Origin of the sequence: Planococcus antarcticus DSM 14505 (genome assembly GCF_001687565.2) — a bacterium.
In the GTDB taxonomy this organism is placed as follows: domain Bacteria; phylum Bacillota; class Bacilli; order Bacillales_A; family Planococcaceae; genus Planococcus; species Planococcus antarcticus.
In genome coordinates this window covers 1,946,615-2,004,285 of record NZ_CP016534.2, presented here as the reverse complement: position 1 = coordinate 2,004,285, position 57,671 = coordinate 1,946,615, and the positions used below count along the sequence as shown (strand labels likewise).

Below are 57,671 nucleotides of genomic sequence, written 5' to 3'. Positions count from 1 at the left end.
CAGCAGAGCTGCCGATGACAAAGGCGATCTTGGTGACGACATCTGCAGAAAAGCCCGTTTTCAATAGTAAATCAGCCGTTTTATCGAAGGTCGGTTGAACATGTTTTCTGGCGTGTGTATCGAGCATTTCATTCACCTTTTCTATGTATAGTGATTTCAGTATAGTACATGTCTCCGCACCCAATCCATACTCCCGTTCAACTCACGCGATTTAAATGTCTTGAAAAATACCAAAGAGGGCCAAAGGAACCTTTTACATAATTATTTTAATTGTTGATAAGATCATTTAGTTCAGGAAAGGGAATGATAAAGATGGTTAGAGCAGATGAAAGTGAAAAAGTTGAAGCAACCTTGTACGCGAAAAGCGATAGTTTATGAAAAAAACCACGGGTTTTCAAGTAGGGAAATGGCTTCTGATAGTTATGATTGTTGGGTCGGTGATTTGGCTCAGCCGTTCGGTGTTTCAAGTGGATGCAAACAGCATTCGCAACTGGATTTTATCGATCGGATTCTAGGATCCTCTTCTCTACATTGTCCTCTAAACCGTCCGTCCACTGATCTTTTTTCCGGCATCGGTCTTGTCGATCGCCGGCGGCTTGGCGTTTGGTGCTTGGCTGGGGACTCTCTACACCATTATCGGTGCCACGCTCGGGGCACTGCTGTCTTTTTACGTCGCAAAAAACTAGGAAAAAGCCTGGTCAAAAAACAATGGTCCGGAAATGCCGCGAAAATTCAGGGGCAGATGGAGCAAAACGGCTTTTTTTATGTCTTACTGTTTCGCTTGATTCCAGTCATTAACTTTGACTTGATCAGCTATTTGGCAGCTTTTGCAAAGGTACGGTTTTCTTCTTTTGCACTGGCGACATTAATTGGGATTATTCCCGGCACCTTTGCTTATAATTTTCTTGGCAGCAGTTTTGTCAGTGGAAATCCCAAAATCATCAGTATGGCCGTTGTGGTATTTATCGTATTGACTTTCGTCCCGATTCTTGTTCGAAACCGTTGGATGAAGAAACAAAAACTGATCTAATGACAATAGAAATCGTTCAATAGCAGTATTTCCGTTACTTCTATTTCATAAAAGTCTTGTCGGAGTTCCCTCAATGTTTTTCAAAGTCATCATATAACTAGGCCATCTTGCAACAACTAAAACAGAATAGACCAATTGAATTGCACCACCATCGTTTAGCCCGGCTATTGATGGTGGTGCAATTTTTAGACTGTACAGATTAAAGTACCTAACATTTGACCATGTACCATGGTACATGGTTTATACTTTTTTCGAGGTGAAAAAATTGAGCTATCGAATCAGTGAACTGGCTGAACAGTGCGGTGTGAACAAGGAAACAATCCGGTATTATGAACGAAAAGGGCTTTTGAGAGAACCTGCCCGAAACAGTGCGGGTTATCGGATGTATTCAGAAGAAACGATTAAACGCGTTGGATTTATCCGACGTTTGCAGGAACTGGGATTTGCGTTAAGTGAAATTCACAAATTACTCGGTGTCGTGGATCAGGACACTGTGCGCTGTGAAGATATGTTCGGTTTTGTGTCCAGAAAAGAAGTAGAAGTTCAGAAGCAAATTGCGGATTTAAAGCGTGTAGAACAGATGCTGAGTGAGTTGAAAGACCGGTGTCCAGATGAGAAGGATCTGCATGGCTGTCCGATTATTGAGGTTTTGATGGAGGAGGAGCAGACATGAAAAAATACCAGATGGAAATTCAAGGGATGACTTGTTCAGAATGCGAAGAGCATATCGCAAAGGCCTTGAAAGGCATAGGCGCAAAAGAGATCCAAGCCGATTTTCGAAAAGGGAAAGCTGTCTTTGAACTATCGACAAATACAGAAGTTGAAACAGCGAAAAGTGCCATCGCTGAAGCAAAGTACCAGCCCGGTAAAGCTGAAGAAATTCTAGAGCAGAAAACGATGCAACCGGGTAACAAGGACGCATTTGACTATATCATCGTCGGTTCCGGCGGAGCTGCTTTTTCTTCCGCCATCGAAGCTGTGAAACATGGGGCGAAAGTGGCGATGATAGAACGGGGAATAGTCGGTGGCACCTGTGTAAATATTGGCTGCGTCCCATCGAAAACGCTGTTACGTGCCGGAGAAATTAACCACTTGGCAGGCAACAACCTATTTGCCGGACTGCGAACCACATCGAATAAAGTGAATATGGGGCAGCTCATCAATCAGAAAGACGAACTGGTGACGGAACTGCGAAACAAAAAGTATATCGATTTAATTGATGACTATGGCTTCGAATTGATCAAAGGAGAAGCGAAGTTTGTGGATGGGAACACGGTTGAAGTGAATGGAACGAAATTATCGGCCACCCGGTTTCTGATTGCAACTGGGGCTTCTCCAGCTTTGCCGGCTATTCCGGGACTCGAAAAAGTGGATTACTTGACCAGTACGACCTTGCTCGAGCTGAAACAAGTACCGAAACGTCTAACGGTCATCGGTTCGGGTTATATCGGTGTGGAACTGGGCCAGCTCTTCCATCACCTGGGGGCAGAAGTCACGCTGATTCAAAGAAGTTCCCGATTGTTCAAGGAATACGATCCGGAAATATCGGAAGTCCTCACGAAGTCGTTGAACGAACAAGGAATTCACGTGGTTACCGATATTACCTACGACCGGATTGAACAGGATGGCAACTTAAAACAAGTTCATGTCGTAGAGAAAGGCATCCAGCGAGTGATCGAATCCGAGGAACTCCTGCTTGCGACGGGCCGAACACCTAATACAGAAAACTTAAATCTTCGGGTAGCCAACGTCGAAACAGGGTCTCGTGGGGAAATTCGGATTGATGAGTATGCCAGAACCACCAATGAACAGATTTACGCAGCGGGTGACGTGACGCTGGGACCTCAATTTGTTTATGTCGCGGCTTATCAAGGACGTATGGCTGCAGGAAATGCTGTTGGTGGGAGGAATGTAAAAATAGATTTAACTACTGTGCCGGGCGTCACCTTTTCGTCACCTTCGGTTGCAACGGTCGGCTTAACAGAACAGCAGGCAAAAGAAAAAGGCTTTGCGGTTATTACTTCTGTTTTGCCGTTGGAAGCAGTTCCTAGAGCGCAGGTGAACCATGAAGCGATTGGGGTGTTCAAACTGGTGGCAGATGCGAAGACACGTAAGCTGCTCGGCGGCCACATCGTGGCGAATAATGCGGGTGATATTATTTATGCCGTGACGCTTGCCGTGAAGTTTGGGCTGACAATTGAAAACCTGAGCGAGACTCTTACGCCGTATTTGACGATGGCGGAAGGGGTGAAGCTCGCTGCGCTTACCTTTGATAAGGATGTATCCCAGTTATCCTGCTGTGCAGGTTAACAGTAAAGCAAGCTAACTATTTTTTAACTATGCAAAAAAGGAGATGGATGAGATGGAGAAGATTTTTGATTTAATCGTAATTGGAACCGGTTCTGGCGGGTCGGCCGCCGCGATGAAGTGCAAGAAAGCCGGATGGGAAGTAGCAATCATCGATTCCAGACCATTTGGGGGCACCTGCGCGCTTCGGGGGTGTGATCCGAAAAAACTGCTCGTCGGCGCTGCCGATATGATTGAAAGTACCCGGCGAATGGAGGGCAAAGGAATTTCGTCCACTGTGACGATCGACTGGCCGGAATTGATGGCTTTCAAGCGGACTTTTACAGAACCAGTCCCTGAAAGCCGCGAGAAAGGCTTCGGAAAAGCCGGAATTCACACCTTCCATGGCCAGGCGTCCTTTGTAAGTGAAGATACAATCCAGATTGGGGAAGACGTTCTGACAGGAAAAAACTTCTTGATAGCAAGTGGTGCAAAACCTGTTTCGCTGCCGATTACTGGTTCAGAATATCTTGTTCTCAGCGATGAATTCCTGGAGCTGGATGAACTGCCAGCAAGGCTCATCTTTGTGGGCGGCGGTTATGTTTCCTTTGAATTCGCCCATATTGCGGCCCGGGCCGGAGTTGAAGTGCACATCGTCCAACGGGGAGAACGTCCTCTGGAAAACTTCGAGCCCGAATTGGTTGACGTACTGATGGAAAAGTCGAAAGCGATTGGGATTCACATTCATCTTAATAGCGAAGTGAAATCGGTTGAAAAGAAATCCGATTCGTTTATTGTCACGGCAATGACGGGCGATGAATCGCTCGAACTTGAAGGGGATCTCGTAATTCACGGTGCTGGCCGGATTCCGGCGATAGATGATATACAGCTCGAAAAAGCGAACGTAGAATGGAGCAAAGGCGGTATTGCCGTCAATGAGTATCTGCAGAGTGTCAGCAATTCCCGTGTCTATGCAGCAGGAGATGCCGCAGCAACCGCAGGTCTCCCGTTGACGCCGATTGCTTCCATGGAATCTCATGTAGTGGCTTCAAATTTACTCAAAGGGAATCATCGTTCGCCGAGTTATAAAGTGATGCCGACAGTTGTATTTACACTGCCGAAATTGGCGTCAGTCGGATTGTCTGAAGACGAGGCTAGAAAAAAGGGACACAACATCCGAGTCAATAAATTTGATACCTCCGATTGGTATACTTATAAACGGACCAATGAGCAATACGCCATGGCGAAAATCCTTATCGATGAAGACTCCGATTTGATATTGGGTGCCCACCTCATCAGCGAAGAAGCAGATGAACTGATCAATCACTTTGCGACGGCAATTCAATTCAAGCTCACCACAAACGACTTGAAACAAATGATTTACGCCTATCCGACAGCAGCTTCAGATTTGGCTTATATGATTTGAAATAGCAACAGATAGACAAAAATAAACAGGCAAAAGGATTGAGTACCGCACTTCGGTACTCAATCCTTTTTGAAATTAAAAATTTACCAATTTAATAAATCCATTTAAAACATTTTGCCTCATTCACGATGAATATGTGATGCGCCTTACATTTTATACAACGAACATTCGGATAAAATTAACGGATGAAAAAACATCAAGTTTATTATGCTTTAAAATCAAAAACAAAATTTCAGGAGGAATGGATATGAATAAAAAAATGATCGGTATTTCGATATTGGCTTCGTTCGCGTTATACGGATGCAGTTTAGCAGCAGAAGATGCAGAACCGATAGTAATTGGAGGAAAACCTTGGACAGAACAATATATTCTTCCTTATATTCTGGGCGAATATATTGAAGCGCATTCGGACTATACCGTTGAGTACCAGGACGGCTTAGGCGAAGTGGCGATTCTGACTCCAGCTTTGGAACAGGGCGATATTGATATGTATGTCGAATATACCGGAACGGGATTGAAAGATGTACTGAAACGCGAGTCAGAAGCTGGCCAGTCATCTGAAGAAGTTATGCAGCAGGTGAGAGAAGGTTATGAGGAAGAATTAGGAGCGACCTGGTTGGAACCGCTTGGTTTTGAAAACGGCTATACGCTGGCTTATTCGAAAGACAGCGGCTTTGACGCGGAGACCTATTCGCAATTAGCGGACATCACCCGTTCGCAAAATGTCACATTCGGCGGCCCTCATTCCATTTACGAACGGGAAGGGGATGGCTACGAAGACTTGAGAGAAACATACGGTTTTGAATTTTCCGCTACGGAAAGCTTTGATCCCGCCATCATGTATGAAGCGGTTCGAAATGGAGACATAGACGTCATCCCTGCATTTACTACCGACAGCCGAATCGGGTTGTTCGACTTGGCGACGACAAAAGATGATTTGAACTTCTTCCCGAAATATGATGCGGCTCCGGTCGTGCGATTGGAAGCACTTGAACAATATTCTGAATTGGAAGAAGTGCTGAACGGGCTTGCCGGAGAAATCAGTGAAGAAGAAATGTTAGCGATGAACGCCCGAGTGGATGTCGATAAAGAGCAACCGAAGGATGTCGCGCTGGAATTTCTTATCGAACAAGGGTTGATTGAAGAATAGAAGAAAATTTTCCTTGTTGAGCTGGATAATTGACTGTTCTTTCTCATTCTCATATAGTCTGTCAGGAACAGAAAATAAATATGGATTATAAAGTTTATAAAAACAGAAAGCTGGTGGAAAAATGAGCAACACACAAAAAACAACATTATTTTCAGCAATCAAAATAGGCAACACTACTTTAGAAAACCGCGTGGGCTTGGCCCCGATGACTCGAACAAGTGCGACGGAAAATGGACTGGCCACTGAAGAGATGGCACAGTATTACGCTAATTTTGCCCGGGGCGGTTTCGGTCTGGTAATGACAGAAGGAACTTACACAGATGAAAATTACAGCCAGGGTTACTCCAATCAGCCTGGTATAGCGACAGCTGAACAAACGAACTCATGGAAAAAAAGTGGTAACTGCTGTCCGTGAAAAAGGCGCAAAAATTATGATGCAATTGATGCATGCCGGTGCACTGTCTCAAGGAAATCGTTTCAACAGCAACACAAAAGGACCTTCGGCAGTTAAACCGAAAGGCGAGCAATTGGCGTTTTACGGTGGCCAAGGAGAGTTCCAAACGCCTGAAGAATTGACACAAGACGATATCAACCAATTGATTCAAGCATTTGCGGTTTCTGCAAAAAATGCGAAAGAAGCTGGGTTTGACGGTGTAGAAATCCACGGGGCAAATGGTTATGTTTTGGATCAATTTTTAACGGACTATACCAATCAGCGCTCTGATCAATATGGAGGCTCCATTGAAAATTGGATTCGCCTTGCATTAGAAGTCATCAAAGCAGTCCGCGATGAAGTCGGAAATGAATTTCCGGTAGGAATCCGGATATCCCAGGCAAAAGTGAACGACGCGGACTATAAATGGGCAGGCGGGGAAGCGGAAGCTGCAGAAATCTTCACTGCCTTGCAGGGAGCGCGTGTCGATTTTATCCACATTGCAGAACCACAAGCAGCGGCTCCGGCATTTGGAGAAACAGGATCTACGCTGGTGAAACTGGCGAAAGAGCATGGAAAGACAGTCGTCATTGCCAACGGCACACTTGGGGATCCGGCATCAGCGGAATCGTTGCTGAACGAAGAAGGAGCCGATATCGTGACTATCGGTAAGGCAGCTCTGGCCAACCAGGACTGGGCAAATCGTGCAGCTGAAGATCAGGAATTGAACGCTTTTGATTTCCAGAAGTATTTATTGCCTAAAGCGACATTGAAGGACTTTGAATATAAAGCCTTGAAAGTAAAAAATTAAGAATCGATTACCGCTAAAACTATAGGAAAGCGAAAAAGGAGGGGCTCGAACAGCAGCCACTCCTTTTTTTGCTAAAACAAATTTACTGAATAATCTTTCCATTTTGTAATCTGGCTAACATTCATTTTTCTAATTGATCGCTACAATTAAAAGTCAGTTAAGAGTGAAGCTTGTGTGTCTAACCTGTCTTTTACACAAGGCATCAGCATCCTCACAGAAAGGCTATGTAAATTAGTTATGAATGCAGTCAATTTTAACATTAAAAGCGGAAGGGAGTTTTTTGATGGAAGCATTGGATGAAAAGACTTTAACAGAACGATTTGCTGAAATAAGGGAAGTTTCCATGAGACTGGTACAACCTTTGGAAAAAGAAGATTTCATCATTCAGTCGCATCCCGACGTCAGCCCTGCTAAATGGCATATTGCCCATACCACCTGGTTTTTTGAACGAATGATTTTAAAGGAATTCAAATCGGGGTATCAGGAGTTCAATCCCACATTCGATTTTTTATTTAATTCGTATTACAACTCGATCGGACCTTATCAGCCCCGTCATCAGCGAGGCGTGTTGTCTAGGCCGACGGTGGATGAGGTCATTGCCTACCGAAATTACGTAGATAGACAGATTCATGAATTATTTTCAGAATCCCAGTCTTCAGAGACGAAAAAAGAGCTGGTTAAACTGATTGATATGGGGCTTCAACACGAACAGCAGCATCAGGAATTGATATTGATGGATGTGAAGTACAACTTTTTTGTGAATCCGCTATTTCCGATTTATTTGAAAACGGAGGAATTTCCGGGAAGTAAGCGGAGTGAACCTGCTTTTGTTGAGTTCGAAGGCGGGTTGATCGAAATCGGACACAATGGCGAAGGGTTTTCATTTGATAACGAACGGCCGCGTCATAAGGTTTGGCTGGAACCCTTTCAATTGGCAATTGAACCTGTGAACAACGGAGAGTATCTCGAATTTATCAAGGCTGGCGGTTACGAAAAACCGGAATACTGGCTTTCTGATGGTTGGAATGTTGTGAAAGAAAACAACTGGAAAGCGCCGCTTTATTGGCTGAAAAACGAGGAAGATGAGTGGGGAATCTTTACCTTGAGCGGAGTAAAGAACTTGGATCCGTCTGAACCCGTGAGCCATGTCAGTTTTTATGAAGCCGACGCGTTCAGCAGATGGAAAGGCAAAAGACTGCCCACCGAGGCTGAATGGGAACACGCATCTCAAGGAATGCCTATACGAGGCAACTTCATGGAACAAGGAGGTTACCATCCGGTCCCATTGAGTGAAGAGTCACCCGAAGCGCCACTTGCGAAAATATTCGGTGATGTCTGGGAATGGACATCCAGTGCCTACTCATCCTATCCCGGAAGCAAACCATTAGAAGGTGCTTTAGGTGAGTACAACGCAAAATTCATGAGTAACCAAATGATTCTGCGAGGGGGCTCATGTGCAACTCCTGCGACCCATATCCGGGAAACCTACCGGAATTTCTTTCCTCCGGATAAACGCTGGCAGTTCAGTGGCTTCAGATTGGCAGACGATTATTAATAAAATCACTGCTGCCCAATATGGTTAGTAAAAAGGGGTATAGATGAAAGTAAGAATTATTAGGTAAGGAAGTAGTTTGGCCAATAAAATGTGAAAGGAATGATTAGATGACGCTAGAAGAACAGCAAGATTCAATTCTGCCTGTAGGAACAATGGAGATCAATTCCGAAAACACTGCATTAGTGATAGTGGATCCCCAAAATGATTTTTTGCGCGAAGACGGAGTTGCTTGGGACTTGGTGAAGGAAAGTGTTGAAAACAACCAAACGATCCAGAACCTGGAGCGATTGCTGAAGGCCGGTGAACAAAGAAACATGAAGCTGTTCATTTCCCCGCATTATTACTACCCGACGGATGATTCGTGGAAATTTGGCGGACCCCTGGAAAATATGATGCATAAAGGCGGAATGTTCAAGCGGAAAGATCCCTTATCGCTGGAGGGATTCGAAGGATCTGGAGCTGATTTTCTGGAGAGCCTGAAGCCGTTCATTGAAAAACCGGGAACCATTGTGGCAAGTCCGCATAAAGTTTATGGTCCTCAAAATACGGATTTGGTCCTGCAATTGCGAAAACACGGGATAAGCCGCCTGATTCTTGCCGGCATGTCCGCAAATCTTTGCATCGAATCTCACCTGCGCGACCTATTGGAACAGGGATTTGAGGTAGCGGTCGTATCAGATGCAACTGCAGCGGCAATTCTGCCTGGGCTCAACGGAGACCAAGCGGCAAAAGTGAATTTCCGGATGATTGCCAATGCACTTTGGAACACAGAAGAAACCATTAAACGAATGGAAGGGGAATAATTAGATGCAACCATTAAAAGCTTTATTCTTAAATACGTCATTAAAAAGTACGGATGAACCGTCCCATACGGAAGGGTTCATGAACGATGTGCAGGTCCATTACAATCAATTGGGCGTCGAATCTGAAATTGTCCGGCTGGCAGATTATAAAATTGCGCTTGGCGTGCAAGAAGATATGGGCGGAGAAGATGAATGGCCAAAAATCTACGAAAAAGTCCAAGCTGCAGACATTCTTATTATCGGAACGCCTCTATGGCTGGGAGAAAAAAGCTCATTAGCGACTCAAGCTATTGAAAGGCTATACGGCAGCAGCAGCAAAACCAATGAGAAAGGGCAAGCCGTTTTTTATAACAAAGTCGGTGCGGCGGTTATTACAGGCAATGAAGACGGCGCAAAACACGCGGCAGCTTCTCTGTTATATGGATTGTCTCACATCGGATTTGTGATTCCACCGAACGTCGATGCGTATTGGGTTGGGGAAGCCGGTCCAGGGGCATCGTATATGGATGCAGGAAGAGACAATGAATTTTCGAAAGCTGCCATTAGAAGACTCGCTTACAACACCTATCACCTGGCAGGCATGCTGAAGAACACGCCAATTCCCGCAGAAGGAAATACACTGAACTGAATAAAATGTCTGCTGGATTAGATAGAAATCTTGGCAGACATATATACATAAAATTGAAAAAGGAGTTGTATAGATGGATAAGCCGATTAAAACTTTTCTTTTTGATGTGTATGGAACACTATTTGATGTGACGGCAATTAAAAATGAGTGCGAAGAGCTCTATCCAGGATACGGCGAGACCATCAGCCAGACGTGGAGAACCAAACAAGTTGAATATTTCATGCTGCGCCAGTTGATGGGGAACTATGCCACGCTGTATTCGATTACGCATCAGGCCTTGAAATACGCGCTTAAAGAAAATGATCTGAAATCAAACGAACAAATCGAACATCAATTGTTGAAAGCGTATCTCCATTTGCCGCTTTATGATGAAGTCGAGAAGGTTCTTACCGAACTGAAAGATCAAAAACTGGTGGTATTTTCGAACGGGTCTCACGATATGCTGGACCCTTTAATTGAAAATGCCGGCTTGAAAGACTTATTTTCAGAAGTGCTCAGCATTGATGAAATCAAAGAGTTTAAGCCGGTCCCAGCGTCTTATCAGTACGTTGTAGAAAAACTGAAATTGGAGAATCAGGAAGTCCTGTTTATGTCGTCAAACGGCTGGGATATCTCCGGAGCGAAAAATTTTGGATTTCAGACAGCTTGGATCAATCGGAAAAATTTGCCGGTAGAAGAGCTTGAACTGGAGCCAGACTATATTTTTTCAGATCTGAATGGGCTTCTGAAATGGAAATGACGGGCACATTTGTCCATCGCATCATGATTTAGTAATTGATTTCAACGTTTATTGATAGACGAAATACAAAACGAAGGAGGAAATTAAATGAACACATTACAGCTGGGTAACAAAGCACCATTATTTAAACTGCCTTTGGCCGAAGGGGGTACGTACTCTCTGGAACAGGATATGACCGATCGAGCGGGCTGGAGATTTCTTGTCTTCTTTAGAGGGTCATGGTGTTCGGTCTGCAATCAGGATTTGCAGGAAATCGAAGAAAGCATTTCGCATTTTGAAGGGAAAGGCGTCTATTTCACGGCTCTCTCAACAGATACACAGGAGGATTCCCTGGAGATGAAACAAAAGCACGAGTTAAGTTTTCCGATTTTAGCAGACGCTTCGAAAGATTTGCTGGATGAGTATGGTGTTTTTTATCACGGAGAAGATGCTTCCTATGAAGATCATGGGAATCACGGAGAAGCAGCTTACTTTTTACTGGATGATAAAGGGGAGATTCTTTATCAACAAAAGCAGACCAGTCCTTTCGGCAGGCCCACAGCGAAAGAATTCCGGAAGATTGTTCAATATATCAAGAAAAACTTCAAATGATTTTCTCTTGTCTTTGATTAATGAGCTAAGTGTTTTAAAAGCTCAATTATCTACCTGAAATGAAAACATTGGACCAAAATTTTAAAAAGAGCCTAAAGAATCTCTTTAGGTTCTATTCAAGCAGGTGAGAATTTTGATAATAAAGAGAAGAAATACCAGCTTTAATAAAAAGAACGCAGTTTCTAACGCTTTTAAGAAATTTCAAAATTCCCCTGTTCTATACAATAACCGATTCTTTCATATTGTTAATTTCGGCATTTTCAGCGCACTCAATGCAATGATCATCATTTGGATATTTTCATATTATCTTTATTCAAGAGGGATTGAGCCTGGCAGTATTATACATTGGATGCTGCCCTTGAGTGTTTTGTTTGTTTGGGCAGGAGCCAGGATTATGCATTTAATATCTCTTGGGAAAGAATTTTTCAAGGCCCCTTTTAGATCCCTATTACAGACCGGCTTTTATATGCAAGGGGGCGTGGTGGAGGCAATCGTCTGGTCCATTATATTTTCTTCCGTTACCGGTATTCCTCTAAGTTTGGTTTGGGACGGATTGGCCTTAGGGGCGTTGCTAGGTCAAGTAGTCGGGAGGATTGGCTGTTTTAACTACGGGTGCTGTTATGGGAAACCAAGTGCATCCCCATGGGGAACCGCATACACAAATCCACAATCAAAAATATTGCGGATCAATCCAGCGTTAAAAGGCGTTCCTGTTCATCCGGCTCAATTATATAAAGCGTTCTTAAATCTGGTTATGTTCTTGCTTATTGTTCTGCTTTTCCCGTTGCCATTCGGGACAATCAGCATTATTTTCCTGGTATACCACGGATTATCCCGGATGGTCTTCGAGTATTTTCGCTCTGACTTGTTTCAGAATTTAAAGCGGCAATGGCTTTCATTGAAGTTTGCCTTGCTGTCAGTGGTCGCTGGCTTTCTGTTAATCATTGCCGGTCCGCTGTTGGATAATAATTTTTACAGGGTTGAATTAACGACAGAGCCAATGAATCTATTTTCTTTTTACAATTTTCTGGTAGCCAATCCACTGATGCTTGGAATAGGTCTGTCAATCGGCTTTCTGACGTTTCTTGGTTATGGGATTCACGGGCACAATCTTGGTACATTTCAGTTTACTACGAGGAGGAGACATGAAAACAACGATCCTAATTGTCGGCGCCGGTCCTTACGGCGTTAGTTTGGCTCATGAACTGTGGAGAAAGAATATAGATTTTGTGATTGTTGGTAAACCATTTGATTTATGGCTATCGCACACTTTAAACGATACAGCAATTCGGTCGGATCACAACGCGAGCGAAATTTTTTCTAAAGACAAAAAGTTCAACTTAAGCACGTTCATTGAAAAAAATTTTCCGGCCGATGCGGTAGAAATTAAAAAAAGCAGGCTCCCGAATGCTTTATTTCGCGCCTATTTGCTGGATGTGTTGCACAAGATGCCATTTTCGTTTTACAAAAAGCAGTTACTATCCTTAGAGAAAAGCGAGAATGGATTTATTGGCCGAATGGAGGACGGGATCCAAATCTACGCAAAAAAAGTGGTCCTGGCTACAGGCATCGGGGTCCATAAAAAGCTGCCGGAATCCCTGCGAAAACTGGAAACGAAGCAAGTGCACCACAGTTGGAATGTAGTGGATTATGAAGCGGTTAAAGGGAAATAAGTGATGGTAATCGGAGGCGGACAATCGGCTGCTGAATGTGTCCACCATGTTAAGAAACAAAATGCTGTGACATGGGTACTTAGAAAGACGCCCGTGTTTTATTCAGAGCCGATCAATTTGCCGAAACCGATTTTCAAACTGCTGCTGCAATTATCTCCGGCCTTCTATTTTATGCCTTCCGCATTGAAAAGGATATTGGGGCGGAAGTTTGTCGAAACAACCATCACTCCTGACATGGAGGAGATTTTTCATTCCCAAGATGCTACGGTTATTATTGGTTGGATGCCGATAAAATGCATTGGAAAGTTCAGGGCGACCGGCTCTATTCTCCGATAATGGATCAAGCATTTGATCATATCATCTGTGCCACTGGTTTTCATTTGGATATTCGTCATCTTTCATTTATCAGTGATTCCCTTATGGAGAATATTCAAGATAAGGATGATCCATTGGAAGTCAATTTCAATTTTGAAACAAAGGTCAAGGGCTTGTATACAATCGGTGGGATGGTAGAACCGGTTTATGGTCCTGCTCAGCGATTTTTGATGGGGATGCGCCACTCCACGTTAAGGTTAGGGAAGGTGTTTACCAATGGCTAACGCAATTTTTGATCAGGAATCGCCCATTCAAAAGCACAAATGGAATGGCATTGAATTCTATCTTAAACGGGAAGACCTTTTGCCTCCCGTCGGCGGCAATAAAGTAAGGCGTTTCCATCCGATTTTCAATTCAGGAGCCAAGCCCAAAAAGTGATTGCCTTGTCTGATCCCGGTTCCCATACTTTTTTGGTTGCTGCCAAGTATTTGGAAGACCACCAGCAAGCGGTATTTTTCGAAAGGAATATTCCGCTGACTGCCTATGCCAAAGAGAACCGGAAGAGATATTTGACTTACCCTAACATTACAGTCATTCGCCAGCCGTTCTGGAAGCTATGGTTTTTATGGTTGTGGCATAAACATTTACTGTCCTCCAAAGATTTATGTGCACTAGGCGTTGGCGGACAAACGAACGACGAGTTTCCTTCCGCTGAAGCTCTGCGGGAATGTGAGAGGCAATTGGAACAACTTCATATCAATGGCACTGTCCAGCATCTTTTTCCCATTGCTTCAGGGCAGATGCTGGACGGCTTCCTTTGGCATCAGCAATTTTCGGAGTGGAATCCAAATTTTCATGGTGTTATGACGGGGCCACTGGTTTCTCAAATTATGCTTAAACGAAAATATAAGAAGCGCAAGACCGTGCATTTGTGGCAAAAGAGAAAAAAACTGATGTAATGATTCAGCAAGCGAAGTCGTTTTATAATTCTACTGGCGTATGGCTGGATCCCCTTCATACAATCTATTTGTTGAATGTGCTTAGTGAAATAAGCAAGCATCCGACCAATAAGCCAATCATCTTTTGGGTCACCAGCCCTTATCAAGGTAAGAACATGCTTGTTTAGATGCGAAATTAATAAAACTCTTTTGCAAGATAAATTAGGCTTGTAAGCCACCTAACATATTCATTAGAGTGATGCTGTTAAAGTAAAGGAGGATTCAAATAGAGGAGGAAATTCAATATGGCAAATAAGATGACTTTTCAAGCAACAGGCACTTCAAGCAAGATGAAATCAGAAATCAAGATGGGAAACCACGAAATTACAATTGACGAACCCCCAAACATGGGTGGAACCGATAAAGGACCTGATCCGCTTTCAACTCTTTTGGCTTCTTTGGCCGGATGTGAAAATGTAATTGCAAACCTTGTAGCAAAAGATATCAAATTTGATTTGCAGGGAATAGAGTTTGACGTAAAGGGAGACTTGGATCCACACGGTCTTATGGGGCAAGCGGATATTCAACCTTATTTTAATCAGATTTATGTGCACGCAAAAGTGAAAACAGATGAACCTGATGAGCGTATCCAGGAACTAAAAGAAAAGACAGATGCTCGTTGCCCAGTATTTACTACATTCAAAGCAGCTGGAATACCAATCGATGCAACCTGGGAAAAGGCATAATAAACACTAAAAAGAAGCTGGCTTTTGCCAGCTTCTTTTTAGTGGGATCGTGAGTTTAACATGATAGATGTAATCTGAATAGATTAACCAAAACAGCAAATAAAATGAAGATTATCAGTTTTAAGGTTTACATATCGCTGGATTATCGGCAGTAACGCTAGTGGACAGTAGAAGTAACTTAAGTAATACAAAGAACCCTGTAACTCAGCACGTTTAAACGTGTTCAGTTACAGGGTTCTTTTTGTGAATACAAATTGTCTTCTTTTAGCATAATCGTTCTTCAGCCATTTTATAAATCTTTTCTTTATCTCGCTTTCCAATTGCCACAATCTGAATCACTTCAATCGTACCTTGGGCTTCTCTAAAAATGATTCGCAGGCCCATTTCCTTGTTTTTCAATTTGTTGCAGTTCGCTAAATTCCCATGAAGAGATTGGCCGGCATCCATGCTTCTTAACTGAATTCGATCCAGCGCTTTATTGACAAAAATCTTTTGGCTGCCATCAAGTTGTTCATAATCTTCCTTTGAATACTGCGTCCATTCAAGCTGATACAACGGTTATTCCCACCCGTCTTCTTCATCAAGGACAGGGGATTCAGCGGCGATTGCACCGCGAACTTCCACATCTGAGAAAGTAGAAATATTTTCTGTCAACAGCCGATTTTCAGCGATTAAATCAGCCAGCTGATCGTAAAGTTCCTCTATTTCTCTGTTCAAAGACTCGTATTGTTTTTGCGTGAGCATCACACCGGCAACCTTTTCCCGATTAAATACGTAAACGCCAGCAGCTTCTTGATCAGCCTTCTGAAAAGCTTCCATGGGGGAACGTTTTACATTCGAAATTGAAGTTGTGGGAATATCAAGTATTCTCATGGCCATCTTCATCCACTCCTTTAGTTAATCCCATTATACACTTTTTAAAAGACTTTTAAAAGTCTTTCGATGAAATTCTAAAAGAATTAAGAAGAACTAGATAATAAAAAGTCGAAAATATAGCCTAATGTTTCATTTGTGTTCGCAAAAGTGTACTTTTACGAACGCTTTAAATACAGGAGTATAAGGAATTTCAGTGAACTAAGTAATAAAGAAAGCATTATGATTACTAAAGAATAAATCAAAACCTAAGAGAGGAGTGAAAAGATGCAAAGCCAAGAAGTGGAAGCGTTTCGAGTTGTTGCAACAGTCTATTGTGATTTTATCGATTCTTGCCGTATTTTTGAGAATGAGGAAAGCTTCCGCAAACTGCTTAGAATTATTTCCCAACTGTATACAAACGCCCTGGACCTGCCGGAAGTCGAACTTGAAGAAGAGTATTTGACTGATGTGGATTTTCCGCTGCCGGAAGTCGACGTTAAACACCATAACGTGTATACGGAGATATTCGATCCTTATCACGATGAAACTCCAGTGAACGGTTGTCTGGATGACGATATTATCGACATTTACAGCGATATTAAGAAAGGCCACATTTTATATGAGCAGGGTCAGGACGTCAAAGCGGTATGGGAGTGGAGATTCGGTTTAGAAGTCCATTGGGGAGAGCATGCCACAAGTGCCATCCGTGCACTGCATTCCATCAAGTTTTTATAAGTTCTACTTAATTTTAAAGATAAGAAGATTCGAATAGAAATTCAGTTTACATATCATAGGTTATCGAAAGCTTTTATAAAAAGAATTTTTTTTCTAAAACCCGTTTCTTTTTAGGTTACTGGTTTTTTTAGATGCTATGCAAATTAAAGTCTCCATTCCTACTAGTCACTTCTAAAATATGTTTGACTACATGTAGTTAAAATAATAATTGTTATTCAATCAATAGACTATAGCGAAATGACAGACAATCGATTGGGAAAAGAGCCAATGTGAAAAGTTTTAAAGGAGAGCGCTATACGGCTTAAACTGAATAATTTTTTCTGGAATTTCGAACTGAACGCGAATGATATCTTAAGCAGTACTTATAAGTGTCCGATCGGCCTGGTAGTTTCTATTATTCGGGTATCACTTTTAAAAAGCTGTTCAAAAAGCCATTTCAGGCTTTTTGAACAGCTTTTTTTATTATGCAAGTTGGACCGTAATACTGCCATAATCCGACTGCAAATCAACCATATGATCTCCATCTCCGAAGATGCTCTTTTTGTTTTTTACTCCGAAAACCGAAATCGATCCCCACTCCACTTCGGCACAGATCGTCGCATTTTTCGGTTGGTTCCGTGTTTCAAGCATGATGGGGCCGTTGTCCGTTTCGAGCGTGATGTTCCGGTCGAGATCGTTGGTCAATAAATGGATACGCCCGTTATCGGTTTTTGCCCGGACGTTGCCTTCGACTTGTTTGATGACAATGGCGCCGTTGTCGGAGCTTGCATCCAGGTTGCCGACTTGAATGTCTTGCAGTTTGAGTTGTCCATTGTCGGTTTCGGTTTTCAGTTCTTTTGCCACGATGGACTTCAGTTCAATCTCCCCGTTACCTGATCGAACTTCCGCATAGTCGGCGTTCATCTGCGATAGATGGATGCGCCCGTTATCCGTTTCTACGAGGAGCTGTGCGCTTTGGAGCCCTTGTCCTGTCACGCTACCGTGGTCTCATGCGATTTGAATTTTATCGTACAATTTCGCTGGCAAATGGACATTTAGTGTTGGTGATTTCATGCTGCCGATAAAGCTGAAGATGCCCCATTTTCTTTCTTCTTCTTTTAATGAAATGATTAGTGTCCGGTTAAGAATATCGACGGACAGCTGCTGGCGGTAGCTTTTATTAATAGCGTCGGTATGTATTTTGCCGTCTTTTGAAGGTGAGAGGAACAGGAAGCCATTCTCGATTTGGATGTCGACGTTGTCGAACTTATTTTCTGTCAGATCGGTATTGATTGAAGCGAAATCTGTTTGATGAAAATCGAAAGACTCGATCAGTTCCTTGGCAATTGTCTCGGGAGCGCCAAGTTCAGCAGCGATGTCACTGTCGGATTTGCCATCTGCCTTGCCGTTCACAAAATATTCCTCAATGTCCTGGAGAATATCGTTCTGTTCTTCTTTTGGCAACTGTGTCATTGCAGATTCAAGTTCTTGCAGAAATCGGTTTTCAGTCATTTTGCACACCCTCTTCGATTAGTTGATTGACCCCATCCGTGAAACTTTTCCATTCTTCGAGTTGTTCTTGGAGATATGTTCTGCCGAGTTCAGTAAGCGAGTAATACTTCCGCGGTGGCCCTTCGCTTGAGTCCTTTAAATAAGTAGTGAAATAACCATCCTTGGTTAGCCTGCGCAGGAGGGGATAAACGGCGCCTTCAGAAATCGCGATGCGGCTCGAAATTTTCTGAACGAGCTCATAGCCGTAACGATCCTGTTTATCCAGAAGCACGAGGACGCACAAGTTCAGTGCGCCTTTTTTAAATTGGATATTCAATAAAAACAACTCCTTTCATTGCTATTATTCTATAAACAGTAGCAGTTAATAGATAATATAGCATTTAGTATTATTCAATGCAAGGTACTGGTTTGAAATAATTGAATTTTTATAATCTTGATGCGATTCCAGACTTGACACACAAAAAAGGATGGCTCCACAATTCATAGTGTGAATTGTGGAGCCATCCTTATGATTCACTTTCATAAAAGTGTCTTATTATTTAAATTCAATTTTCGTCGTCATCACTCGTCCCGTTGGGTGCGGATCAAATCCAATAATGTTTTCTTTGCCAGCAAGAGCTGGCGATGTATGAACCAGCGGAATAACAGGTGGATCTTCGTGCATGATTACCTGTGCTTGTTCATATAGTCCGTTTCGTTCTTCCTGATCTGTTGTTGTTCTCGCTTGATCCAAAAGTGTATCTAATTCTGGATTGTCGTATTGGGTTGAGTTGGTCGATCCGATGTTGTCGCCATGCCAAAGGGTATAAAGAAAGTTGTCCGCATCTCCATTCATGCCGGTCCATCCGAGCAGGAATGCGTCAGCTTCTCCGTTCAGCGCTTTTTCGATATAAGTTGCCCATTCAAACGTTACGATTTCTGCTTTCACGCCGATGTCCGCAAAATTTGATTGCAGGTATTCAGCTACTTTTGCGCCATCAGGCATATAAGGGCGGGATACCGGCATTGCATAAAGTTCCATTTCAAAGCCGTCTGGCAATCCGGCTTCTGCAAGAAGCTCTTTGGCTTTTTCAGGATCATACGGATAAGGTTCGATGGCATCGTTATAGCCTTCGACAGCGGGGGGGATAGGATTTTTTGCTGCAATAGTCCCTTCGCCGAAAAATGCTTCTATCATCGCATCTTTATTGACCGCGTGGCTGAGCGCTTGGCGAACGAGTGGATCATCAAAAGGTTCATGTGTCAATGTCATGCCTAAATAACCAAGGTTGAGTGGCGGCCTTGAAAATAACATCAGTTCTGGATCTTCTTCAATTTGTGCATAATTTTCGGAATCCAACCCGGCAATCAAATCCACCTCGCCGCTTAGAAGTGCGTTGAGCCGCGCAGAGTTGTCCGGAATGGTCCTGAAAATTACTTGTTCGAGTTTTGGGTAGCCATCTAACCAGTATTCGTCATTTTTTTCAAGTACGATTCGGTCATTTCGCTGCCATTCTTGAAAGATGAATGGGCCGGTACCGACCGGATTGCTTCTATATTCGTCTCCCGATTCTTCAATCGCAGCCGGACTTGAAATGGATAAAGGGGTAAGAGCCAAGTCTTTCAAAAGCGTTGGCTGAGGACCTTTCAGTTTAATTTCAACAGTTGACTCCTCTATTGCGCTGATTGAAGCAACATTATGTGTTTCATCTGCTTGGTACCCGCCAAAAACACTACCGTACATTGGAAAGTTATCAGCATCTCCATTCATCCACCTTTCGAAATTGAAAACGACCGCTTCAGCATCAAAGTCAGTTCCGTCATGAAACGTTACTCCGTCACGCAGCATGAACGTGTAAGTGAGGCCGTCTTCCGACTCACTCCATTCAGTGGCAAGCATTGGCTCTATGGTGGTTTCGCCTTCCGCAAAAGTGGTCAACGTTTCTAAAATGCTTTGAGCGACGTTTTCAGATTCACCGTCAGTGACTTCGGATGGATCCAAAGAAACGGAGTCGCCGCCGCGAGCGAATATAAGGGTGTCTTGTACAGGTGAAGATTCATCGTTACTAGAATCGTCATTAGAGCAGGCCATTAAGAAGAGTGGAAGTATGGAAAAAATGATTGAAGTTAGTGTTATGGATCTTTTATTCATTAAATCGCTCCTTGTGGTGGGATAGCTTGAAACTGTCTAATACAACATCAATTTGGTGATTAAAGAAAGTAAAAGTGATAGAGATGATGTAATTGTAAAAACGCTAAAGTGATCGATCATGGTATTAATAAATCGCCGTTGTTATTGTTTATCAGGTTGAGTCTAGGCCTCCTTTTGCGAATAATATGAAAGAAATAGAGCGTAAATAAATACCATGTGTAATAGTATAAAGCAAAATGATTAACTTGCGTAATAATTTTAAATATTTCATTATTTTACTGACAGCTTTGTAAAATTTCTTAAGGAGCATTCGGATTTTTAAGAAAATGCAAAGTAAAAGTGCATAAGCCTGGCACAATGCAAATTAGGAACTGTCAGGGCCATGTGAAATGCAGTAAAATTCAGTATAAGGAATCAGAAAAAAGCAGCTGAAGTTGAATTAGGAAATGATATTAGCTTGATAACTAAAAGCGCTTGATGAAATTAATCCGGGACAAGAAAGAAGTGAGTGTTCGAGTGGAAAGATCACTAGTTTGCATAACCGCCTTTTCCAATAAATTTTGGAAAATCAAAGCACAAGAAAAACTGTTCATTGTATCATATGGAAGAATTGGAACCCGTGGCTCAATCAGCACCAAAGAATTCGCCTCTGAAGAATTTTGTGTGAAAGAGGCGAACAAGCTAATCGAATCGAAGCTGAAAAAAGGGTACCGAGACAGTGGCGAAGAGAAAGAAATTCAAATCAGCGGCATGACAGAAGAGCAGTTTTGGCAACTGCTGGAATCGTCACATAGAAAAGGCGATGACTGGGACGAACAGCTGGAATGGCTCGTTGGAAAGCTGGCAAAAAAATCGGTAAAAGATATTATCCGGTTTGATGCCCATTTTAATTAGAACTATTACAAATCATATACAGCCCATTTGTGGGCGGCAGCGTATATCATGATGGGCGGCTGTTCAGACGACTCATTCGATTATTTCCGGGCATGGCTGCTATTTCTTGGAAAAGAGGCGTATGAGATCGCTATTCGTGATCCCGAAAGCATCATTCCTTATATAGAAGACTTGGAAGAGGCTGTTCCTGAACTTGAAGACCTTTTGTATTGCGCCAGCTCGGCCTATGAAGAAAAGACGGGCCTTGACCAGGAGGACTACCTTGATTTGTACTGGCAACTGTCGGGGGATGATTATAAGCAACCTGAAATAGAATTTGACTGGGACGAAAAAGACGAAGAGGGGCTACGCAATAAGTTTCCGTTGTTGTGGAAATTGTATGGCGAAACTCCTTTAGGCTAGAAAAATCAGTATGGAGCCTGATGAGGTTATATATAAGTTGAACTAAAGAAATAATTTTTTCAACTCGATCAGAATAAACAAAAAAAATCGCTTTGGGCCCACAGAATGTGGGTCATGCAACTGGCGCAACTAGAAGTCACGGTGCCAGTTGCCAAGGGCGAAGCGATGCAGGAGCAGATGGTTTTCGCAGCCTTTCACTCTTTCTTTTCAACGTCTTTGATCGTTCCTATTATAAATAATTAGTTCAACATCTATAAGTATTATTTTGAGTTGCCCACTTGTGGACAGCGGTAAAGATCAGTCAGCTTGAAATACTATACGCACCTTTTTACGGTAGTAAGTCACTTTACTTAGCGATAAAGAATAAAGAAGAAATAAATTCATAAAAAGAATTTAAGGTTTTCCTTATTTTAGTAAAACGTTCTTGAAATAGTAAGCCTATCAAATAGGATCAACAGTTGGTAAAGCAACATTTGGACCATGCAGAGAGAAAAGAAGAGTAGATGTAGAAGTTCTTGCATCTGCTCCTTTTGTGCTGGGAAGAGCCACTCCTTTATTAATTTTCCAAACTTTATTTTCGCCTGTAAAGTCAGCTTTTCTGGATAGCTTCTCATGCGTATTTACAAGAATTTTGTCCTGTATAGATAGACTGTTTTACTCGGGTAACCAGATGTTCTACAGGTAATAAGTGAGAATTATAATACAAGTTAATTTATTTAAATACATATGTGTAGAAAATAAAGTTATATAAGAAAAACGCTAATGTTTTCTGAATTAAAAGAATTTTATATAATACTTTACATATTTTGTACTTTATTATAGTCTTATTGTATCGGAAATCAAAAAATAAAAGTATTTTTCAATTAAATATCAGTAAAAAAGTTTATATTTTAGTACTATAGTCTATTTATGTTTATTGAATTATCAAAAAAATAAAACTGAATTTTAAACGAAAAATAGTTCACTGTATATATAGTGTTGTGTCAGCAAACTCTGGCGCTTTGAACTTAGAAAAAGCTAGTGGAGAATGCGAGCGCAGTAAACAGCTCTGCAAGTCAGTGGTATTCTCGAAGAGTTGAAAAGGAGTGGTTAAAGTGATTGAAACAGATGTACTGTCATTAACGGCAGAGAAAGTCAGTAGATTTTTAGGTGCAAAAATGGAATTACATGAAGGGTTTTGGCAGTTGGTAAATAAGCGGACAATCAAAACACATGATGGTTCTAATCTCTGTGTCAGTTGGTCGCTGGACCTGTCAGTTTCCTTTAGAGAAACCGGTGATGGGCATGAAGCTATGAACAAAGCTGAAGTATTTCTTCTTCCTGAAGAGCTGCCGATTTTTACTGATGCATTACTACAGCATCCAATTTTGTTTCCCAGCAGTTATTCCCAGCAACTGTCAACAGAACGTGGAATGTATTGCATTCGACTAACATCACAAGAGCCGCCTGAAGACTTTGCGAAACGATTATCCGAAGCGGTTTATGCACTTAGTTAAAAGCTATTATTGGGTTAAAGGGGAGAAATGAAAATGGAACAGATGGAACAATTGCCTCGAAAATCAGTTGATTATTTTTTTCTTAGATCCAAAGATGTCCATATTGAAAATGGATCGGCTTTTATCACTTTCTTTGCTCGTCTGACTCGAGAAGTATCTTTTCGAAAAGATGGAGAGAAACAGACGCGAGTTCAAACGGTGTGGGTAGACGTTGATGAAGTAAAATTGGAGCATGCATCTAAAAAAGCAAGGGGATTGCCGAATTGCATGCAGCGATACGAGCTGTCGCAAAATGTCTTTTATAACTTATATCAATTAGCCAAGAAAAGTCCCAAAGATTTATTTCACATCACGCCTTATTGCCAGAAATCCACACGCGAAAAATTCATTGTTTGAAGTTGCGGCAACATACAAGCTTTTCATTGATTTTTTTAATCAAATCAAAATCTGAAACAATTATGCTTTTCTTATCAAAGCAAGTTAGAACGTCTATATTAAGTAACTGGACCAAAAGCTGTATGACCGATTATTAAGTGGGACGATACTAAGGAGGATGAATTAGATGACTTTAATGGTAAATGGAGAAAAAAGAACGGATCAACTAGCTAAAACGTATTTGGAAATGTATAAAGAATATATTGTTGGTTACAAACAGTATAAGATGGAAAAAGCGGCCTTGTGCACGGGAGTAGAAAAGCTTAAAGAGGCTTAACTGCAAGTATAATGACAAATTCAAATGAGTATATATAAAAAAAGCATCCCAAAATCAGTGTGATTTTTGGATGCTTTTTTTGGTAAACATAGATGTATTTATATTCGTTTAAGTAAATAAATTCCAATTGACAGCTATTTAAAGAATTCTTTCACTGGGTTTTTTCCGCCTTCAGACTCATATACACTAGACATAAGAAGAATTTTTTTGCTGGAGATAACTGGGGATTTCTATAGCTATATCCAGTGAAATACATGGCTTGTTGCAAGCAAATCATAAAAGAAGAGGTGGAATTTAGATGAAAAAACTGCATGAAACGATAGAAAAATTGAGTGGAAGTGAAGCGAAAAGTTTGTTGTTGGGTATTATGTACCGATTAGAAAGCATCGAGATTGAAGAAGATTCACAAAGCAGAACTGTAAAGGAATTGTTATCGTTATCAGAAGAACTGCGGGATGAGCTGCAAAAAGAAACATGCTATGAAGTGGATCGAACTGCTGTGCATATCATCAGCGGAGAATCCCCAGCAGGTTCGTTGAGGCTAGGACTAAGTCGTGACAACCAAATCATCGGCTTTCCGAACTTTTTTGCTGAAGGGCCAGTCTGGAAAATTCACACGGAAGAAGGGCGTACTATACGGTATGAATGGTTACGAGATCATATCAATTATGAAATAGATTATATAGAAGAAGAATACAGAAGTCGATTTTTAAAAACGCTCGCCGCGATCGAAGCAATTCCAACTAATATGCCAATCATATTGTGGACGGCAGAAAATGCAGATGAACAAGTAGGACTCCGTTATGTTCTTTATCTTTTGCGAGAAAAGAAAAATGATCTTTATGTGATTAACTCTACACAAGCTTTTCAAGCAATCTATACAAAAGAAGATGCTCAATTTAGAGTGAGACATTCGGGGGAAGTCGCGTCGGATCAATTTAAAGAAATCTATCAAACGAAGTTAGGGAACTCTTTAACGAATGAAGTGAAAGAAATTTTGCAAAACGAATGGCTTTTATTGTCAGAAAAAGAAGACGTGCTGCGAATTTGGAGAAACGGCAGCATCCAAGGGGTAAAAGAAGACCATTTCGATTCGATGATTATCGATACGGTTCGGAGATTACACGCGGAAGATGAAACAGCTGCTTTTATTTTAGCAGCCAGAGTAATCGGTGAGATTCTTTTCCAATCAGAACAACTGATCGGTCATAACTATTTGGAGTACCGTATCAGATATTTGGTTTATAACGGTACATTTGAGATAAAAGGAATCCCTAAAAGCATGAGGCATTATCGGGTGAAATTAAGATTGAAGCAGCACTGAACCGGGTTCCAAGAAATTCGTTTAATTCGATCACAGTTGATTGCGACAAGAAATTCTCCAATTGGAAGTCGGTGTGCAATCAGCACGACATCGCTATTTACTTTGCGGAACCGGACCTTCGCAACGTGCGCTGAATGAAGATTCCGACGACCTGCTTCGAAAAGACGGCCTGCCGAAAGAAATGGGTTTTAACCAAATCGATCAAGCTTTCGTATCAACGGTGGCAGACAAGCGGAATAATATCCCTCGGAAGTCGCTGAATTACCGTACACCCCTGGAGGCATTTATGAGTCAACTGAATGGAGTAGATCTGTCTAGCTTAAATTGACAAACGGAAAACTATATAAATTGAACTTATGAATCATCATTTCATATACCGCAATGATCGTGCTTCACTTTTTCTTTCTTTTAAAAAATGAGTAGGAGGTTTTATGAATGATGGGATTAGAATTGGGAATACTGGCATTTTTGATACTGCTTAATGCCTTCTTTGCTGCTTCTGAGATTGCTCTGATTTCCCTAAATGATCACAAAATAAAGAAAATGGCGGAAGAGGGACACAGGAAGGCACAATGGATAAATCAGATGTTATCAGAACCTAGCCAGTTTTTGGCTACGATTCAGATTGGCATCACTCTTGCCGGATTCTCAGCCAGCGCTTTTGCAGCAGATAGCTTCGCTGACGAACTGTCTCTTTATGTCCAGCAAAGTGGAATGCCAGTTTCATCTCAACTAGCTCAGGTAGTCTCACTTTTCCTCGTCACCCTTATTCTCTCTTACTTCACGCTTGTTTTTGGGGAACTTGTTCCAAAACGGCTGGCTCTTCAGAAGGCAGAGTCCATTTCCTTGCTAGCCATTAATCCTTTACGCTTTTTAGCAAAGCTCACAAACCCTTTTGTGAAATTTCTATCCTGGTCGACAAACACTGTAATCCGCATGTTTGGTATCGATCCGTCCGAAGAATATTCCGGCGAGCTAGAAGAAGAAATTCGATTGATGCTAGATGTGGGCAAAGAAAAAGGCACAATCAAGGAAATAGAACAATTCATGATTACTAGGATCTTTGAATTTAATGACAAAAATGTGGGAGAAATCATGGTTCACCGCACTGATATGACGTCCATTTCCACTGTGCTTAGCCTTGAAAACGTCATACACATCGTGAAAAAATGTCCGTATACAAAATTCCCTGTATATGAGGGAGACACGGATCATATTGTAGGTACTTTAAACATAAAAGACCTTTTTCGTTACAGGGAAAAAAACAATTCCAGCAGCTTCGATATCCAGAAGATTATGCGAAAACCATTTTTTGTCTCTGAGAAAAGAAAAGCGGATAAAGTTTTTATAGAAATGCAGAAAAAGAATGTCCATTTGGCTATCGTTCTGGATGAATTTGGAGGCACATCTGGACTAGTGACGCTTGAGGACCTGATTGAAGAATTGGTTGGTGACATTAAAAGTGAGGATGAGTTGGAGTGAGAATTGGCTGCTATCGGTGAGATTCTTTTCCAATCAGAACAACTGATCGGTCATAACTATTTGGAGTACCGTATCAGATATTTGGTTTATAACGGTACATTTGAGATAAAAGGAATCCCTAAAAGCATGAGGCATTACCGTGTGAAATTAAGCTGAAATGGGATGAGTTTGATAAAAGTAGTACTTGTCACTGTTTATCAAATAAAATAAAAAAACGCCCCGGAGGACGTTTTTTGTGATTACCTGCTGCGAATTTTTGACAGCAAACGAAGAATTTCAAGATAGAGCCAAACCAATGTGACAAGTAAACCGAAAGCTCCGTACCATTCAAAGTATTTTGGCACTTGTTTATGTGCCGCATTCTCGATAAAGTCAAAATCCAGTACCAAGTTCAGCGCAGCAACGATAACAATAATTACACTGATCCCAATGCCTATAGGTGACGATTCGTGCAGGAACGGAATTTCAAAGCCGAAAAACCCACCAATAAATGAAATCACATAAACCAAAAAGATGGCACCAGTAGCAGCGGCGACGCCCATTCTGAAGTTTTGTGTCACTTTGATGAGACCGGACTTATAGACGAGCAAAAGACTCAACAAAACGCCTATTGTAATCAGTACGGCTTGAAAGACAATACCGCCGTACTGGACTTCGTATTGTGCAGAGATTGCACCCAGGAACAATCCTTGAAGCAACGCATAAACGGGCGCTGTGAAAGGAGAGATTTTCGGCACGAAGACCGTAATCAATCCAACAATAAGTCCGCCAATGGCACCTACCAGAATCAAAGGCAGTACGCTGTTTGGACTCGTGACAAACTGATTCCAGGAATAGACGAAAGTCACCAGTAGCAGCAAGAGCAAAATGAATGTTTTATTGACAGTGCCTTGGATGGTCATCTTCCGTTCAGTTCCGGCCCCTTTGAAATTTTCGAACGCTTCAGTCTTCAAACTCGGATTTCCACTTCTCAAATCGATCACCCCATAAATTATTTCAAGCAAAATCAATTATATCTTTTTATTGACGAGAAATACATGATGAACAAGCTCGTGTTGCAATAAATGTATTCTAATCGTCGGTTTTGTCTATGTATAAAAGAGATTCTACGATTTGTTCTGAAAAAACCTCCTTATCAGTGCAAAGTGGTTTGGAAAAACCCTACCTTGTTTCAAGATAAGAAAACTGTAGCCCACGAAGTTGTGGGCTACAGTTTTTTTGATTTAATTGCTGTTGGTAATTTTCTTGTTTTCCGTTACAGCGAAATAATTGACTTCAGTATCTGCAAAATAAAACATATTTCCAGGAGGCATTTGGATTATTTCGCCAATTGTAACGTGTTTAATTGACAAGTCTTCATGTAATTATTCCAGATCCTCAGAAAAAAGCAAATAAGGTGTTTATAAGCTGAATCCATGATGCGATATTTAAGCGACCAATTCTTTGTTGTGTAAATTAAAGTAGTAGCTGCATTCTGTTTGGGTGAAATTTCTATCCATCGCATCTCTAGGCCATCAATGTCTTCATAAACAACTACAAAGTTTATTTGATCAGCCCCAAATTTTACGGCGTTATCTTAGTCAGTAACATACAGCATGACTTGACCGACTTGGTTGAACATAAACCGATACATTCCTTTTGGTGATTTTCTTTCGTGGTGCTGTTCGGCATCGGAAGAAAAAACCCTTCTTTTCTACGTATCTAAAATATAGTTGTTTGCCTTTATTAGTACCTAATACTAATAGTTGGTGGTAGAATAATAAGGCGAGGACAACAAGAAGGAGCGATTCTTATGAACACTTCAAAAGCTAGAATTACAGCCATCGGTTCGTATGTACCGCAAAAGAGGCTGACAAATCAAGATTTGGAAGAATTACTGGAAACCAATGATGAATGGATCGTCCAACGGACTGGAATAAAAGAACGTCGGATTGCTTTAGATACAGAATACACGAGCGATATCAGCGTTAAAGCTGTGGAAGACTTGAGGAAGCGTTATGATCAATCACTTGACGATGTTGACATGATCATCGTCTGCACAATGACACCGGATTTTAAGACACCGAGTGTTTCTGCGCTTGTACAGGCAAAGCTTGGCATAAAGAATACGGGTGCGATCGACTTGAATGCAGCCTGTTCTGGGTTTGCGTATGGCCTTCATATTGCGAATGGGTTAATCACTGCAGGATTGAACAAAAAGATTTTGGTGATTGGAGCAGAAACGTTTTCCAAAATTCTGGACTATAGCGACCGCTCGACATGTATCTTATTTGGAGACGGAGGTGGAGCTGTACTTGTTGAATATGACGAAGAAAAACCAAGCTTTATCGAAACCCATATGGGAACAAACGGGGAGCAAGCACACAATCTTTACTGCACCGACCTCTCCAATCAAATGTTCGGCAACGAATTGGCGGTTAATGGGTTCGTCAATCAAAATGGACGTGAAGTATACAAATGGGCGGTTAATACCGTACCAAAAGGGGTTACGGCCCTGCTAGAAAAAGCTCAGTATGAGACGGTTGAAGTGGATTGGTTCATTCCGCACAGCGCGAATCTTCGAATCATCGAGTCGATCTGTAGCAGAACCGATCTTCCTTTGAAGCGGACGATTTATAGCCTTGAGTATTACGGGAATACTTCCGCAGCATCGATTCCTTTGTCACTAGACAAAGGTTTAAAAGAAGGAAAAATAAAACCGGATGATACATTGCTACTATATGGTTTTGGCGGAGGATTAACGCATGCAGGCATGCTGATCAATTGGACAATTTGAAGAGAAAAATAGAGTGGTCAATTATAATTAGAGGTTACTTGATTGAAGAAACTAAATACTACATAAGTTGATTTAAAGAAACAGCTTTTTCAACTCAATGAGGTAGGGAAACGAAGAAATCGCTCCAGATGGACGCTTTGGGCCCACAGGATGTGGGTCATGCAACTGGCGCGACAGGACGTCGCTTCGCTGCTCCAGCAGCACATCTTTGCCCTTCGCCGTCTTGCGCTCTTTCTTCTAAGCATCCTTGAGTAACAAATCATCCGGATACGGAGCAAACCAGCGGAGACTGTTATGAGAGCAGCGTAAGTGAAATGGAAAAATCCACTCGGGCAGGCCCGAGTTCGTTCGGCGCCAGCTCTTAGCAGCTGATTTGTGGAACATTAACAGGACGGAATCATTCGTTCAACTTATATAATACTCAAGCAGCCATCTAATTCCCAAAAAGGAAGAGTGGTTGCTTTTTTCTATTAACGGCTTAATTTATCCGAATATCAGTTATCTCGAAGCTGAGGCAAATAAATTGTATTAGCAGGTTGATAGCCGTAGAATTGGAGTTAGCAACAAGTCCGCATGGCTTTATTAGAGTGGAAGTTTCCGCTCAATAATCCAAAAGTATTAAGCGAAGTGATGTTTTGTTGCACTGAAAAGATCTTGGGAATTTTGCGTATGATGTTTGCTGCGGATTTTTTAGGGAAACAATGACCATAAGCCTGAATAAAGGTATTCAATTGGTATTCAATGAACGATAAATAATTAAAAGTAGGTGTATAGAAATGGAAAAGAATAAAACGATTCTAAAAATTAGTGATTGGGTAAAAGGCAAATCCCGCCACGACGAACTGGTTATCGGTTACATCGATTCCATGAATGTCCTTAAAGAAGCTGTCAATGTAACGGTAGTTGAAAGTGATAACGAAGAAATGGTCGGCATTACCATCGCAATGTCTGTACATCAGGTAGAAAGCATTCCCGAGTCTGTTACTAAAGATGCCGCACAACTAAGCTTCTTGATCGATTTGGCACTGGCGACTGACGATAAAGAATGGTTCCAAGAATTGTCCGCTCAGTTGAACGCTAAAAAAGAAGCCGTTAACTAAAATCGCAATTATTTTGTGCTCAAATTTTAATAGCCCAAAAATATAAATAGCACTTTAATTCGCAAGGCTTTTAGTAGCTGATAATTGTGAGTTGAGGTGTTATTTTTTGATCATTTATAAAGTAAGGAAACTTAAAATTACGTGGTCACTGCTACTTTTCAAAGCATTCTACTGAAGATAATGGTATGTCAAAAAATCAAATTTGTTTTATTTAACAGTGTTCTATTTGAAGAGGTGATAAATATGAGAAAAGGCTTGTTGGTCTTCGGCGGGAGTTTTATTCTGATTGCGGCGCTTTTAGGATACTCAATCTATTAGGCCTTTTTTGATATACAGCGATTGCCAGAAGGTGAATTTCTGACGGAATCCGTATCTCCAGACGGCACGTAAACGGTACGGGCTTTTGCGACCAACGGCGGAGCAACTGTAGCTTATGCTATTAGAGGAGAATTGGTTTTTAATGACGACAATAAAAGAAATAACAATATCTATTGGAATTATAGAGAAGATTCTGCAACGATAAATTGGATCGACGAGGATACGGTGGATATTACCGGACAGCAGTTAACCGTTCCAAAGGAAAAGTACGACTTTAAAAATGAGAAATAGAATACATATAAGGTGAACGAAAGATTTGCTTTTTTAATTTGATAAGAGAAAAGACGCTTGGGGGCATAGCTCACACGATAAGCTGGGAAGAGCACCAGTCTTATCGCACTTGCCATCCCGTGAATGCGGGGCGCTGAGCTGATTACTTAACAAAATATAAGCATAAGTTTCCGCTCTTATAATTAGAAGGGGTGGAGCAAAACGGAAAAGAAAATCATACTGCTCCTGAAGTGCTTCACACAGCAGCGCAGCTGTGTTACGGAATATCCACAGCAAAATCGTTCCATTATAAGTGAGTAGTTCAACATAATATAGATTGGAAAGAATCTATACACATTGATACCCTATTAACTTTCGTTTCCATGACATTTTTTGTATTTCTTTCCGCTGCCGCAGGGACATGGATCATTGCGGCCAACTTTAGTAGAAACAGCCGGCTCTGAGGTTCCAGAATACGATTTTGTTGTTCCAGTAAATGACTTAAGTGCAGTGGAAAGAGGTTCGTTAAACGATTTCAGAAAACGCTCATTACTTCCGCGTGCTTTGCGTTCCCATTGCTCAAGTTTAGGATGATCGAATCCCATGATGTTGAAATAGCCATACGCCATTTCTTCATTGTCAAAAATACTAGTGTGGTACTCATCGTTCATATAATGTTCGATTTCGGGGCGGCCTTCAGCTGACAGCTGTGTTGCAAGCCCTTGGATCATGTACGCCTGATAATCCAAATCACTAGTATCACCATAAAGGTTCTTTAACGTAGCAACAGCTAAATCACTGTGGGTGCCCGCAATCGTGTTGATTGGAAAAATAGCATCTTTTGAACGGGCAAAAGGCTCGACCGCACGGACAACTTCATCCGACTGACAAGCTATAAGCGCTGCGCACAGCTCTTCCTGTAGAATGTCTTCGTCTCTTTCGAATAACCTGGCCAAAGCTGGAATGAAACTGGAATCTTTCAATAAACCAATTGTATAGACAGTAATAATTCCTTTGTAACTCATCCATTCGTCTTTTTGCGGTCCCTCCAATATTCCAAGAAATCCGGATGTGTCTGCAAAGCCCAGTTCAACTTGTCTTTGTACAATGCGTTTTGACTGTGAATAAAGAATGTCATCATACTCATCTTTTGATTCCAATTCTTCTAGAGCAACTTGAAGCATGCGATACAACTCTTCTTTTGTCGCAGCTTTCAATGTCGTTAAGAACGCCCATTCCTCCTCGGAAAGCCATCTACCAATTTGTTCGCGATTGGCCAGTTTGACATCAAGAGGCAGCTTCATAACAATCCGAATGAATAAATGTTGATTTTCTAATCGAGCTTTGCTTAATGCGTCCACCAACACTGGAAGATCACTTTCTCCAATAGCCATTTTTTCCACAGCAAGCAGATAAGAGGGGGCATCTCTCTTATCGTGCATTGCCGCATGAATAAGCCGTCCAGGCCATTCCGGTTTGAACGAGGGAAAAGTAGAGACGGCATTTAGAGCGAAATGCCGGATTACTATATCATCAGAAGTCAAATAGGGATCAATTTGGTGTAATATGTTCATAGGTGACACACTCCATTTCCAAGCTGTTTTATTACATGATACCAATTATTTCTGTTTCCATCACATAAATATATCTTCCGAAAAAACTGTGGACACATAAATGCATCTACAGGCGGATCGGAATGTTGAGACGATTGAGTTTTCCAGCTTAGCGCATGAGCCAGTCCTAAAGAGATAGGCATAAGTTGATCTCTTTTGTTCAATTCATAAAAATGAAATTATTGCCCTTTGTAAATCATTCTCGCTTAATTTACACTAAGATAAACAACTTGATTGGAGTGATTAGATGATTTATCAATTTAACGTACAGTTGAAACACACACAGCCAAAGGTATGGAGAAGACTTCAAGTAGATAGTGAAATGTCTTTTTATCAACTTCATAAAGTGCTGCAGATTGCTTTTGAATGGGAAAACAGTCATCTGCATGCGTTCGAGATTATGAAAGCACATGGAAAAATGTCGCCCCGTGTTGAAATTGGGATGAATGATGAAGAATTTGATCTTTTTGGAAACGAAACATTGGATGAAAAAACGGAATTCGTGAAGGATTGGTTTACGACTGTAAAAGATCGAACACTTTATACATATGACTTTGGAGATGATTGGCAGCACGACATCGTACTGGAGAAAATGATGGAGCCAAAAAAGGGAGTCAAGTATCCGCATTGCGTGAAAGCTGTTGGATTGGCTCCAGAAGAAGACAGTTGGGGAACGGAAGAAGAACGAGAAAATGTGGAACCTGACATTTTAACGGCAGAAGTGAATGGGAATTTAGCGCCCTACGCTCAGGAAGTGCTAAATAATAGTGAACAAACGACGAATATTTGGAAAAGACTACTGTTGAAATCAAAAGAGTTAAACGCTTTAAAGCCGTGGGAGCTAATAGGCGACAATGAAGTTTTCATCGTTCAGGATCCAGTCAGTCAAGAGTACTTGTTCATTAGTGTTCTCGGAGGTGCTGGACAGGAATACGGATTGGCGGTTTACATTGGCGAAGAGGGCTATAGAAGTCTTCAACTTACAATGGAACAAAAAACACCACTAATGGAAGTAATCTTCATACAGCGCAGCTTATTGCTGTCGTTTGTCGACCGACACGAGTTAGAGAAAGAGGACTATGATTTCTTGAAGAGTCAGGATGTAACGTTCAGAGGTAAAAAGCAATGGCCGGAATTTCGCAGTATGGTACCGGGAAGTTACCCATGGTCGATTGATCAAGAAGAAGCTCGTATACTGATACTTGCGATTGAGCAAACAAACCATGTATTCCAGTTAGCCAGACAAGAAATACCTTTGCCGCTATTTCAACAGGAAGATAAAATTTTTGCGAGAATTCCTTATGAATCAGGTCAAGGAATGCACTGGGAAAACGAATTATTGCACATCGATTCGATAGAAAATGGTAATTCACCGCTTCCAGTCGAGCAAATAGTGTCCGACGTGGAAATTAAACTAGCAAAGAGTACTGCTGTTTTGAACAGTTCAATCCAATTTGATTTGTTCTATATAAATATGCCGGTCCAGTCGGCGACAGGAGAACGCCCTTATTTTCCATACATGGCTGTCGGAATTGATAGCCAAACAGGAATGGTTCTGCACCAGGATATTTTTGAAAGCCGCGACGCAGCTGAAAATGCGCAAAGGGGATTGCTCCAAGTCGTTGAACGTATTGGTAAATTACCAAAAAAACTAGTACTTACTGCTGCAACTCATCGTTTGCTGGAGCCGGTGCTATCGAAGCTCAAACTAAAGGCGGAAGTGGTCAGCTTTTTACCTGAAGTGGAAAGCTTCAAAACAGCTCTTTCTCAATTTGAAACTTAAACAAAAAACCGATTTTGAGGTGATAAAAATGGATTTGATTGAAGAACTGGTAGTTGCCTATCTTTTCCAAAGCTATGAATCGTTCAGTGTGCTAAATCGTGTAACTGGTGAAATACTATTGGATGCCCCCGAATCGGTAACGGGAGAGCCTGAAATTGATTGGGATGATGAAGCAGCGGCTGACTTGATTCCGATTCCCTAAATAACTTCGCAACAAGCCTATGAAACAATGGTTTTTTTGTGAAAAATCAACATGCAGATGCACGAAAAGTCTTATATAAAGCGCTCAATGGCATAAGTCCCTTCGGAAAATTTAAAACGGCCATAAAGAATATGAACTTGGATAGAAAGTGGCACGATTTCGAACAAGAATGTGCCGAAAGGGAAGTCAAGGAATGGCTGGATAGTCGTCAGATTGACTGGACAGGATTTACGAAGTAAAATTCAGGTGCCAGGCACTAAAAAATGATAGCCATTGAAAAGCGCCAATTCCAAGAAACTGGGATTGGCGCTTTTGCGAACAGTGAAGCGTTTTTTTATAGTTTTGGCAGTGACAAGCTTCTTGTCCCTAGATCGATAATGCTATTTGCACAATCACGCCAGACTCTTTTTATGATGATGTGCGCGTGTCCATTTCTCCGTTTGTTGTCGAGGAGAGTAGATATCTGCAACGTGTGACAATTTCCATCACTATCCACTCTTTGGCTTGAACTTACGTGTTTGCATATTTGCTCGGGGAGGTGTGAAACTTCTCTGCTACGAACAGCATTAGCCGTTTTTGTGCAACGTGTATATACCTCTTTTTATATTTGACCTCGCCCACTGGGCAATCTATAGTTACTATATAAGGCAATAACTAGCAGAAGCAATCGGCATCGATAAATCTTTACATAAAATGTGATTGATTAGATGCAGCATAGTAATATTTCTTAATAGTGGCCTAACAATAGCTTCACAAAGCAGCTCTATACTAATAATGAGTCTTTACATAATCGCTACACTTAAAGGCCGATACAAAATTCGAGGGGGAAATAAGATGAAAAAAATCTTTTTTGGTTCAGCGTCATTGTGTCTAGCGACGTTTTTAACAGCTTGCGGCAGTGAGGAAGCTGCGACGGATACGGAGTCAGCTGAAGGTGGAGCGGGCGTCTCTGGTACGCTGGATTTTTATACGTCCCAGCCCGATGCGGATGCGCAAGGCTTAGTAGATGCCTTTAAAGAACAAAATTCAGAAGTCGATATTAGTATTTTCCGCTCTGGCACAGAAGAAGTTGTGTCGAAAATCCAGGCTGAAAACCAAGGAGGCAATATCCAAGCGGATGTCCTACTGGTTGCCGATTCAGTGGCATTCGAAAATTTTAAAGCGGAAGAGCTGCTATTGGCCTATGAATCACCTGAAGCGGAATCCATCGATCAAGCGTTCGTTGATCCGGATGGTACTTATGCAGGAACCAAAATTATGGCGACTGGTTTGATCGTCAATACCAATGAAGTAACAGAGCTTCCAACTAGTTGGGATGCCTTGACTGACGAGGCAACTAGTGGTCAGTCCGTCATGCCAAGTCCGCTTTATTCTGGTGCAGCGGCTTATAATCTCGGTGTGATGACGCGTCAGGACGATTTTGGCTGGGACTTCTACGAAGCGCTTCGCGCCAATGACATCACCATCACTCAAGGCAACGGAGCGGTCTTGGAAAGCGTTGCGACTGGAGAGAAGAATTATGGCATGATCGTCGATTATTTGGCGGCGCGTGCGAAAAGTGAAGGGTCGCCGGTTGAATTAGTGTATCCGGAAGAAGGTGTTCCGGTTATTACCGAGCCAGTGGGCATTATGGCCAATACTGAAAACGAAGAAGCATCTAAAGCATTTGTCGATTTTATCCTTTCAGAGGAAGGTCAACAACTGGCTTCAGAACAAGGTTATACACCAATTCGTGAAGGCATAGAGGCACCTGAAGGCTTGAAGACGCTGGACGAGATGACCATTCTGGATGCACAAGCGGTAGAACTATTGGAAACGCGTGATGAAGACAAAAAGGAATTTGGAGAGATTTTCGGACAATAAAAAAACGAGCTTGAATTTTGATGTGAGGAGTTACAATTATGACAGCAAAAAAGCCAATGGTTGGAGAGAGAAAAAAGAGGGATTCCTCTTTTTCTCTCTTTTTTCAAAGTAAAAATTTGTATAAAGTAATGGGTTTACTGGTCATTTTTGTGTTTTTCTTGTTGCCAGTGTTGCGGCTCATCTGGCTCAGCTTTGTAGATGACGGTTCGCTGACGCTGCAATATTACACAGAAGTACTGAGAGAGCCTGCAACCTGGAAGACAGTGCAAAACACATTGATTGTTGTAGCGGGCTCGACAATTCTAGCATTAGTACTCGGTATTTTATTTTCCTGGATTGTCGCTTATGTTCAGTTGAGTGGAAAAAGAGCGATGCAGCTTTTTATCTTCCTGCCGTTCGTTATTCCTTCCTATATTACGACGCTGGCTTGGACGCAATTTTTTAGTGCATCTGGTCCGGTTACAGCAGTGCTGTCTCTACTGCCAGGAGATTTAGAAGCACCGAATTTGTATAGCATCGGGGGATAATCCTGCTGCTCGGAATTTCTCATTATCCACTGGTGTATTTGTTTACGGTTAACGTTTTCCGTAAAATTCCGCGTGAATTGGAAGAGGCAGCCGCGACAAGCGGACTGTCAAAAAAACGAGCGTTCCGAAAAGTGGTCCTTCCGTTGGCGCTGCCAGGAATTGCTAGCGGTGGATTGATTGCGTTCTTGTCGAATCTCGACAATTTCGGAATTCCGGCATTTCTTGGCACTCCCGCCAACATACGGGTTTTGAGCACTTATATTTACGAGCAAGTTGTGGGGTTCGGTCCTTCCGCGTTTTCACGAGCTGCCGTACTATCAGTCATTCTCGGCATTATTGCACTTTTAGGAACGGTTCTGCAATGGTTCTTACTGCGCCGCAGCCGTGTTAATGAAACAAATAGAAGTGATTCGACGCCACGCATTTATTTATCAGCGGGTAAACAAAAGCTATTGGAAGCTTCTATGTGGATTTTCCTGTTGGTAACAAGTTTGATGCCGCTAATTGCGATGGGTGCTTTGTCGCTCATATCCGCTTACGGGGTACCCTTCAATTTGGAAAATCTGTCGCTACGTAATTACGAATATGTCTTTTTGACGGATTCTAAACCTTTGACGGCCTTATCGAACAGCCTGCAGCTGGCCTTTTTCACCATGCTAATTTGTCTCATGCTCGGTACGGCCATGGCATATTTGCGCTTTAAGTACCCGGACTGGAGTACAAAAGCTGCTGAACTGTTCACTACCATTCCTTTTGCTCTGCCCGGTACGGTATTTGCGCTGTGCATGATTTTCATGTGGCTTGAGCCGGTTCCGGGTTGGAATCCAGGCATATACGGTACGGTATGGATTTTGTTTATCGCTTACGTCACACGTTTTCTCGTGCTGCAAGTTAGAGGCAGCTATACGGCATTTCTGCAGATCGATCCATCAATGGAAGAAGCCGCCCGTACATCCGGCGCTTCGGGTTGGGTGAAATGGCGAAAGATTTTATTGCCATTGCTGTTTCCAGGAATTCTCAGCGGAGCGCTGCTGGTGTTCTTGATGGCACTCACTGAACTAACGGTATCGAGTTTATTGTGGTCGTCTGGCTCTGAAACGGTCGGCGTTGTCATCTTCGGCTACGAGCAGGCAGGCTACTCTACCTACTCGACTGCATTTTCAACTATATTGGTATTGAGCATTTTACTCGGTGGTGGGTTGTTTATGCTGATTGGCGAGCTTTGGGACAGAAAGGTGCTGAAAAAAAATGATTAAAGTAGACAATGTATCAAAAAAATACGGATCGTTTACCGCGCTGCATTCGATTGATTTGGAAATTGGCAACGGCGAATTTATTGCTGTGCTGGGTCCTTCGGGATGCGGCAAAACAACGTTACTGAAGCTTTTGGCAGGGTTTATGGGACCGACAGAAGGAACCATCTCTATGGATGACACGGTCTTGGCATCGACGAAGCGCGTCTTGCCGCCTGAAAAGCGCAACATCGGCATGGTATTCCAGTCGTTTGCGTTATGGCCGCATATGACGGTTGCTGAACATGTTAAACTTCCGCTTAGCTATCATCCGAATAAAGTTAAAGAAGGCAAGAAGGAAATGCAAGAGCGGATAAATGAAGTGCTAAAGCTGGTCGGGCTGGCAGCTTTGGCGGAGCGCTTTCCGTCCGAGCTTTCGGGTGGACAGAAACAGCGTGTGGCATTGGCTCGAGCCATTGCGCCTTTACCCAATTTGTTGTTGATGGACGAGCCACTCAGTGCATTAGATGTAGAACTGCGGATGGAAATGCGCAAAGAAATTCAAAAACTGCACAGAGAAACGAAAGCTTCTATCGTTTTTGTCACGCACGACCAAGGTGAGGCGCTGGCCATTGCTGATAAGATTGTTGTCATGAACCAAGGACGTATTGAACAAATTGCACCGCCCGAAGTTCTTTATACACGGCCGGAGACAGAATTCGTAGCGACTTTTGTCGGCAAATGCAATCTCGTAAAAGGGCAATGGCGCGATGACCAATTTGTTCCGACGATTGTTTCAAATACTATCTGGCCGGACCTTGGTGTGGCAGACAGCTTTAAGGAGAGCGGAATCTACCCAGTGCGTCCCGAGCAGTTCCAACTGATGCCAGCCCAAAGCGAAGGACTGCAGGGAATTATATCGTTCGTCCAATACCAGGGCCATGAAATTCACTATACGGTGGAGGTTGACGAAGAAACTTGGACCATCCACGAATCGGTATTTGCCCCACGCTTCCATACCGGTGATTTTGTTGGTATTTCGTTGAAGAATGCGCCTGTGCAAAAAGGGGCGTTGATTTCGAGTTAGAAATCAGTCATCCGCAAAATAAAAAATAAAACGTTCGGAAAGGTATTTGTGCACCTTTTGAACGTTTTTTGTTTTTTAATTGTTCGTGGAAGCACTAGGAAACGTAAGATAAACGAAATTGCCAAAAATAAGCAAGAGGTATAGTATGAAATTATAATATGGCTGCTTATTAAGATAAAATCAAAAACTTTTCTATTCAAGCTAATCCTTGGATTTCCTTGAAAAAATCACTAGCGAAAAGAGTTTGTTTTAGATCAAAAGTTTGCTGCGGAGTTAGAAAAAAGTGCTCGTAAATCAAAATGCATTCTATTAATCAAGGAGGAATTGTAAACGTTTACAAGTAAAATTCTTAATAAAAATGAGGAAACTACTATCAAAATCTGTTGGATAATTTCGTGTAAATAATCGTAAATTTCAAAAGTTTTCTTAGCTAAATCAATTTATTTCTTTTGTTTTTCCATTGATGAATTCTATGCGATTGAATGGAGGAATTGAAATGACAACTGGTATGAATGAAAAAAACCCGCTTTTTTACGCTAGAGTGGTAGGGTTTGGATTGCTGCTCATGGCTTTAGTCGCTTTATTTGCGAATCTATTTGTAATTGAAAGCTTTATTATACCGGGAGATGCAGCATCTACTATAAATAATATCACTGACAATGAAGTGTTGTTCCGTTTGGCAATCGTCAGTTTCGTCATCGTGCTTGTTCTGGATGTTATCGTCGCTTGGGCACTTTATATTTTGATGAAACGAGTAAATAACAACGTCGCGTTGCTAGCGGCATTGTTTAGGTTGATCTACACCGCAATTTTTGCAGCTGTGATATTTAATTTTTTAAGTGTATTACAGTTGGTAAGTGAAGAGCGTTACTTGGCGTTAATGGAGACAAATCAATTACATGCTCAGGTCATGTTACTGATTGATGCTTTTAATAACGGGTGGAATATTGGACTCGTATTTTTTGGCATGCATCTACTTCTCATCGGATATTTGGTCTTCAAATCAGGATTCATGCCGAAACTTCTGGGAATCTTAGTAATGTTGGCAGGTCTAGGTTACCTAATCGACAGCTTCGCAAAAATTGAACTGTCGAACTATTCTGATTTCTAGACGATATTTGTACTAATAGTTGCTATACCGGGAGCAATTGGGGAATTGGCGTTAGCCATCTGGCTATTGGTGAAAGGCAAAAAAATACCGGAAATGAAGTATTGAATAGAGGAGGCAGAGAATTGAAAATCGCTATCTTATCTGATATTCACGAAGGAGTGAATCGAAAAAAGTCTGGCGCTAATATTTTGGGGTTACTGAAGGAATGGATGATCCAGCACGCGCCGGATGTCTTTATTATAAGCGGTGATATAACGGCTGGACCAGAAAAAAGTCTGACATTGTTGACTAAGCTACAAAGCGAGTTGTCGAATATTAACATTCTATACGTTCATGGTAACCATGATCTTTATCATTCGGATTCAACTATTGCGTATGAAAAGCTGCTGGAGTTCGGGGGCAATCTTGGCAACGGTCCGGTTCAGTTGAATAAAGACTGGGTCGTCATCGGAGATGGTGGTTGGTACGATTATACATTCGGTATCGACGGCTATACCGCTGAGCAATTTTCAGTCGGCAGTTATAATGGTTTCACTTGGCCAGACAAAGTTCATGCGCATTGGCAGAAGGGTGACGAAGCTGTTACTGATCGGTATTTAAAACAACTAGAGAACTGGTTAGCGGAGCATCAAGACAAGAATATCATCTTGGTTACTCATTTCGTGCCGTTTACTCATTTTGTCCAAGTTAAAGAGGATCCGTCTTGGGATTTTTTCAATGCCATGATGGGAAGTGCAGGCTTGGGCGAGCTGGCAGAAAAATACGGTGTCAAGAAATTAGTTTTTGGTCATATTCATACCCGTTATCATGAAGATTACAAAGGAATAGATTGCATCTGCAACCCGCTCGGTTATTTTCCACATGAATGGAGCAGCGACTCAGCACAAGAAGAAATCAAATCGACGATTAAAGTCATCGAAATTTAATGGATTGACTGTTCAAGTTTGACCACTTCTTGCATAGGAATTGAATAGAAATAGCTTATCGGGAGGTGGGTTCAGTTAGATGGATATTTATACAATTGGCCATTCTAGCCATTCGCAGGATTTATTTGATGCGATGCGATGCTGAAAGAAGTTGATATTGAGCTCTCAGCAGATGTCCGGGCGTTTCCGGGTAGTCGGAAATGGCCGCAGTTTTCCAAAGACGAATTTCCTGCATGGCTTCATAAAGAAGGAATTGACTATGAGCATTTCCTGAAACTTGGCGGCAGACGCAAGAAGTCGAAAGATGTGGAGGAAGACAAAAATGCAGGCTGGAGGAATCAGTCTTTCCATAATTATGCGGATTACACATTGACTGAAGAGTTTCATCAAGGCATCGACGAACTGCTGGTAAAGCGGCAGATAAACGGACTGCTTATTGCTGCTCGGAGCGTCATCCATCGCGTTGCCATCGTTTGCTAATCAGTAATTACTTGGCGGCGAATGGTCATTAAGTAATGTACATCATCGATGGCAAGAAAGGAGCGGCTGACCTTGTCGAGCATGAAGTCGGGATGTGGGGAGCCGAAGTGCAACTAAACGATGATGGCACTGTGACTTACCCAGCAGATTCATAAGAGGATGTGGCATGTAATAAAACCAGCAGGCCTTGTCATAAAGGTCTGCTGGTTTTATTGATTGCTTTTCGTAAAACCGGTTTTTGGCATTCGTCTTAGGAATGCTACATCTCAAATCTGGATCCAACGCAGGACTCAGTTGGAACTGGTAATTTACGATTTTTTGCTTGTCAGCCGGCCAAGTAAAAATGCTCCAGCGATGGCGCCGATCGCTGTGTTGGTCTTTTTGGTGAATACTTGTTTTACCACCAAGTTCAAATTCTGTGGACGTTCAGCGAGTCTCCGCATGAAGTACCCATACCAGTCTGTGCCGAATGGGATGTAGGTACAGAAATTATAGCCTTGTGTTGCAAGCTCCAATTGCATATCCTTACGGAAGCCATACAGCATCTGGAATTCGAATTTTTCTCTTGAAATCTCATGGTCGATGACAAACTGCTTCACGTGATTGATGACATTATGGTCATGTGTCGCAATAGACGTGAACTTGCCATTCAATAGATGGTACTCGATCAATTCGATAAAGTTGGCATCGATTTCCGCTTTACTTTGGTAAGCGACGGCTTCAGGCTCTTTATAGGCGCCTTTGACGATGCGCAGGCGATAGTTGCTGTATTTTTTGATGTCTTCTTCGGCTCTGACGAAATAAGATTGAATGACCGTTCCGATATTGTCGTAGTCTTTCGACAATACGTCCAGCAGATCAAAGGAAGGTTGAAGACGTGCATAATTTTCCATATCAAAATTGATAAGAATACCGTACTTTGAAGCTTTATCGACAATTTCCTTGATATTTTTCAAACAGAAATCGGTATCGATATCGAGTCCTAGCTGTGAAGGCTTTAAGGAAATATGAGCATCTACTTGATGTTTGTGGATGGCGTCCACAACACCCAGAATCTGATTTTTTGCTTCCAACGCTTCCGCTTTATCGTGGACAAATTCACCGAGATTATCAATGGTGCAACTGATGCCTTGTGCATTCAATTCCTTGATGCTGCCAATGGCTTCCTCGATATTGGTTCCGGCTACGACGCTATGTGCGCCAAGCTTGAAGCCATAGTTTTGAGCTACTTTATTTAAAAGTTGGTTTTCTGAAAGGTGGATAAAGAAGTTTTTAACGATCATTTTTTATTGCCCCAATCTTCTCTGAATTTTTTAGCGGAACAAATCGTCGAAGGAATATAAAGAAAAACTTCAACTTAATTAGAATAAAACCTTTACTGCAAAATATTTTTGCATTAATAATTATCTCTACCTATAATAATGCAAAAAAATAATGCATTTTGCAATCTTTATTTTTCAGTATTATGATTGGAATGAAAATTTTTAATGAATATGGCTTTAAAAGTGACAATTACATGGACGGCTTACGAAAATGGCCGTTTCTGATAAAATAGAATGACGAGAAAAAAGACAAATGCGAAAGGAAGTCGACCGATGGAAATAAGCTATAGTTTTGAATCTAAACGGTTGGTCTTCAGGCATTGGTCAGAGCGGGACCGGAATCCGTTTGCTGCAATGGTGGCAGATCCAGAGGTAATGCGGTATTTCCCTAAGCCCATGACAAATAACCAAGCCAACCAACTGGTTGATCGGTTCGAAACGCATATGGACGACAAAGGCTATACGATGTGGGCAGTGGAAAAGAAAGGCGACGGGACGTTCATCGGCTTTATTGGTTTGCTGGAAATCACTATGGCTATTAAGGGGAAGGGGTCTGCAGAAATTGGCTGGCGGCTGGACAAACGCAGGGCTATGCGACTGAAGGAGCATTAGCTTGTCTTGCGTATGCATTTGGTCGACTTAATATGAATGAAGTCTATTCCTTTACTTCTTTAGTCAATGAGCCATCAGAAACCGTTATGAAAAGAGTTGGCATGACCAAAGTGGGCGAGTTCGAGCATCCTAAGCTAGAAGCAGATAGTCTACTTAAGAGACATATTCTTTATAAAATTGAGAGAAAAGAATTCGCAAATGCAGGAGGTAGAGGATGAAAAGACAAGTGCTGGAGATATTCAATGAATTAGCAAGCGTCTACGAAAAGATGGGTGATGCGGACAACCTGTACAATACACAATACGAAAGACCGGCAATGATGCAGCATATTCCGACAGATTTGGCGGGAATGAAAGTACTTGATGCGGGTTGTTCAGCCGGCTGGTATTCGAGGCAATTAGCAGACAGGGGAGCAATAGTGACGGCTGTTGACGTGAGTCCAGAAATGGTCAGTTTCACAAAAAAGCATCTTGGTGATAGTGCTAATGTGCTGTGTTTGGATTTGGAGGACCGGTTACCATTTGAGGATGAAAGTTTCGATTGGATCGTCAGTTCGCTGACTTTACATTACGTGAAGGATTGGCATACGACTTTTGCAGAATTCCATCGCATATTAAAGCCTAGCGGTAGCTTCTTGTTGTCCATCCATCATCCGCTAACAGATTTGAAGTTGCTGAACAGACCTCAGTATTTTTCCACTGAGCTCATTGTCGACCAATGGAATAAAGCAGGGAAGACCTACCAGGTACCATTTTATCGCAGACCTTTAAGTGAGATTCTCAACACATTTATCGCCTATTTTTCAATCGAACAAGTGACAGAGCCAGAGCCCACAGCAAAATTTAAGGAACTGGAGCCCGAAAAATATGACAAGCTGATGAAAAGTCCGAACTTCCTTATCCTGAAAGTCCGAAAAAACTAACTACAATAACCAAAGACCCACTCGATTTCGAGTGGGTCTTTGGTTATTCATCTGTATTGCACATGCAGCGCTCACATTCATAGATGATCGATTGCTGACGTTCCTTGATTTCGCATCCGCACTCGCGACATTCTTTCTTGGTGCGTGACTCATAGTTTTTTGTCGTTTTCATAAGGATCTCCTCCAATAGGTTAGTTTGGGTTGAATGCCGTGACGAGAGTTGGACGCTAATCAAAAGCTGGTGATTGTTTATTTAGTAACTGTGAATTGAGCAGTTTCAGTCGAGCCTTTCATGGCTGTTGTTGAGCTCGTTCCACCTGAAACGATTTGTGAAATTTCGTCAAAATAACTAGTACCGACTTCACGTTGGTGACGCGTAGCTGTGTAACCTTTTGATTCGTTGTCGAATTCCGCTTGCTGCAGCTTCGAGTATGCAGCCATGCCATGATCTTTATAGTCGTATGCCAAATCGAACATGCTGTGATTCAATGAGTGGAAGCCAGCTAGTGTAACGAACTGGAACTTGTAGCCCATCTTGCCAAGCTCAACTTGGAATTTCGCGATGGTTTCTTCATCAAGTTTCGCTTTCCAGTTGAACGATGGTGAGCAGTTGTAAGCAAGCAACTTGCCCGGGAATTCCGCATGGATCGCATCAGCGAATTGCTGTGCTTCTTCCAAGTTCGGATGAGACGTTTCGCACCAGACAAGATCTGCGTAAGGCGCGTAAGCTAAGCCGCGTGCGATTGCTTGGTCAATGCCTGGGTTCGTGCGGTAGAAGCCTTCTGGTGTGCGTTCACCTGTGATAAAGACGTGGTCACGTGGATCGATGTCGCTAGTGATCAAATCAGCTGCATCTGCATCTGTACGCGCAATGATGATGGTCGGGACACCTAAAACATCGGCTGCTAATCGAGCAGAAACAAGATTTTTAATTGCGTTTTGAGTCGGCAGTAATACTTTGCCGCCTAAATGTCCACATTTTTTCTCGGAAGCCAACTGATCTTCAAAGTGAACGCCAGAAGCGCCTGCTTCGATCATTGCTTTCATCAGTTCGTAAACATTCAGCGGTCCGCCAAAGCCAGCTTCAGCATCTGCCACAATCGGTGCGAACCAATCAAAGCCTTCTGTGCCTTCAACTCCGTCAATTTGGTCAGCACGTTGAAGTGCTTGGTTAATTTTCTTCACTACATCAGGAACCGAATTGACTGGGTACAAACTTTGATCGGGGTACATCTGACCTGCAGAGTTGGCGTCAGCTGCTACTTGCCAACCGCTCAAGTAAATTGCCTTCAAGCCAGCTTTTACTTGCTGAACTGCCTGGTTACCAGTTAAAGCACCTAAGGCATTGACGAATTCTTCTTCATGAATCGAACGAAATAAACGCTCAGCGCCTTTACGCGCCAATGTATGTTCAATTTGTACTGAACCGCGAAGCTTTACAACTTCCTCTGGCGAATACGGACGTTCAATTCCATTCCAGCGGCTTTCCTCTGTCCAGCTAGTTTTTAGTTCCTCGATTTGTTGAAGTTTGTTTGTGACCATGTCATCCATCCCTTTCTGATTTAAAGAATTTATTTAACAATCTGTATTAGTACAGTTTGTTTTCTTGTTAATTAATATATAACAGATAGTTTGAAATGTCTTTAAAATTGGATAAAAACCATTATTTCGTGATGAGAGCGCTTAATCGACGATAAGGACTGAACTGTCTTCTATTTAATTGTATGAACACACAGCTCAAAAGAGGAGGAGTTAGGAGAATGGGGGGACAATGAAAGAATCCTCTCTTTCTCCAATCCTTCGATTCCACCGGTAAAGATGTGGTGCTTTAAATAAATAAACAAATAAATAATACTCACAATTGTGGTAGCTGGCTTTATGGTATGAATCTTACTGACCTATTTATGGAAACGTCCATCGTTTTCAGAACCATAAGGGATATAAGCCTTCTTTAAATTAAACCCCACGAGCCATGAGGAAACAATCTTAAGTTCTTTCTTTTTTGGGGGATTTGTTGTTGTTTTTTTAGCTCCCTGCTTAGGGAAATCGGAGTTGTTTGTGGAATAGTGGAGGTTGTTTGCGCAACTCTAGAGTTTGTTTGCGGAATATCATCCTTTGTTTGCAGAATCCAAAAATCCCAGTTTTTTAGGCTGAAATCAATCACTCTGCAGCCATTTCTCCCAATATCCCTGCCAGTGGCTAGTTAACAAATCGAAGAATCACATGAAAATGGCTGTACTTAAGATAGTAGAAACATAAAAACAAAGAATAAAAATTCGAGTAAATAAAAAATAAAAACAATGCTGAAATTGAATCCAAGAAGAAAATTATTGTCTTATTTTTTGCAGTTCCTTCTATATAATAGAAACCTTTAGAGCATCTGGAATGATGAAGAGATAAGCTCAAAAAAAATTTGCTCAATTGAGTTTGTCGTAGCGGACTAAAACTACCTGAAATCAAATAACAAAAGACACACGTAAACCAAACTACCACGCCACGATAAACAAATCACTCAGCGCCGGCGCATCTACGGGCTAGGCGAAGCGATGGAACGGTTAGACTTACCGGTTCATCGTGTGAGCCATGCCCAAAGCGTCCGAAGCGACTCGAAAAGCCAAATATAAAATGCTTCATACAACCAAAAAACAGCTGCGGCTATAAAGAAAGCCGCAGCTGCATATGAAAATCCATTTATTTGTTGAAACTATTTATCTAACCCTTTTCCCATGCCTTTTAGGAAATTGAGTCCAAACTTGATCGCGCGGTTAACATCAGGATCTCTGAATGCTCTAACCATTTGAAACACTCCAAGTTTCTTGCCGTTGTGATTTTGCGATTCAGCCTCATTTAACCCTTTGACCATGCTTGAAGCCAGCTTTTCCGTAGATGCGGGATCAATCGCTGTTAATGCGGCGGCAGCACCCATCATATTATTGATGAGATTTGTTACCGGTACACGAGTCGCTTGTCCCATGACCACTTCAGCAATACCTTCTTTTGCTTTGACCATTGCCAGTATCGCATCTAGAACTCCTGCGTCATCCAGATCACCCGTGATGGCTAATAGTTTATTGAGTGCTTGATCTTGTTCGGCAATCAGGGTTTCCAATTCATAAAGCTTTTGCTGACGGATTTCTTCAGTTGTCCATTCTTTCCTCTTGATTTGCGTTATTGGACTTGCCATAGGACATCCCCTTTCTATCGTTGATCTGTCAAATGCACATAGCCTTCGCGTGCCCATTTGCGTTCCACTTCAATGCCAGATTGTGGCGTGCGTTTTTTATCACGCGGATTTGATTTTGGCAACGGACGTTTCACATGATCTTTTAAGACTTCCATACGGACTTTCGTCTGCTTGTAAGCAGGTGTATTGGTACGCTGATCAACAGCGGGTCCTGTCAGGAAATTGATCGCCGTTTCTTTTTTCGTTGAGTTCATCGGCAAGAACAGTTCGTTGCCTTTTACTCTTCCGGTTACAATAACCGGCAATTTCAACGCACCATAAGGGGAGACCAGGCGAACGGTCGAGCCGTCTTCAAGTCCTCGTTCTTTTGCCAGCTGCGGAGACACTTCAACAAAAGTTTCCGGCAGTTTGGAAATGATGCCTCGAGATTTATCGGTCATATTGCCTTCATGGAAATGTTCCAATAAACGGCCGTTATTAATGTGGAGATCGTATTCCTCTGGGAAAACCACAGGTTCAACCCAATCCGATAAAGCGAAACGCGCTTTTTTGTCAGGGAAGTTAAAGCCGTCTACATAAAGAAGTGGTGTACTTTCGCCTTCTAAGCTGCCCCAAAGGAAACTATTCCAGCCTTCCATATTCGTGTAATCCGCTTTAGCGAATAGGGGAGACAAGCTTGCCATTTCAGCGAAAATTTCACTCGGATGGCCATAGTCCCAGCCAGCGCCAAGGCGATTAGCGATTTCTTGGACGATCCACCAATCTGCTTTTGATTGGCCGAGTTCTGGAAGAGCTTTGTATAAGCGCTGGACACGGCGTTCCGTGTTTGTAAATGTACCGTCTTTTTCAAGTGACGGCGCAGCAGGAAGAATCACATCGGCATATTGTGCAGTTCGAGAGAAGAAAATGTCTTGAACTACGAAAAAGTCGAGTTTTGCTAAAACTTCGTCGACGTGATTGGCGTTAGAGTCAACTAAAGCCATATCTTCACCCACAACGTACATAGCTTTCATAATCCCTTCGTCGACAGCCTGAAGCATTTTAATATTATCCATGCCTGGTTTGTTGTCGATTTTCACGCCGTAAGCTTGCTCAAATTTTTCGCGGGCATTGTCATCGGACACGTGCTGGTAACCTGGCAACCAACCTGGTAATGAGCCCATGTCGCAAGCGCCTTGAACGTTATTATGTCCGCGAAGTGGATAAGCACCAGCACCCGGACGGCGATAGTTACCTGTTGCTAGCAGCAAGTTAGAAATCGCAGCGGATGTATCAGAACCGCCTGTGTTTTGTGTCACGCCCATGCCCCAAAGAATGCAAGTACCATCAGCGTCACGAATCATTTCAGCTGTCCGGATCAAGGTTTCTTTAGAGACACCACTTTGTTGTTCGGCATAATCTAGCGTGTACTGGTTTAATACTTCTTTAAAATCATTGAAATAATTCACGTTGTCATCGATAAACTGCTGGTCGTGCCAGCCTTGATCGATCATGTATTTCGTTACAGCCATTAGCCATACCTGGTCAGTGCCTTGTTTGGGTGTAATGAAAACATCCGAGCGTTCAGCCATTTCGTTTTTACGCATATCCGCAACGATCAATTTTTGACCGTGCAATTTATGAGCGCGTTTTACGCGAGTCGCTAAAACCGGATGACCTTCTGCTGGATTGGCACCGACAATGATAACAAGTCCAGCGCTGGCGATGTCTTTAATCGTTCCAGCATCTCCACCCATTCCGACTGTGCGGAACAAACCATCTGTCGCTGGAGATTGACAATAACGTGAGCAGTTGTCGACGTTATTTGTTTTAAATACCTGACGGCTAAGCTTCTGGATGACATAATTGTCTTCGTTGGTGATTTTTGAAGAAGAAATGACACCGATGGAATCTTTGCCATTTTGCTCTTTGATCGCTTTGAATTTTGATGCGACTAAGTCAAGTGCTTCTTCCCAGCTAGCCTCTACAAATTCCCCATTTTTGCGGATCAAAGGAGTGGTGATCCGTTCTTCACTATTGACGAAATCCCAGCCGAACTTCCCTTTGACACACGTGGAAATTTGATTTGCTGGAGCTTCTGACACCGGCTGGATTTTTAGGATTTCGCGATCTTTTGTCCAAATTTCAAATGAGCAGCCGACGCCACAGAACGTACAAACCGTTTTGGTTTTTTTCGTGCGTGTTTCACGCATCTTCGCTTCAGCATCCGAAATAGCCAAAATACCGCTATAACCTGGCTCAACATCTTTTACTAAATCAATCATCGGTGTCATAATTTTTTCAGGAATTGCCGTCATAAAGCCAGCTTCACCAAGCATTGATGTTTCCATCAAAGCGTTGCATGGGCAAGCGGTTACGCATTGGCCACAGCTGACGCAAGAAGAGTCGTTGATTTTTGCGCCGCCATCCCAAAGAACAATCGGACGGTCGCGTGACCAGTCCATCGTCAAGGTTTCATTGACCTGCAAGTTCTGACAGACCTCTACACATTGGCCGCAGGCGATGCACTGATTCGGGTCGTAGCGGTAAAACGGATTGGTTAAGTCGACTTCATCAACCGAGCATTTTGGCTCAAAAGGATATTTTTGATGCTCGACTTCCATCATGTCGACAGTATTGTGGATTTTGCAGTTTCCGTTGTTATTGTCGCAAACCGTACAGTAAAGCAAATGGTTTTCAAGAATCCGGTCCATGGCTTCAGTCTGTGCTTCTTTGGCACGCGGCGAAGCGAGTTGAACTTCCATGCCGCCAGCAGCGAGAGTTGAACAAGCGCGAACAAGCTTGCCGTCAACTTCGACAATACACGTATCACAGGTTTCAATCGGATCGACTTCGGGCATATAACAGATTTGTGGATGCAGAATCTTTTCTTCGTTGATCACCTGCAAAATGGTTTTTCCCTGTTCGAATTCAATGGGGGAACCGTTAATTATAATGGACATGCCAAAACCTCCTTTTTGAAATAAAAAAATTCCACTATGAAGAGCACACTTGACAAGTGCATCTGTTTCATAGTGGAATAGTGTTTTAACAGGACTTGTTAAATGACCAATCCAAGTGTATAGGGCAAAGTGAAAGCGCTGCCGCAATAACTTACGGCGGTACCAACATATGCTATTATTATAAACAGTAAAAATGTGTTGTACAACTAAAATATCGAATAATCAATAAATAATTAGCCGAATAGAGGAGAAGATACATATGTCCAGACAGATTCATGAGTTCAATGACATCATTCGAAAGCTTAGAAAAAATCTGTTCGGTAAAGGACCAGAGCGAATTCAGACTATTTTTGTCAATGACATGGCCATTTCAACTTTGTACGGAAACCTGAGTCCATCAGAACAATTTATTGCCAGAACAGTGGAAGGCAGGGAAATGGTCCACGCAGCTCGTACACGGATGATCCAGAATGTTTACGCAACAGCTGCGCCAGAAGGTATGGAGGAATTAGTTGGAGCAAAATTCGTCCATCTGTTTTCGGATATAAAAGTAGAGGACGATATCGCCGTTTCCGTTTTTCTTTTCGACCGGCCGATTGATCAAAATGGCCATTTGGGAGGGGAATCTGATGCAGCAAGATAAAATAAGGAAAATCATTCGTTATGAAAAAGGTGCATTTATCGAAAAACAAGATCGTGTCGTCGTCGAACAGCCGGCAACCATCAAAATCAACGGCAAGGAATTTATCACGATCGTCTGTTCACCTGAGCACATGGAAGAAATGGCCATTGGATTTTTAATTTCTGAGCGGATCATTCCCAACTATAAAGATATCCAAGACGTTCGTGTGGATGAAAAAAACGGTACGGTTCATATCACGGCAGAAAAGGTCTATCCGTTTTTTGAACAGCTGCAGAATAAGAGATTTATCAGTTCTTGCTGCGGCATGAGCCGCCAAGGATTTGTTTTTGCGCATGACGCGATGATTGCAAAGAAGATGACGGAGGTCCGAGTAACGCTGACTCCAGAAAATTGTTTTCAGCTCATGGAGGACATGGGCGGCTCGGCAGAAATGTTCAAGCAGACAGGCGGCGTCCATAATGCGGCTCTTTGCGATGCGACCGGCATTATCGTGTCACGGATGGATATCGGCAGGCATAACGCATTGGACAAGATATATGGCCATTGTTTAACGAATAACATCGATGTGTGCGATAAAGTTATCGTCTTCAGCGGCCGGATTTCTTCCGAGATTTTGCTGAAGGTGGCGAAAATCGGCTGCGAAATCGTCCTATCGAAATCCGCTCCCACGGAATTGGCATTGACGCTGGCTGAAGACCTAGGTATCACAGCGGTCGGCTTTATACGTGGCAGCTCTTTTAATCTTTACACACACCCTGAGCGGATCGTCTGCGAAGAAAGTACTGCCCAGACAAAAAAATAAAACTTGGTGACAAAAAAAGATAAGGGTGCTATGATTCTAATCGTCTTATTATTTAGTCAATTAAAGCGGTGAAATTTCAAAGGTTTTCAGCTGTTTCCACCTAGAGTGTTAAACAGAAAAAAGCGTTTTAGTTGTTCTTAAAAATTCTCTTCTCGAGCAATCAACCTGGCAAACACAAAAATTAATGATTTGGCTTTCTGAAAATCATTTTATATATTTTTATTTATTCATCAGGAGGTTAGGAAAAAATGAAAAAAAAGCCAAAAAACAGATGGTTGATTGCATTATCTGCAGTAGGGATACATATTTCGATTGGTTCTGTATACGCTTGGAGTAATTTTACAAATCCATTGATCGAACAGTTTGGATGGTCCACCAGTCAAGTGCAGTTAACATTCAGCATCGCCATCCTATTCCTTGGGTTGTCCGCTGCCTTTTTCGGCAGTTTTGTTGAAAAATACGGCCCGAGAAAAGCTGGGATTGTGGCCGCACTTTTCTTCGGTACCGGAATTATCGGCTCAGGATTTTCTGTAAGCGCTTCCTCTTTGCCGATGCTTTATGTGTTTTATGGCGCACTTGGTGGAATCGGGCTTGGTATAGGCTATATAGCACCAGTTTCAACTTTGGTAAAATGGTTCCCTGACCGCCGCGGCCTAGCAACTGGCCTAGCAATTATGGGCTTTGGATTTGCTGCAGCAATTAGTAGCCCTGTTATGGAAGTGCTCATTACTTCAGTCGGTGTAGAGCAAACCTTTTATATTTTGGGTGCTGCTTATCTTATCATCATGTTGCTGTCTTCTCTGTATCTTGAAAAACCAGAAGAGGGCTGGTCGCCGGCTGGCTTTGAAGAAAAAGTTAGCAGTGGGAAGGCCGAACGGAAAATTGATTTGTCCCAACTGACTGCCAATGAAGCAATTAAGACAAAACGATTTTATTATTTATGGTTTATGCTGTTCATTAACGTGACGTGCGGAATCGCTATTTTGTCAGCCGCGAAGCCAATGGCGATTGATAGCATCGGCATGACGACTGTGCAGGCAGCCGCTTTGGTTGGTGTTCTTGGAATCTTTAATGGTCTTGGCCGTCTCGGCTGGGCAGCAATTTCCGATTATATTGGCCGTCCGAACACCTATACTGCATTTTTCGTTATTCAAATCGCGTTATTTGCTTTCTTACCGTTTACGACCAATGCGATTTTCTTTCAAATTATGCTAGCGATTATCTACACATGCTACGGTGGTGGATTCGCTTCGATTCCAGCGTATATTGCTGATATTTTTGGCACTAAACAACTTGGCGCGATCCACGGCTATATCTTAACTGCCTGGGCAGCAGCCGGTCTTGCTGGTCCATTGTTTGCGGCTTTCATGAAAGATAAGACAGGTAGCTATGAAAGTAGCCTCTTGTTCTTTGCCGGTCTATTTGTTGTAGCACTCGTTATTTCTGTGGTCATCCGTCTTGATATTCGAAGACTTCGTTCCAAAAACGAGAAAATGGCAGTATCACGTAACGCTGAAGTTGTCAGTGATTAGTACTGATCGTTCAATTAATCTTTATCAATGATAAGCAACAAGTAATTATCGTTTCTAAAAAAGCCTTGAAAGCAATTGTTTTCAAGGCTTTTTTCTTTTGTTTCAACAAGCTTGTTTGACAGCAATCGTCCCTTTGTATAAGTTTAATACGATAAGGGCTATACTTAAATACATATTGAAACATGACGCGCATTTCAAATCATCTGTAAAAAAATTGAAGGAGCTGAAGACTAATGGTCGAAAAACGGACGCCACTACCCGTTGCAGAAGCGGTTGAGCGAGTATTAGAACATGCCATGTCGCTTGGGGCGGAAAAGGTAGAACTAGAAGAAAGCTATGGCCGAATTTTGGCAGAGCCGATTATCGCTTCAAGCGATGTACCGCCGTTCGATCGGTCTCCTTACGACGGTTTTGCAATTCGTTCTGTGGATTCTACTGGAGCGTCAGGTGATAATCGAGTGGCATTTAATGTAATTGATCACATTGGAGCGGGAGAGGTGTCTACTAAAAAGCTGGCACCTTTTGAAGCAATCCGCATCATGACAGGTGCACAGTTACCAGAAGAGGCTGATGCCGTGGTAATGTTTGAACAAACGGTCGAGTCAGTGGAGAGTGTAACCATTCGCAAGCCGTTTGGTGCAGTAGAAAACGTATCTTTGCAGGGAGAAGATCTTAAAAAAAACGAAGTAGTCATCGCTAGTGGCAGCTTCATCAATCCGGGAACGATCGCACTACTGGCAACTTTTGGCTATTCGCAAGTAGCGGTAAGCAAACAGCCAGTTGTCGGCATACTTTCTACTGGAACCGAATTATTGTCCGTTGGAGATGACTTAGCACCAGGAAAAATTCGCAATAGCAACGGTCCGATGATTGTCGCGCAGCTAAAGCGAATGGGCTTACACTGCAAGATGTACGGCATGTCAATTGATCAATTAGATGAAAGTTACGAAGTGGTCAAAAAAGCAGCAGCAGAAACCGATTGCCTGATTACGACAGGAGGCGTTTCCGTCGGTGATTTTGATTTTTTACCGGCAATTTACGAACGGCTTGGAGCCGAGGTATTATTCAATAAAGTTGCTATGAGACCAGGCAGTGTAACAACGGTAGCAGTAGCGAATGGACGCTATTTATTCGGGTTATCGGGAAACCCATCTGCTTGCTTTACGGGATTTGAATTGTTTGTTCGACCTGCGCTTTTAAAAATGATGAGTGCCAGTAAACTATACTTGCCGCATACAACGGCGCGATTGGGTGAAGATTTCACTAAAGCCAACCCTTTTACTCGGTTTATTCGCGCTCTTTATAACGGCGACACTGTGTCACCGGCCGGCTTTAATAAATCCAACGCCGTATCATCCATCGCACGGGGCAATGCTTTGATTGTGTTGCCAGGCGGCACGCGTGGTTATCAGTCAGGCGATGCGGTAGATGTCTTGCTTCTTGGCGTAGAAGAAGGGTCTGATCGGTGGACACTGTGAAAGTGTTACAAGTGGTCGGCTTTAAAAACAGCGGCAAAACGACAGTAATCTTGAACTTGCTTAGATTGGCAAACGACAAAGGAAAAAAAGTGTCCACCGTTAAGCATCATGGCCACGGAGGCGCACTCGACATGCCTTCAGCCGCCACCGATAGTATGCGTTTTTTTGAAGAAGGAACAAACAGCTCGGTCGTTTATGGCGGAGGAGTTGTTCAAGTGCTTCAGCGAAAAGAAGAAGCGATGCTAGATGAGCTGATTGGCCTTGCTTCTATGGAAGATCCCGATTTGATTTTAGTAGAAGGCTTTAAAAGAGACGATTATGAGAAAATCGTCTTGCTGCGATCGGCTGAAGATTGGATAGAGCTTCAAGAGCTCAATCATATCGTCTTAGTAATCACACCGAAACAGATGAAGCTGGACAATCTACCGGTTGTTCTGCACAATGACCTTAAGCAATTAAACTCTTGGTTTACTAACTGGATGGATGGTGACAGCAATGAAGGCGTTTGAAGTCGTAACAGAAGCGATCAATCCTCAAGTCTACGCAGATTTTGTGCTGCGACCGGAAGCAGGTGCTGTGACTTTGTTCACCGGGCATGTTCGTGAATGGACAAAAGGTGTACGAACATTGCATTTGTCCTACGAAGCCTATGTGCCGATGGCAGAGAAAAAATTGGCGCAAATTGGTCAGGAAATCGAACAACGCTGGGAAGGAACAAAAGTAGCCATCGCGCACCGTATTGGCGAGCTGCAAATTAGCGATATCGCAGTCGTTATCGCAGTTTCATCACCGCATCGGAAAACAGCTTACGAAGCAAACGAATATGCCATAGAACGAATAAAAGAAATTGTGCCTATTTGGAAAAAAGAGATTTGGGAAGATGGAGAACAATGGATCGGCGATCAAAAGAAGAAGCCGAAAGGGGGATTAGCATGATCAACTTGCGTTATTTTGCAGGACTCAAAGAACAGACCGGTGTTTCCGAAGAACAAATCGACATGGCTGGACGCACCGTTGAGGAACTATGGCAATGGGCAACGGAAAAATATCCAGATTTCCTGTCGGGCGCGGCTCGCGTAGCTGTCAATGAAGAATACGCGTTGCCGACAGATGTTTTAGAAAAAGGAGATGTGGTCGCTTTTATTCCACCGGTCAGCGGGGGGTGAGGACTACAGTCGGTATCTTGCTTGCAGGCGGGTTATCACGCCGTTTCGGTTCTCCCAAAGCCTTCGCAGAACTAGATGGTGAGCTTTTTTACGAACGTGCTTACAAGGCTTTGGATCGTGTTTGTGATCATGTGGTTATTATTTCCAGACCGGAATTGGTAGCGTGCTTTTCATCTGACTACGATGTCATCACCGATCTTGACTGGATTGCGGGACAAGGACCACTAGCTGGAATCTTGTCTGGCATAACTGCGAGACAAGCCGATAAATATTTGGTGCTGCCTTGTGATATGCCGTTTATCGGTCCTGCTGAAACGGCAAAGCTTCTAGCCTTAACGGAAGATTCTTCAGATATATCAGCTGTATGGAACGACAGTGAAAAAATTCCTTTGTTCAGCGTTTGGGATATCCATTTAAAAGAACAGCTGCAAAAAGAATTGGAAACTGGTCAATTACGTGTGATGAAATTTATGGAGAAAGTGACTACTCAGTGGATCAACTCATCAGAAATCCATAAAGATCAGCTTGTTTTTCGCAACGTGAATCAACCCGACGACTAAAAAAGGAGGTGGCGTAATGGCCATTAAACCAGTAGAGGACTACTTTCAACGTCCGATACGGGATTTACGAATTTCAGTCACCGACCGCTGTAATTTCCGTTGTTCGTATTGCATGCCTAAAGAAGTATTTGGTGACGATTATGCATTTTTACCGAAGCAGGAATTGTTGTCATTTGAAGAAATACATCGCTTGACTAAAGTGTTTGTAGCAATGGGCGTTAAAAAGATTCGGTTGACAGGTGGTGAACCGTTAATGCGCAGAAGATTGCCAGAATTGGTTGAGAAAATCCTTTCTGTTGAAGGGGTAGAAGATATCGGATTGACGACAAATGGCTTGCTTCTTGGCAATCAGGCTCAAGCGCTTTACGATGCGGGACTTCGCAGGTTGAATATTAGTTTAGATGCACTTGATCCTGAATTGTTCGGCAAGCTGAACGGCCGGGGCGTCGATCCATCGCATATCCTGAAACAAATCGATTTCGCACGGCAAATTGGATTTGAAATCAAAGTCAATATGGTTGTTCAAAAAGATGTCAATGAACAAGAAATATTGCCCATGACAGCTTATTTCAAA

At 42.3% G+C, this 57,671-nt stretch carries 61 protein-coding genes and 4 pseudogenes (2 of these 65 running past the window's edge); 51 read left to right on the top strand and 14 right to left on the bottom strand.

What is annotated here, in order from left to right; all coding sequences use genetic code 11:
• A protein-coding gene (locus tag BBH88_RS10005; protein ID WP_065536846.1) for a CDP-alcohol phosphatidyltransferase family protein crosses the window boundary here: on the bottom strand, nt 1-127 show its beginning. 455 nt of this gene lie to the left of the window's left edge; 127 of the gene's 582 nt are visible here — the first part of the coding sequence; the start codon lies at nt 125-127; the stop codon falls past the left edge of the window.
• Between the two features lie 198 nt (nt 128-325).
• Here BBH88_RS10005 and BBH88_RS20090 point away from each other — a divergent pair, with 198 nt between their 5' ends.
• From BBH88_RS20090 to BBH88_RS09920, 19 genes are all read left to right on the top strand, one after another.
• Nucleotides 326-1,030, top strand: a complete 705-nt coding sequence (locus tag BBH88_RS20090) for a TVP38/TMEM64 family protein (RefSeq protein ID WP_456291189.1) — start codon at nt 326-328, stop codon at nt 1,028-1,030.
• A 265-nt stretch (nt 1,031-1,295) separates the two neighbouring features.
• Nucleotides 1,296-1,703, top strand: a complete 408-nt coding sequence (gene merR / locus BBH88_RS09995; RefSeq protein ID WP_006830792.1) for a mercury resistance transcriptional regulator MerR — start codon at nt 1,296-1,298, stop codon at nt 1,701-1,703.
• Nucleotides 1,700-3,340: a mercury(II) reductase gene (gene merA, locus BBH88_RS09990; protein WP_065536847.1), complete on the top strand. Its 1,641-nt coding sequence runs from the start codon at nt 1,700-1,702 to the stop codon at nt 3,338-3,340. The genes merR and merA overlap by 4 nt, the downstream gene beginning before the upstream one ends.
• A gap of 52 nt (nt 3,341-3,392) precedes the next feature.
• The gene (locus BBH88_RS09985; RefSeq protein WP_065536848.1) at nt 3,393-4,742 is read left to right on the top strand and encodes a dihydrolipoyl dehydrogenase family protein; all 1,350 of its coding nucleotides are present in this window, start codon (nt 3,393-3,395) and stop codon (nt 4,740-4,742) included.
• A 247-nt stretch (nt 4,743-4,989) separates the two neighbouring features.
• Nucleotides 4,990-5,892, top strand: coding sequence for a glycine betaine ABC transporter substrate-binding protein (locus tag BBH88_RS09980; protein ID WP_065536849.1), 903 nt, complete (start codon nt 4,990-4,992; stop codon nt 5,890-5,892).
• Nucleotides 5,893-6,013: 121 nt separating this feature from the next.
• Nucleotides 6,014-6,307, top strand: coding sequence for an oxidoreductase (locus tag BBH88_RS20085; RefSeq protein ID WP_331243352.1), 294 nt, complete (start codon nt 6,014-6,016; stop codon nt 6,305-6,307).
• Between the two features lie 16 nt (nt 6,308-6,323).
• Nucleotides 6,324-7,136: an NADH:flavin oxidoreductase gene (locus tag BBH88_RS09975; protein WP_331243350.1), complete on the top strand. Its 813-nt coding sequence runs from the start codon at nt 6,324-6,326 to the stop codon at nt 7,134-7,136.
• 283 nt (nt 7,137-7,419) lie between these two features.
• Nucleotides 7,420-8,691, top strand: coding sequence for an ergothioneine biosynthesis protein EgtB (gene egtB, locus BBH88_RS09970; RefSeq protein WP_065536850.1), 1,272 nt, complete (start codon nt 7,420-7,422; stop codon nt 8,689-8,691).
• 107 nt (nt 8,692-8,798) lie between these two features.
• On the top strand, nt 8,799-9,494 hold the full coding sequence (locus BBH88_RS09965; protein WP_006830798.1) for a cysteine hydrolase family protein: 696 nt from the start codon (nt 8,799-8,801) through the stop codon (nt 9,492-9,494).
• 4 nt (nt 9,495-9,498) lie between these two features.
• Nucleotides 9,499-10,122: a flavodoxin family protein gene (locus BBH88_RS09960; protein ID WP_006830799.1), complete on the top strand. Its 624-nt coding sequence runs from the start codon at nt 9,499-9,501 to the stop codon at nt 10,120-10,122.
• 73 nt (nt 10,123-10,195) lie between these two features.
• The gene (locus BBH88_RS09955) at nt 10,196-10,861 is read left to right on the top strand and encodes a haloacid dehalogenase type II (RefSeq protein WP_065536851.1); all 666 of its coding nucleotides are present in this window, start codon (nt 10,196-10,198) and stop codon (nt 10,859-10,861) included.
• 87 nt (nt 10,862-10,948) lie between these two features.
• A complete protein-coding gene (locus tag BBH88_RS09950) occupies nt 10,949-11,452 on the top strand; it encodes a peroxiredoxin family protein (RefSeq protein ID WP_065536852.1) in 504 nt (167 codons plus the stop codon).
• 124 nt (nt 11,453-11,576) lie between these two features.
• Nucleotides 11,577-12,644, top strand: coding sequence for a prolipoprotein diacylglyceryl transferase (locus BBH88_RS09945; protein WP_083387772.1), 1,068 nt, complete (start codon nt 11,577-11,579; stop codon nt 12,642-12,644).
• Nucleotides 12,598-13,125 carry an FAD/NAD(P)-binding protein gene (locus BBH88_RS09940; RefSeq protein ID WP_065536854.1) on the top strand — a complete coding sequence of 176 codons (528 nt, stop codon included), beginning with the start codon at nt 12,598-12,600 and terminating at the stop codon, nt 13,123-13,125. The genes BBH88_RS09945 and BBH88_RS09940 overlap by 47 nt, the downstream gene beginning before the upstream one ends.
• Nucleotides 13,126-13,461, top strand: a complete 336-nt coding sequence (locus BBH88_RS09935) for a hypothetical protein (RefSeq protein WP_154669150.1) — start codon at nt 13,126-13,128, stop codon at nt 13,459-13,461.
• Entirely contained in the window at nt 13,419-13,724 is a 306-nt protein-coding gene (locus tag BBH88_RS09930) for a hypothetical protein (RefSeq protein ID WP_154669149.1), read from the top strand. Before BBH88_RS09935 ends, BBH88_RS09930 begins: the two co-directional genes overlap by 43 nt.
• Complete coding sequence (locus tag BBH88_RS19215) at nt 13,717-13,878, top strand: hypothetical protein (protein WP_154669148.1); 162 nt, start codon at nt 13,717-13,719, stop codon at nt 13,876-13,878. Before BBH88_RS09930 ends, BBH88_RS19215 begins: the two co-directional genes overlap by 8 nt.
• Nucleotides 13,875-14,399 carry a hypothetical protein gene (locus BBH88_RS09925; protein WP_065536857.1) on the top strand — a complete coding sequence of 175 codons (525 nt, stop codon included), beginning with the start codon at nt 13,875-13,877 and terminating at the stop codon, nt 14,397-14,399. The genes BBH88_RS19215 and BBH88_RS09925 overlap by 4 nt, the downstream gene beginning before the upstream one ends.
• Nucleotides 14,400-14,683: 284 nt before the next feature.
• Entirely contained in the window at nt 14,684-15,124 is a 441-nt protein-coding gene (locus BBH88_RS09920; RefSeq protein WP_065536858.1) for an OsmC family protein, read from the top strand.
• 264 nt (nt 15,125-15,388) lie between these two features.
• Here the strand turns inward: BBH88_RS09920 and BBH88_RS09915 are convergent, their stop codons facing one another.
• Entirely contained in the window at nt 15,389-15,679 is a 291-nt protein-coding gene (locus BBH88_RS09915; protein WP_065536859.1) for a type II toxin-antitoxin system RelE family toxin, read from the bottom strand.
• A 3-nt stretch (nt 15,680-15,682) separates the two neighbouring features.
• On the bottom strand, nt 15,683-16,003 hold the full coding sequence (locus BBH88_RS09910; protein ID WP_006828671.1) for a hypothetical protein: 321 nt from the start codon (nt 16,001-16,003) through the stop codon (nt 15,683-15,685).
• Between the two features lie 261 nt (nt 16,004-16,264).
• Here BBH88_RS09910 and BBH88_RS09905 point away from each other — a divergent pair, with 261 nt between their 5' ends.
• On the top strand, nt 16,265-16,714 hold the full coding sequence (locus BBH88_RS09905) for a DUF5063 domain-containing protein (RefSeq protein ID WP_065536860.1): 450 nt from the start codon (nt 16,265-16,267) through the stop codon (nt 16,712-16,714).
• A 462-nt stretch (nt 16,715-17,176) separates the two neighbouring features.
• On the opposite strand, the gene BBH88_RS09900 is transcribed toward BBH88_RS09905, so the two are convergent.
• The 4 genes from BBH88_RS09900 to BBH88_RS09885 form a co-directional block, all read right to left on the bottom strand.
• Nucleotides 17,177-17,689, bottom strand: a complete 513-nt coding sequence (locus BBH88_RS09900) for a DUF4097 family beta strand repeat-containing protein (protein ID WP_065536861.1) — start codon at nt 17,687-17,689, stop codon at nt 17,177-17,179.
• 12 nt (nt 17,690-17,701) lie between these two features.
• Complete coding sequence (locus BBH88_RS09895) at nt 17,702-18,205, bottom strand: DUF1700 domain-containing protein (protein ID WP_065536862.1); 504 nt, start codon at nt 18,203-18,205, stop codon at nt 17,702-17,704.
• Nucleotides 18,198-18,521, bottom strand: a complete 324-nt coding sequence (locus tag BBH88_RS09890) for a PadR family transcriptional regulator (RefSeq protein WP_065536863.1) — start codon at nt 18,519-18,521, stop codon at nt 18,198-18,200. Before BBH88_RS09890 ends, BBH88_RS09895 begins: the two co-directional genes overlap by 8 nt.
• Before the next feature lie 219 nt (nt 18,522-18,740).
• Nucleotides 18,741-20,336 carry an ABC transporter substrate-binding protein gene (locus BBH88_RS09885; RefSeq protein ID WP_065536864.1) on the bottom strand — a complete coding sequence of 532 codons (1,596 nt, stop codon included), beginning with the start codon at nt 20,334-20,336 and terminating at the stop codon, nt 18,741-18,743.
• Nucleotides 20,337-20,852: 516 nt separating this feature from the next.
• Between BBH88_RS09885 and BBH88_RS09880 the strand changes: the two are divergent.
• From BBH88_RS09880 to BBH88_RS19810, 8 genes and pseudogenes are all read left to right on the top strand, one after another.
• A pseudogene (locus BBH88_RS09880) lies at nt 20,853-21,632 on the top strand (DUF4240 domain-containing protein).
• 1,094 nt (nt 21,633-22,726) lie between these two features.
• Nucleotides 22,727-23,128 (top strand): DUF1259 domain-containing protein, encoded by a 402-nt coding sequence (locus tag BBH88_RS09875; RefSeq protein WP_006831458.1) that lies wholly within the window; start codon nt 22,727-22,729, stop codon nt 23,126-23,128.
• Nucleotides 23,129-23,161: 33 nt separating this feature from the next.
• Nucleotides 23,162-23,524 carry a hypothetical protein gene (locus tag BBH88_RS09870; protein ID WP_006831457.1) on the top strand — a complete coding sequence of 121 codons (363 nt, stop codon included), beginning with the start codon at nt 23,162-23,164 and terminating at the stop codon, nt 23,522-23,524.
• A 166-nt stretch (nt 23,525-23,690) separates the two neighbouring features.
• The gene (locus BBH88_RS19405) at nt 23,691-23,840 is read left to right on the top strand and encodes a hypothetical protein (RefSeq protein ID WP_169314382.1); all 150 of its coding nucleotides are present in this window, start codon (nt 23,691-23,693) and stop codon (nt 23,838-23,840) included.
• A gap of 298 nt (nt 23,841-24,138) precedes the next feature.
• Complete coding sequence (locus tag BBH88_RS09865) at nt 24,139-25,164, top strand: DUF1835 domain-containing protein (protein WP_065536865.1); 1,026 nt, start codon at nt 24,139-24,141, stop codon at nt 25,162-25,164.
• Nucleotides 25,143-25,492, top strand: a pseudogene (locus BBH88_RS09860) (transposase); the annotation flags it as partial. The gene BBH88_RS09865 and the pseudogene BBH88_RS09860, both read left to right, overlap by 22 nt.
• Before the next feature lie 107 nt (nt 25,493-25,599).
• On the top strand, nt 25,600-26,646 hold the full coding sequence (locus tag BBH88_RS09855; protein ID WP_006831511.1) for a hemolysin family protein: 1,047 nt from the start codon (nt 25,600-25,602) through the stop codon (nt 26,644-26,646).
• A gap of 3 nt (nt 26,647-26,649) precedes the next feature.
• The gene (locus BBH88_RS19810) at nt 26,650-26,802 is read left to right on the top strand and encodes a DUF3658 domain-containing protein (RefSeq protein WP_269148232.1); all 153 of its coding nucleotides are present in this window, start codon (nt 26,650-26,652) and stop codon (nt 26,800-26,802) included.
• A gap of 83 nt (nt 26,803-26,885) precedes the next feature.
• Here the strand turns inward: BBH88_RS19810 and BBH88_RS09850 are convergent, their stop codons facing one another.
• Entirely contained in the window at nt 26,886-27,620 is a 735-nt protein-coding gene (locus BBH88_RS09850; protein ID WP_040853023.1) for a Bax inhibitor-1/YccA family protein, read from the bottom strand.
• A gap of 818 nt (nt 27,621-28,438) precedes the next feature.
• Here BBH88_RS09850 and BBH88_RS09845 point away from each other — a divergent pair.
• From BBH88_RS09845 to BBH88_RS19650, 3 genes and pseudogenes are all read left to right on the top strand, one after another.
• Nucleotides 28,439-29,422: a ketoacyl-ACP synthase III gene (locus tag BBH88_RS09845; RefSeq protein ID WP_006831522.1), complete on the top strand. Its 984-nt coding sequence runs from the start codon at nt 28,439-28,441 to the stop codon at nt 29,420-29,422.
• A gap of 776 nt (nt 29,423-30,198) precedes the next feature.
• A complete protein-coding gene (locus BBH88_RS09840; protein ID WP_006831405.1) occupies nt 30,199-30,522 on the top strand; it encodes an IDEAL domain-containing protein in 324 nt (107 codons plus the stop codon).
• A gap of 402 nt (nt 30,523-30,924) precedes the next feature.
• Nucleotides 30,925-31,131 (top strand): annotated as a pseudogene (locus BBH88_RS19650) (DUF5412 family protein); the annotation flags it as partial.
• A 347-nt stretch (nt 31,132-31,478) separates the two neighbouring features.
• Here the strand turns inward: BBH88_RS19650 and BBH88_RS19210 are convergent.
• Complete coding sequence (locus BBH88_RS19210; protein WP_006831403.1) at nt 31,479-32,684, bottom strand: YecA/YgfB family protein; 1,206 nt, start codon at nt 32,682-32,684, stop codon at nt 31,479-31,481.
• Nucleotides 32,685-32,970: 286 nt separating this feature from the next.
• On the opposite strand from BBH88_RS19210, the gene BBH88_RS09825 reads away from it, so the two are divergent.
• From BBH88_RS09825 to BBH88_RS19900, 9 genes are all read left to right on the top strand, one after another.
• Nucleotides 32,971-34,506 (top strand): plasmid pRiA4b ORF-3 family protein, encoded by a 1,536-nt coding sequence (locus tag BBH88_RS09825; protein WP_065536866.1) that lies wholly within the window; start codon nt 32,971-32,973, stop codon nt 34,504-34,506.
• A gap of 28 nt (nt 34,507-34,534) precedes the next feature.
• Nucleotides 34,535-34,708: a hypothetical protein gene (locus BBH88_RS09820; protein WP_154669147.1), complete on the top strand. Its 174-nt coding sequence runs from the start codon at nt 34,535-34,537 to the stop codon at nt 34,706-34,708.
• An 834-nt stretch (nt 34,709-35,542) separates the two neighbouring features.
• Nucleotides 35,543-36,571, top strand: a complete 1,029-nt coding sequence (locus tag BBH88_RS09810) for an ABC transporter substrate-binding protein (RefSeq protein ID WP_065536869.1) — start codon at nt 35,543-35,545, stop codon at nt 36,569-36,571.
• 38 nt (nt 36,572-36,609) lie between these two features.
• Complete coding sequence (locus BBH88_RS20035; protein ID WP_407946462.1) at nt 36,610-37,098, top strand: ABC transporter permease family protein; 489 nt, start codon at nt 36,610-36,612, stop codon at nt 37,096-37,098.
• A gap of 38 nt (nt 37,099-37,136) precedes the next feature.
• On the top strand, nt 37,137-38,354 hold the full coding sequence (locus BBH88_RS09805; RefSeq protein WP_407946461.1) for an ABC transporter permease: 1,218 nt from the start codon (nt 37,137-37,139) through the stop codon (nt 38,352-38,354).
• Complete coding sequence (locus BBH88_RS09800; protein ID WP_006831398.1) at nt 38,347-39,417, top strand: ABC transporter ATP-binding protein; 1,071 nt, start codon at nt 38,347-38,349, stop codon at nt 39,415-39,417. Before BBH88_RS09805 ends, BBH88_RS09800 begins: the two co-directional genes overlap by 8 nt.
• A gap of 496 nt (nt 39,418-39,913) precedes the next feature.
• On the top strand, nt 39,914-40,528 hold the full coding sequence (locus tag BBH88_RS09795) for a DUF4386 domain-containing protein (protein WP_197684174.1): 615 nt from the start codon (nt 39,914-39,916) through the stop codon (nt 40,526-40,528).
• A gap of 122 nt (nt 40,529-40,650) precedes the next feature.
• On the top strand, nt 40,651-41,454 hold the full coding sequence (locus BBH88_RS09790; RefSeq protein ID WP_065536870.1) for a metallophosphoesterase: 804 nt from the start codon (nt 40,651-40,653) through the stop codon (nt 41,452-41,454).
• Between the two features lie 138 nt (nt 41,455-41,592).
• Entirely contained in the window at nt 41,593-41,934 is a 342-nt protein-coding gene (locus BBH88_RS19900) for a DUF488 domain-containing protein (RefSeq protein ID WP_006831395.1), read from the top strand.
• Between the two features lie 308 nt (nt 41,935-42,242).
• Here the strand turns inward: BBH88_RS19900 and BBH88_RS09780 are convergent, their stop codons facing one another.
• A complete protein-coding gene (locus BBH88_RS09780; RefSeq protein WP_006831394.1) occupies nt 42,243-43,217 on the bottom strand; it encodes a proline dehydrogenase family protein in 975 nt (324 codons plus the stop codon).
• 273 nt (nt 43,218-43,490) lie between these two features.
• Here BBH88_RS09780 and BBH88_RS20030 point away from each other — a divergent pair.
• A pseudogene (locus tag BBH88_RS20030) lies at nt 43,491-44,086 on the top strand (GNAT family N-acetyltransferase).
• Nucleotides 44,083-44,790 (top strand): class I SAM-dependent methyltransferase, encoded by a 708-nt coding sequence (locus BBH88_RS09770; RefSeq protein ID WP_065536871.1) that lies wholly within the window; start codon nt 44,083-44,085, stop codon nt 44,788-44,790. The pseudogene BBH88_RS20030 and the gene BBH88_RS09770 overlap by 4 nt, the downstream one beginning before the upstream one ends.
• 43 nt (nt 44,791-44,833) lie before the next feature.
• Here BBH88_RS09770 and BBH88_RS19475 read toward each other — a convergent pair whose 3' ends face one another.
• From BBH88_RS19475 to fdhF, 4 genes are all read right to left on the bottom strand, one after another.
• A complete protein-coding gene (locus BBH88_RS19475) occupies nt 44,834-44,962 on the bottom strand; it encodes a YhfH family protein (protein ID WP_193781241.1) in 129 nt (42 codons plus the stop codon).
• Nucleotides 44,963-45,039: 77 nt separating this feature from the next.
• Complete coding sequence (gene aceA / locus BBH88_RS09765; RefSeq protein ID WP_065536872.1) at nt 45,040-46,332, bottom strand: isocitrate lyase; 1,293 nt, start codon at nt 46,330-46,332, stop codon at nt 45,040-45,042.
• Between the two features lie 1,162 nt (nt 46,333-47,494).
• Nucleotides 47,495-47,974, bottom strand: a complete 480-nt coding sequence (locus tag BBH88_RS09760) for a helical membrane plugin domain-containing protein (protein WP_065536873.1) — start codon at nt 47,972-47,974, stop codon at nt 47,495-47,497.
• A 14-nt stretch (nt 47,975-47,988) separates the two neighbouring features.
• Nucleotides 47,989-50,916 carry a formate dehydrogenase subunit alpha gene (gene fdhF, locus BBH88_RS09755; RefSeq protein ID WP_065536874.1) on the bottom strand — a complete coding sequence of 976 codons (2,928 nt, stop codon included), beginning with the start codon at nt 50,914-50,916 and terminating at the stop codon, nt 47,989-47,991.
• Nucleotides 50,917-51,175: 259 nt separating this feature from the next.
• On the opposite strand from fdhF, the gene BBH88_RS09750 reads away from it, so the two are divergent.
• From BBH88_RS09750 to moaA, 9 genes are all read left to right on the top strand, one after another.
• Nucleotides 51,176-51,559: a Na-translocating system protein MpsC family protein gene (locus tag BBH88_RS09750; RefSeq protein WP_006831386.1), complete on the top strand. Its 384-nt coding sequence runs from the start codon at nt 51,176-51,178 to the stop codon at nt 51,557-51,559.
• Entirely contained in the window at nt 51,546-52,361 is an 816-nt protein-coding gene (gene fdhD / locus BBH88_RS09745) for a formate dehydrogenase accessory sulfurtransferase FdhD (protein ID WP_065536875.1), read from the top strand. Before BBH88_RS09750 ends, fdhD begins: the two co-directional genes overlap by 14 nt.
• A 248-nt stretch (nt 52,362-52,609) precedes the next feature.
• Nucleotides 52,610-53,893 carry an L-lactate MFS transporter gene (locus BBH88_RS09740; RefSeq protein ID WP_006831384.1) on the top strand — a complete coding sequence of 428 codons (1,284 nt, stop codon included), beginning with the start codon at nt 52,610-52,612 and terminating at the stop codon, nt 53,891-53,893.
• 233 nt (nt 53,894-54,126) lie between these two features.
• The gene (locus BBH88_RS09735; protein ID WP_006831383.1) at nt 54,127-55,371 is read left to right on the top strand and encodes a molybdopterin molybdotransferase MoeA; all 1,245 of its coding nucleotides are present in this window, start codon (nt 54,127-54,129) and stop codon (nt 55,369-55,371) included.
• Entirely contained in the window at nt 55,359-55,880 is a 522-nt protein-coding gene (gene mobB, locus BBH88_RS09730; RefSeq protein WP_006831382.1) for a molybdopterin-guanine dinucleotide biosynthesis protein B, read from the top strand. The genes BBH88_RS09735 and mobB overlap by 13 nt, the downstream gene beginning before the upstream one ends.
• Nucleotides 55,867-56,307, top strand: coding sequence for a molybdenum cofactor biosynthesis protein MoaE (locus BBH88_RS09725; RefSeq protein ID WP_006831381.1), 441 nt, complete (start codon nt 55,867-55,869; stop codon nt 56,305-56,307). Before mobB ends, BBH88_RS09725 begins: the two co-directional genes overlap by 14 nt.
• Nucleotides 56,304-56,537, top strand: coding sequence for a molybdopterin converting factor subunit 1 (gene moaD / locus BBH88_RS09720; protein WP_006831380.1), 234 nt, complete (start codon nt 56,304-56,306; stop codon nt 56,535-56,537). Before BBH88_RS09725 ends, moaD begins: the two co-directional genes overlap by 4 nt.
• Nucleotides 56,534-57,097, top strand: a complete 564-nt coding sequence (mobA, locus tag BBH88_RS09715; RefSeq protein ID WP_006831379.1) for a molybdenum cofactor guanylyltransferase — start codon at nt 56,534-56,536, stop codon at nt 57,095-57,097. The genes moaD and mobA overlap by 4 nt, the downstream gene beginning before the upstream one ends.
• A gap of 16 nt (nt 57,098-57,113) precedes the next feature.
• On the top strand, nt 57,114-57,671 hold the 5' portion of the coding sequence (gene moaA / locus BBH88_RS09710; RefSeq protein WP_006831378.1) for a GTP 3',8-cyclase MoaA. 459 nt of this gene lie beyond the right edge of the window; the window shows 558 of its 1,017 coding nt (coding positions 1-558); it begins with the start codon at nt 57,114-57,116; its stop codon lies off the right edge, out of view.

Bases quoted from the DNA above. Each gene is read 5' to 3' on its own strand.
- BBH88_RS20090 (WP_456291189.1), top strand. From the start codon at position 326: ATGAAAGTGAAAAAGTTGAAGCAACCTTGTACGCGAAAAGCGATAGTT.
- merA (WP_065536847.1), top strand. From the start codon at position 1,700: ATGAAAAAATACCAGATGGAAATTCAAGGGATGACTTGTTCAGAATGC.
- BBH88_RS09985 (WP_065536848.1), top strand. From the start codon at position 3,393: ATGGAGAAGATTTTTGATTTAATCGTAATTGGAACCGGTTCTGGCGGG.
- BBH88_RS09980 (WP_065536849.1), top strand. From the start codon at position 4,990: ATGAATAAAAAAATGATCGGTATTTCGATATTGGCTTCGTTCGCGTTA.
- BBH88_RS20085 (WP_331243352.1), top strand. From the start codon at position 6,014: ATGAGCAACACACAAAAAACAACATTATTTTCAGCAATCAAAATAGGC.
- BBH88_RS09975 (WP_331243350.1), top strand. From the start codon at position 6,324: ATGATGCAATTGATGCATGCCGGTGCACTGTCTCAAGGAAATCGTTTC.
- egtB (WP_065536850.1), top strand. From the start codon at position 7,420: ATGGAAGCATTGGATGAAAAGACTTTAACAGAACGATTTGCTGAAATA.
- BBH88_RS09965 (WP_006830798.1), top strand. From the start codon at position 8,799: ATGACGCTAGAAGAACAGCAAGATTCAATTCTGCCTGTAGGAACAATG.
- BBH88_RS09960 (WP_006830799.1), top strand. From the start codon at position 9,499: ATGCAACCATTAAAAGCTTTATTCTTAAATACGTCATTAAAAAGTACG.
- BBH88_RS09955 (WP_065536851.1), top strand. From the start codon at position 10,196: ATGGATAAGCCGATTAAAACTTTTCTTTTTGATGTGTATGGAACACTA.
- BBH88_RS09950 (WP_065536852.1), top strand. From the start codon at position 10,949: ATGAACACATTACAGCTGGGTAACAAAGCACCATTATTTAAACTGCCT.
- BBH88_RS09940 (WP_065536854.1), top strand. From the start codon at position 12,598: ATGAAAACAACGATCCTAATTGTCGGCGCCGGTCCTTACGGCGTTAGT.
- BBH88_RS09930 (WP_154669149.1), top strand. From the start codon at position 13,419: ATGCATTGGAAAGTTCAGGGCGACCGGCTCTATTCTCCGATAATGGAT.
- BBH88_RS19215 (WP_154669148.1), top strand. From the start codon at position 13,717: ATGGCTAACGCAATTTTTGATCAGGAATCGCCCATTCAAAAGCACAAA.
- BBH88_RS09920 (WP_065536858.1), top strand. From the start codon at position 14,684: ATGGCAAATAAGATGACTTTTCAAGCAACAGGCACTTCAAGCAAGATG.
- BBH88_RS09910 (WP_006828671.1), bottom strand. From the start codon at position 16,003: ATGGCCATGAGAATACTTGATATTCCCACAACTTCAATTTCGAATGTA.
- BBH88_RS09905 (WP_065536860.1), top strand. From the start codon at position 16,265: ATGCAAAGCCAAGAAGTGGAAGCGTTTCGAGTTGTTGCAACAGTCTAT.
- BBH88_RS09895 (WP_065536862.1), bottom strand. From the start codon at position 18,205: ATGACTGAAAACCGATTTCTGCAAGAACTTGAATCTGCAATGACACAG.
- BBH88_RS09885 (WP_065536864.1), bottom strand. From the start codon at position 20,336: ATGAATAAAAGATCCATAACACTAACTTCAATCATTTTTTCCATACTT.
- BBH88_RS09870 (WP_006831457.1), top strand. From the start codon at position 23,162: ATGGAACAGATGGAACAATTGCCTCGAAAATCAGTTGATTATTTTTTT.
- BBH88_RS19405 (WP_169314382.1), top strand. From the start codon at position 23,691: ATGACTTTAATGGTAAATGGAGAAAAAAGAACGGATCAACTAGCTAAA.
- BBH88_RS09865 (WP_065536865.1), top strand. From the start codon at position 24,139: ATGAAAAAACTGCATGAAACGATAGAAAAATTGAGTGGAAGTGAAGCG.
- BBH88_RS09855 (WP_006831511.1), top strand. From the start codon at position 25,600: ATGATGGGATTAGAATTGGGAATACTGGCATTTTTGATACTGCTTAAT.
- BBH88_RS09845 (WP_006831522.1), top strand. From the start codon at position 28,439: ATGAACACTTCAAAAGCTAGAATTACAGCCATCGGTTCGTATGTACCG.
- BBH88_RS09840 (WP_006831405.1), top strand. From the start codon at position 30,199: ATGGAAAAGAATAAAACGATTCTAAAAATTAGTGATTGGGTAAAAGGC.
- BBH88_RS19210 (WP_006831403.1), bottom strand. From the start codon at position 32,684: ATGAACATATTACACCAAATTGATCCCTATTTGACTTCTGATGATATA.
- BBH88_RS09825 (WP_065536866.1), top strand. From the start codon at position 32,971: ATGATTTATCAATTTAACGTACAGTTGAAACACACACAGCCAAAGGTA.
- BBH88_RS09820 (WP_154669147.1), top strand. From the start codon at position 34,535: ATGGATTTGATTGAAGAACTGGTAGTTGCCTATCTTTTCCAAAGCTAT.
- BBH88_RS09810 (WP_065536869.1), top strand. From the start codon at position 35,543: ATGAAAAAAATCTTTTTTGGTTCAGCGTCATTGTGTCTAGCGACGTTT.
- BBH88_RS20035 (WP_407946462.1), top strand. From the start codon at position 36,610: ATGACAGCAAAAAAGCCAATGGTTGGAGAGAGAAAAAAGAGGGATTCC.
- BBH88_RS09800 (WP_006831398.1), top strand. From the start codon at position 38,347: ATGATTAAAGTAGACAATGTATCAAAAAAATACGGATCGTTTACCGCG.
- BBH88_RS09795 (WP_197684174.1), top strand. From the start codon at position 39,914: ATGACAACTGGTATGAATGAAAAAAACCCGCTTTTTTACGCTAGAGTG.
- BBH88_RS19900 (WP_006831395.1), top strand. From the start codon at position 41,593: ATGCTGAAAGAAGTTGATATTGAGCTCTCAGCAGATGTCCGGGCGTTT.
- BBH88_RS09780 (WP_006831394.1), bottom strand. From the start codon at position 43,217: ATGATCGTTAAAAACTTCTTTATCCACCTTTCAGAAAACCAACTTTTA.
- BBH88_RS09770 (WP_065536871.1), top strand. From the start codon at position 44,083: ATGAAAAGACAAGTGCTGGAGATATTCAATGAATTAGCAAGCGTCTAC.
- BBH88_RS19475 (WP_193781241.1), bottom strand. From the start codon at position 44,962: ATGAAAACGACAAAAAACTATGAGTCACGCACCAAGAAAGAATGTCGC.
- aceA (WP_065536872.1), bottom strand. From the start codon at position 46,332: ATGGTCACAAACAAACTTCAACAAATCGAGGAACTAAAAACTAGCTGG.
- BBH88_RS09760 (WP_065536873.1), bottom strand. From the start codon at position 47,974: ATGGCAAGTCCAATAACGCAAATCAAGAGGAAAGAATGGACAACTGAA.
- fdhF (WP_065536874.1), bottom strand. From the start codon at position 50,916: ATGTCCATTATAATTAACGGTTCCCCCATTGAATTCGAACAGGGAAAA.
- BBH88_RS09750 (WP_006831386.1), top strand. From the start codon at position 51,176: ATGTCCAGACAGATTCATGAGTTCAATGACATCATTCGAAAGCTTAGA.
- fdhD (WP_065536875.1), top strand. From the start codon at position 51,546: ATGCAGCAAGATAAAATAAGGAAAATCATTCGTTATGAAAAAGGTGCA.
- BBH88_RS09740 (WP_006831384.1), top strand. From the start codon at position 52,610: ATGAAAAAAAAGCCAAAAAACAGATGGTTGATTGCATTATCTGCAGTA.
- BBH88_RS09735 (WP_006831383.1), top strand. From the start codon at position 54,127: ATGGTCGAAAAACGGACGCCACTACCCGTTGCAGAAGCGGTTGAGCGA.
- BBH88_RS09725 (WP_006831381.1), top strand. From the start codon at position 55,867: ATGAAGGCGTTTGAAGTCGTAACAGAAGCGATCAATCCTCAAGTCTAC.
- moaD (WP_006831380.1), top strand. From the start codon at position 56,304: ATGATCAACTTGCGTTATTTTGCAGGACTCAAAGAACAGACCGGTGTT.